We start from the raw sequence: 57,671 nt of genomic DNA on the forward strand, positions 1-57,671 counted from the left end.
ATCAAGGTCGTCAACTTCGGCGAGGCCGACATCAAGGAAATTTTCGATCTGCGCGGCTTCAACCTGAACGCGAAGCTCGAAATTGATCCGGACTTCCTGGCCGAAGACGATCATGGCCACGCACATGGCCACGATCACGACCATGATCATGACCACGAGCATTGCGATCACGACCACGGCCAGTGCGCCCATGAGGGGCATGCGCATCACCACCACGCGCACCATGACGACAAGATCAAGTCGTTCGTCTACCGCAACGATCGCCCGTTCGATCCGAACAAGCTGGAAGACTTCCTGGGCGGCGTGCTGCAGATCTACGGCGAGCGGCTGCTGCGCTACAAGGGCGTGCTCTACATGAAAGGCGTCGACCGCAAGGTCGTCTTCCAGGGCGTGCATCAAATGATGGGTAGCGATCTCGCGAGCAAGTGGCTGCCGGCCGAAAAGAAGACGAACAAGATGGTGTTCATCGGCATCGATCTGCCGCAGGATCTCATTACGGACGGCCTCGACGCCTGCCTCGCCTAAATTCGCCGGCACGTGGGAAGTCGCACGCGCGCGGCCGGCCGAGGGTTCGCTTTTTGAACGGGCGCGCGCTATATTTTCAGGATATTGGGCACGCCCCGGCAGGGTTTTCTCTGTTGCGGCGCCGAAGAACGATTCAGTTACAATACGTCCCCGCCGGTTTCCGGCGGATAGGCGGCGGCACCGGGAAACCTTATCCGGACAAGGCCGAAACAAAATGAGAGAGATACCGAAAGACGCAGCGCCAAGGCTCGCGTAACGCAAGCCGCGTGTTGCGATGCCGTATCGAAATGGGTAGGAGCACCCGAGGATCGGTTTCCTTAAGGAGTTCGGCCCCGCATCGGCGTGACGGCGTCTTACGGCCACAATGGGCCGCGGGCGTCGGCGCTTCCAAAGCACCGCTTGCGGGCAATACGAAAGTGCGGGCAATATGTATGGGTTTTGCCTCACATTGAAGAAGCACGCAGATGACGACGAAACGACTCTTGACCGAAGCCGAAATCCTGAAGATGAGCGACAAGGATTACATGAACGAGGATCAGCTCGCCTTCTTCAAGAACAGGCTCGAACAGCTTCAGGCGGAAATCCTCCGCAACGCCGGTCAAACGACCGAGAACCTTCGCGAAACGGTGATCGTGCCCGATCCGGCCGATCGCGCGACGATCGAAGAAGAGCACGCGCTCGAGTTGCGCACGCGCGATCGCGAACGCAAGTTGCTGAAGAAAGTACAGCAATCGCTCGCACGAATCGACGCCGGCGACTACGGCTGGTGCGAGGAAACGGGCGAGCCGATCGGCATTCCGCGTCTGCTCGCGCGTCCGACCGCCACGCTCTCGCTCGAGGCGCAGGAGCGCCGCGAGTTGCGGCAAAAGCTGTTCGGGGATTGACGCACCGGCAGCGCGGCCGGTATGCCGCGCACATGCACGCTGCTTCCGACGAGGCGCGCGGTACCCCGCGCGCTTTTTCTTTTGCGCGCCGCCCCCTACCGCGCTTGCCCGGGTGCGACTCAACCCGAAGCGAATCGACGCCGGCCCGGATCCGATTCGGCAAAGCTTACCGATGCCGGCCAGTCGATATCTCAGCGCCCCCCTTGCCGTTCAATGACTGAGTGCTCGCTCGATGTCCAGCGCGCGCGTCGTCGCCCCGTTCCCCTCTTGATAAAACCGCGCACGCCCTAAAATGGGCTCAATGCGCGTGGAAAACGCTCGCGCTTCGATACGATTCGATGCGGCGCGTGCCCGACGCCATCCGTTTTTCCGCTCGCGCGGCACCGCGCCGCCGAGCCTCTTTACGGTTTTCCGTATTCTCGAGGAATGCACCATGGAGCAATTTCACGGCACGACGATCGTCTCCGTGCGCAAGGGTGACAAAGTCGCGCTCGGCGGCGACGGCCAAGTGACGCTCGGCAACATCGTCATGAAAGGCGGCGCGAAGAAAGTACGGCGCATCTACAACGGCAAGGTGCTCGTAGGCTTCGCCGGCGGCACGGCCGATGCATTCTCGCTGCTGGACCGTTTCGAGGCGAAGCTCGAGAAACATCAAGGCAACCTGACGCGCGCCGCCGTCGAGCTGGCCAAGGACTGGCGGACCGACCGCATGCTGCGCCGGCTCGAGGCGATGCTGATCACGGCCGACGCGCAAACGACGCTCGTCATCACCGGCAACGGCGACGTGCTCGACCCGGAGGACGGCCTGTGCGCGATCGGCTCGGGCGGCGCTTATGCGCAGGCGGCCGCGCGGGCGCTGGCCGAGAATACGGCGTTGTCGCCGCGCGAGATCGTCGAGAAGTCGCTCGCCATCGCAGGCGACATGTGCATCTACACGAACCACAACCGCGTCATCGAGACGATCGATTAAGCGCGAGCAAGCAAGTCACGCAAGTCAAGTGAGGAATCGATGAGCACCATGACCCCGGCCGAGATCGTCTCGGAACTCGACAAACACATCATCGGCCAGCATAAGGCGAAGAAAGCCGTGGCCGTCGCGCTGCGCAACCGCTGGCGCCGGCAGCAGGTGGCCGAGCCGCTGCGCCAGGAAATCACGCCGAAGAACATTCTCATGATCGGGCCGACGGGCGTCGGCAAGACCGAGATCGCGCGGCGCTTGGCCAAGCTGGCCGATGCGCCGTTCATCAAGATCGAAGCGACGAAATTCACCGAAGTGGGCTACGTCGGCCGCGACGTCGACAGCATCGTGCGCGACCTCATCGAGATCGCCGTGAAGCAAACGCGCGAAACGGAGATGCGCAAGGTCCGCACCAAGGCACAAGATCAAGCCGAGGACCGCATCCTCGACATCCTCTTGCCGAGCGCCCGGCCCGTCGGCTTCGGTTCGACATCCGCAAGCGATGTGGCTTCCGGCGACGAAAGCGCAACGCGTCAAACGTTCCGCAAGCGCCTGCGCGAAGGCCAGCTCGACGACAAGGAGATCGAACTCGACGTCGAGATGCCGCAATCCGGCATGGACATCATGGGCCCGCCCGGCATGGAAGACATGACCGAGCAGATCCGCTCGATGTTCGCGAACCTCGGCGGCGGCAAGAAGACGCGCCGCAAGGCCAAGGTCAAGGAAGCGATGAAGCTGTTGACCGACGAAGAAGCGTCGAAGATGCTCAACGACGAGGAAGTGAAGGCCAAGGCCGTGCAGAACGTCGAGCAGAACGGCATCGTGTTCCTCGACGAAATCGACAAGATCGCCTCGCGCAGCGAGACGGGTGGGGCCGAAGTATCGCGACAAGGCGTGCAGCGCGATCTGCTGCCGCTCGTCGAAGGCACGACGATCAACACGCGCTACGGGATGGTGAAGACCGACCACATCCTGTTCATCGCGAGCGGCGCGTTCCATTTGTCCAAGCCGAGCGATCTGATTCCCGAACTGCAGGGGCGCTTTCCGATTCGTGTCGAACTCGATTCGCTGTCGGTCGAGGATTTCGAATCGATTCTGATCGCGACCGACGCGAGCCTCGTCAAGCAGTACCAAGCGCTGCTCGCCACCGAGAGCGTCCAACTCGAGTTCGCGCCAGAAGGGATCAAGCGCATGGCCGAGATCGCGTTCTCGGTCAACGAGCGTACCGAAAACATCGGCGCGCGCCGGCTCTACACCGTGATCGAAAAGCTGCTCGAGGATGTGTCGTTCTCGGCCGGCAATCACGCCGGAAAGACCGTCACGATCGATGCGGCCTATGTCGACCGCGCGCTCGGCGAGGTCGCGCAAAGCGAGGATTTGTCGCGCTACGTGCTTTGAGTCTCGGGTCCTAGGTCTTGGCGAGTCCGCCTTGAAATGAACGGTGCATCGCGGCGCGGTGCACCGCCCGACACGCCCCTGTAACGTAATTCGGTCGGAATTCGAAGCACTATCGCCCTTCCGATTTTTACGACATCGATGATCGAGCCTCCCACCGTGACGGCGGGTCCTTTGGACGAGAGTCCAATCAAAAAGGAGGCACACTCGTGAAAACATCATCGAATCATGCGGCAAAGCTTCATCTCCTGACGGTCGTTGCTACGGCGGCGTCGCTGTTGTACGCAGCCGGAGCCCATTCGGCACGCTTGCCGGCGCCACCGAAACTGCCGCCGACGGCTCAGCTCGCCGAGGGCATCGTCCAAGGCGTGCAGATGCGCGGCGAGCACAAAAACGTCCGTGTGTTCCGAGGCATTCCCTACGCGGCCGCGCCGGTGGGCGAATTCCGCTTCCGCGAACCGCAACCCGTGGCCCGCTGGGCCGGCGTACGAGAAGCCCGGCAGTTCGGGCCGCGCTGCATGCAGCCGGCCGGGAACGGCAAACTCGACTCGCGCGCGACGGCGATGAGCGAAGACTGCCTCTATCTGAACGTTTGGACACCGGCGAGCGGCAAAGAGGCCAAGCTGCCCGTACTCGTGTATTTCCACGGCGGCGATTTCACGTCGGGAGACGGCTCCCTCCCCCGCTATGACGGCGCGAATCTCGCCTCGCGCGGCATCGTCATGGTGACGGTGAACTACCGGCTCGGCGTGTTCGGCTTCCTCGCCCCGTCCGACGCCGGCGGCGAATCGCCGAGCGGCACGACGGGCAACTACGGTCTGCTCGATCAGGTCTCGGCATTGCGCTGGGTGCAGGCCAATATCGCGCAGTTCGGCGGCGATCCGTCGAAAGTCACGATCGCGGGCGATTCGGAAGGTGCCGTTGCCGTGAGCGCCCACATGGCCTCTCCGCTCTCGCGCGGGCTGTTCGCACGCGCGATCGGCGAAAGCGGCGGAGCCTTCACGCCCAGGGGCATGTGGCCGCGAGCGCAGGCCGAGCAGCAAGCGGCGAAGTTCGCGGCGCGCGTCGGCGCCACGTCGCTGCAGCAGCTGCGCTCGCTACCCGCGCAGACGTTGCTCGCGGCGGCCAACCCACGCAAGGCCAGTTCCGCGTCCACCACCTTTTGGCCCAGCATCGACGGCCAGTTCCTGACCGAGTCGCCCGATCAGGTCTTCACCAACGGCGGACAAGCGCAGGTCCCGCTGATGCTGGGATCGAACTCGCAGGAGGCGCTCTACACGGCGCTCCTCGGCGATAAAGCGCCAACGCCGGAGAACTGGGGCGAGGTGGTCAAGACGACGTTCCCGGCGCATGCAGAAGAGGTGCTGGCGCACTATCCCGGCAACACGAACGACGAGGTCATGCACGCGGCTACCGCGCTGGCGGGGGACATTTTCGTCGGCCACAGCACCTGGAAATGGATGAGCCGGCACCGGGAAACGGGGCACTCGCCGATCTTCTACTACCGCTACACACAGCCGCTGCCGCCGGAGATCAAAGATTCCGCCGATTCCAATCAGAAGCGAGAGCCGGTCCTCGGCGCAGCGCACGACGCCCAGATCGCCTACTCGCTCGGCAATCTGGGCAATTTGCGCCGATACGCATGGACGGCGGCGGATTACGACGTGTCGCGGATCTTTTCGAGCTACGTCGAGCAATTCGTGAAGACGGGCGATCCTAGCGGCTCGGCGTCGAGCGCGGGCGCTTCCTCGGCGGAGGAAACGGCGGCGCAAGGGGGAGGCTCCGTGCCCCGTTGGCCGGCCGTCGTCACCGACAACCGCGGCATCCTGATGCAGATCATCGGCGAGCAAACGAATTCCGTTTGGGACCGCAGCGGGCCACGGCAAGGTCTGGTCGAGCGGCTCGTCGCGGGGGCGCCGACCTCCGGTCCGACCGTTCCGCCCGCTACCGACGCTGTAACGGAGCAGTCATCTCGATAGACTCGTTTCGGTAACACCGCTCCGGCCGCCTTCGCGCGGCCGGAACGCACGGGGTGGGACGCCATCGCGCTCCATCGGCGGCTTCCCTTACTGCTTCACCGGCCGCTTCGCGAGTTTTCGTTGCAGCGTCCGCCGATGCATATTCAACGCCCGCGCGGTCGCCGAGATATTGCCGCCGTTCTCGGCCAGCGCACGTTGAATATGCTCCCACTCGAGCCGCGCCACCGACAGCAGCGTCGGATGTTCGATCGCGGCCTCGGCCTGAGCCGCGCTCGCCTCGTTCTGCAGCGCGGCCAGAATCGATTCGACGTTGGCCGGCTTGGCCAGATAGTTGTCGGCGCCGTCCTTCACCGCCTGCACAGCCGTCGCGATACTCGCGTAACCGGTCAGCACGAGCATCCTCGTATCGGGCTGCAGATCGCGCAGCGGCGCGACAAGGTTCAGCCCCGAATCGCTGCCCAGATGCAAATCCACCGTGATGAAATCGAATCGATGCTGATTGGCCAGCGCGATCGCCTCCTCGGCGTTGTGCGCCTGATGGGTGGTGAAGCCGCGGCGCGTGAGCCCGCGCGCCAAGATACCCGCGAAGACTTCGTCGTCGTCGATCACGAGAAATTGATTGCCGCTCATATTTCGTTCTCCTTCGAATTCGATTTTGTGGGCGCGGCGCGCCGCGGCTGTCCGTCGTCCTGCGCGGCCGGCACGCGCAGCACGGCACGCGTGCCGTGCGGCTCGCCATCGAGCAGCTCGATCGATCCGTTCAGCCGCGAGGCAGCGGCAAAGGCAAGATAAAGACCGACGCCGTGCCCGCCTTGCGTGCTGTCGACCGGCGCGGCGCCGAGCTTCGTGCGCAGCGCCGGCGAGATTCCGGGCCCCGAATCGCAGATTTGGAATTCGATGAAGCCGCCGGCCACGGCAGCGGCGAGCGTCACGCGATCGCGGCTCACGCGCGCCGCGTTGTCGAGCAAGATCGTCAGGATCTGGCCGACGGCCGCTGTTTCGTCCAGCCAAATATCGTCGGCCGCCGCGACACCGAGCCGCACGAACTTGACATGCGGATGGCGCAGGCGCCACTGCTCGCAAAAACTCGCGAGCCAGCTATCGAGCCGCTCGCGGGCCGGCGTGACCGATGCGCGGCTGCGCAACCGGGCCAGCGCCGACGTGCACAGCGTCATCTGCTGTTCGAGCAGCGCGAAATCGTCGGCGTACGGCGCCAGTGCCGCATCGCTTCTGGCCGACTCGCGCAGCTCTTCGGTCACCATCGCGATCGTCGACAGCGGGGTGCCCATCTCGTGCGCGACGGTGGCGGCCTGCACCCCGAGCGCCACGGCCCGCTCGTCGCGCAAAAGCCGCTGCTGCGCATCGCCGAGCGCAGCGTCGCGCTGACGCAGCGCGTTGGACATGCGCGCGACGAACCACGCGATGAGCCCCACGCTCACCATGAAGTTCACCCACATCCCAGTCCGGTAATAGTCGAACACGTTCGCGGGATTGTCCATGTTCAGCGGGACCGAATCGAAGCCGAGCGCGACATAGCAGGACATCGCGAACAGCGCCAGCCAAATCATGTGCCGCCACGGCAGCACGGCCGCCGCGATCGCGAGCGAAGGCAGATACAGCGAAACGAAAGGATTCGTCGTCCCGCCCGATAGGAACAGCAGTGCCGAGAGCGCACCAAGGTCGACCCATAGCTGGCCCAGCAGCTCGAGATCCGTCTCGGGCCGCGCACTCGCGACGCGCAGCCACGTCGCCGCGTTGAAGATCGCCTCGAGCGCGATGATGATCAGCATCGCCGGCAGCGGCAAATGCACGCCGAAGAACGTTTGAACGACGGCGATCGTGACGAGCTGCCCGATGATCGCGAGGCAGCGCAGCCAGAACAGGTGCCCGAGATTCATACGGCCGGTATTCGTAATACGGTGCATCGAAGTTTAGTCAGTGGAGTTTTCGCGTGTGTCGTTCGAACCGGCCGACCCAGCCGAACCGGCGGGATCGGCCGGACCGCCCGCGGCGGCCAACGCCTCGGCATAGCATGCCTGACACAGGCAGCGCGCGGCCGATGCGGCCGATGCCGACGATGCGCCGGCACGCTTTGACGCCGCCGGCAGCGCCGGCATCCGCGCGCACCAGCAATCGAACGGCCGCGTCTTGCCGCCGCAGTCGAAAACGTGCCCGCAGCGCGAACAGCGCGCGCTCGAATCGGACCGCGGCGAGGCGTTTTGGGCATCCATGGACGGCACCGTCACAGCGAAATCAAGCAAATATTGTTGTAAAAACAACACGATGTAGCCATGATGCCAGCGTTCTCGGCATGCCGCATGCATCTGTGTCAAAGAAACGGCGCGTCATACCCGCACTGCGACCAAAAACCGCGGCTGCGCGGCGCAGTCCTGTACAATTCCGCCTGTTTTCGCCCCCCGTTTGAACCGTTGCCTGCCGAGCTTGCCGCCATGTCCGAGCCCATCGACCTCTCCCAGATCGCGCCCGTGCTGAAAGCCGAAATACTGGCCGAGGCCTTGCCCTATATCCGCCAATACCACGGCAAAACCGTCGTCATCAAATACGGCGGCAATGCGATGACCGAAGAGCGCCTGAAGCAAGGCTTCGCGCGCGACGTGATTCTGCTCAAGCTGGTCGGCATCAATCCCGTCATCGTGCACGGCGGCGGCCCGCAGATCGATCAGGCGCTCAAGAAGATCGGCAAGCAAGGCACGTTCATTCAAGGCATGCGCGTGACGGACGAAGAGACGATGGAAGTCGTCGAGTGGGTGCTGGGCGGCGAAGTGCAGCAAGACATCGTCACGCTGATCAACCACTTCGGCGGCCATGCCGTCGGCCTGACCGGCAAGGACGGCGGCCTCATCCACGCCCGCAAGCTGATGATGCCCGACCGCGACAACCCGGGGCAGTACATTGACATCGGCCAAGTCGGCGAGGTCGAATCGATCAATCCGGCGGTGGTGCGCGCGCTGCAAGACGATGCATTCATTCCTGTCATCTCGCCGATCGGCTTCGGCGAGGACGGCCTGTCGTACAACATCAACGCCGATCTCGTGGCAGGCAAGCTGGCCGTCGTCTTGAACGCGGAAAAGCTCGTCATGATGACGAACATCCCCGGCGTCATGGATAAGGCCGGCACGCTGCTGACCGATCTGTCGGCGCGCGAAATCGACGCCCTCTTCGAAGACGGCACGATTTCCGGCGGCATGCTGCCGAAAATCGCGTCGGCGCTCGACGCCGCCAAGAGCGGCGTGCGCTCGGTCCACATCATCGACGGCCGCATCGAGCACTCGGTGCTGCTCGAGATTCTGACCGAGCAGCCGTTCGGCACGATGATCCGCTCGCACTGAGCGCTCGCGCGCATTCGGGCCCGGGCGGCCATGCCGCCGGCCCGAGCGTCGCTTCCCGGTACTCGCCCATGCTTTCGTCGCCGATTTCCCGCAGGCGCCCCCGGGTGCGCCCGCGCACGGGCGGCCCGGTCTGGCTGTTCGATCTCGACAACACGCTGCACCACGCCTCGCACGCCATTTTTCCGGCGATCAACGAGGCCATGACGCGCTATATCGTCGACTCGCTCGGCGTCGAAACGGCCGAGGCCGACCGGCTGCGGGTGCGCTATACCCGGCGTTACGGCGCGACCCTGCTCGGGCTCGCGCGCCATCATCCGATCGATCCGCACGATTTCCTGCGCGTCGTCCACACGTTCCACGATCTGCCGGCGATGGTCCGCTCGGAGCGCGGCCTGGCCCGGCTCGTCGCCGCCCTGCCCGGCCGCAAGCTCATTCTGACGAACGCGCCGGAAAAGTACGCGCGCGACGTGCTGCGCGAACTCGGGATCGAGCGGCTGTTCGAGCGCGTGATCGCGATCGAAGATATGCGCAGGCACGGATCGTGGCACGCCAAGCCGGACCTGCCCATGCTGCGTCGGGTGCTGCGCGAGGCGCGCGTGCCGACGGAGGACGCGATCCTCGTCGAGGACACGCGCTCGCATCTGAAGCACTACAAAAAGCTCGGCATCGGCACCGTCTGGATCGTCGGACACCTGCCCGCGCCGGCACGCATCGAAGGAAAAATCGCACGTTTGCCGGGCAGTGGGCGCCCGCACTATGTCGATCGTCGCATTCGTTCGCTAAAATCGCTTCGACCGGGTCACGAAGCGGGGCACAGATGGAGCCGATTCGAGAGCAGGACCAAGCGTTAGACGCCGACACGCAGGCCACGAACCCCGCGCGTGCACCGCGCATGAAGCCGGGCGAGCGGCGCGTCCATATTCTGCACACGCTCGCGGCGATGCTCGAAGCACCGAGGAACGAGAAAATCACGACGGCCGCGCTCGCCGCCCGGCTCGGCGTGTCGGAAGCCGCGCTTTACCGCCAATTCGCGAGCAAGGCGCAAATGTTCGAGGCGCTCATCGAGTTTATCGAGGCGACCTTCTTCGGGCTCATCAACCAGATTGCGGAAAAGGAGCCGAACGGCGTGCTGCAGGCGCGCGCGATCGGCATGATGCTGCTCAACTTCGCGGCCAAAAACCCCGGTATGACCCGCGTACTGACGGGCGAAGCGCTCGTGGGCGAACACGCTCGGCTAGCCGAGCGCGTCGCGCAGATGCTCGAGCGCGTCGAGACATCCGTCAAGCAGAGCCTGCGCATCGCGCTGATGGACGCCAATCAGGCAAGGCATGCCAACGCGAGCGCAAACCCAACCGAGAACGTGAACACCGACGCGAACAATCGCGAGCAAGAGCGGGCTCACGCCGCCGCCCCGCTGCCCACCGACTATGACCCCGCCGTGCGCGCCAATTTGCTCGTGAGCTACGTCATGGGCCGCTGGCACCGGTACGCAAAGAGCGGCTTCACGCGCGCGCCGGCCGAACATGCCGACGCCCAGCTGCGGCTGATTCTCCAATAGCGCGATCGTGGATGGCGCGTTATCTGGATTTCCGCTATCCTTTCCCGGCTATTGCCATCAGCGTGACCCATCCCCGGCCTTTGGCCCGGGTCGCGAAAGGCGGCGCGCCGATTTGTCGACTCGATTGCGGGCGCGCGAACCCGAGCTTGGGCTCCGGTTCACTATAAATGCGGCTAAAGAGGTCGTCTGCCGCGCACCGCCATTGTCTCGCGCATCGCCGACACCGTTTAGCCGCCCTGTCAGAAGGCGGAATACATGGAATCGATCGGCATCGTCGCTGCACAACGCATGCACTTTCCCGAACCGTTCGCGCTCAGAAGCGGCGCGTCGCTCGCGGGCTACGACCTCATGGTCGAAACGTACGGCACGCTCAACGCAGAGCGCTCGAACGCCGTGCTCGTCTGCCACGCCCTGAATGCGTCGCACCACGTCGCCGGCGTCTATGCGGGCGAGCCGAAGAACGTCGGCTGGTGGGACAACATGGTCGGGCCGGGCAAGCCGCTCGATACGAACCGCTTTTTCGTCATCGGCGTGAACAATCTGGGCTCGTGCTTCGGCTCGACGGGCCCGATGAGCATCGATCCGGCCACCGGCAAGCCCTATGGGGCGCGCTTTCCTGTCGTGACTGTCGAGGATTGGGTCAATACGCAGGCGCGCATGGCCGACGCCTTCGGCATCGAACGCTTCGCCGCAGTGATGGGCGGCAGCCTCGGCGGCATGCAGGCGCTCGCCTGGAGCCTCATGTATCCGGACCGGATCGGGCACTGCATCGTCATCGCGTCGACGCCTAAGCTTTCGGCGCAGAACATCGCGTTCAACGAAGTCGCGCGCTCGGCCATTCTTTCCGATCCCGATTTCCACGGCGGCGACTATTACGCGCACGACGTCAAACCGAGACGCGGCCTACGCGTCGCCCGCATGATCGGCCACATCACGTACCTGTCGGACGACGACATGGCCACCAAGTTCGGGCGCGCGCTGCGCCGGGCCGCGGATACCGTCGGCGACGACTACCGTTTCAGCTTCGACGTCGAGTTCGAGGTCGAATCGTATCTGCGCTACCAAGGCGACAAATTCGCGGACTATTTCGATGCGAACACGTACCTCCTGATTACGCGGGCGCTCGACTACTTCGATCCCGCCAAGGACTTCGACGGCGATCTCACGGCCGCGCTCGCGCATACGCGCGCGCAGTATCTCGTGGCGAGCTTCTCGACCGACTGGCGTTTCGCGCCCACGCGCTCGCGCGAGCTGGTCAAGGCGCTGCTCGAACACAAGCGGCGCGTCACCTACGCCGAAATCGACGCGCCGCACGGGCACGACGCCTTCCTGCTCGACGACGCGCGTTATCACAACGTGGTGCGCGCCTATTACGAACGCATTGCCGAGGAGGTCCGCGCATGAATCAAGCCGCCATCGATTCGCTCGCCACGCGCTCCGATTTCCGGGCGATCGCCCGCTGGGTCGAGCCCAATGCAACGGTCCTCGATTTGGGCTGCGGCGACGGCAGCCTGCTCGCGCTGCTCGCCGAGGAGCTCGGCGTCACCGGCTACGGCATCGAGATCAACGACGCGGGCGTGCTCGCCTGCGTGAGGCAAGGCGTGAACGTCATGCAACAGAACCTCGAGGACGGCCTGCGCCTGTTCGAGGACGCCAGCTTCGATTTCGCGATCCTTTCGCAAACGCTGCAGACGATTCACCAAACCGCCGCGATCCTGCGCGAAACGGTGCGCGTGGGCAAGGAGTGCATCGTCTCGTTCCCGAACTTCGGCTACTGGCCGCACCGGCTGTCGGTGCTGCAAGGGCGCATGCCGGTGTCGAAATCGCTGCCTTACCAGTGGCACAACACGCCGAACGTGCGCGTGCTGACGATCAAGGACTTCGAAGCCCTGGCCCCCGAAGTCGGCATCGAGATTCTCGACCGCGTGGTGCTGCATGGCGGGCGCGCGGTCCGTTGGGGCGAGAACTGGCGTGGTAGTCTTGCGGTCTACCGCGTCAGGCGCGGCTCGAACGGGGCCGCTGCCGCCTGAGCGCGCTGCATCGAAGAGGTTGACCATCAAACGAGACATCCCGCCCCCGCATCACGAACATGCCGGGCTGAGCGCTCATGAGGCGCACCCCGGTTGGCGCGCGTTCCTCAACCGGCACATGCTCATTTGCGTCTTTCTGGGCTTCACGTCGGGGTTGCCGCTATTTACGCTCGTCTATCTCGTGCAGACCTGGCTGCGCTCCGAGGGCGTCAATCTGAAGGAAATCGGCCTCTTCGCGCTTATCCAGTTCCCTTATACGTGGAAGTTCGTCTGGGCCCCGCTGATGGACCGCTACGTGCCGAGGCTGCCGTTTTGGCGCCCGGGGCGGCGCCGCGGCTGGATGCTCGCCACCCAACTGCTCGTTGCCGGCGCGATCGCCTCGCTCGGCTTCGTCTCGCCGCGCGAGGCGATTTGGACCGTCGCCGCCCTCACCACGCTCGTTGCGTTTTTCGGCGCCAGCCAGGACATCGTCATCGACGCCTACCGGCGTGAGCTGCTCACCGATACCGAGCAGGGACTCGGCAACGCCGTGCACGTGAACGCCTACAAGGCCGCCTCGCTGGTTCCGGGCTCGCTCTCGCTCATCCTGGCCGATCATCTGCCCTGGACGGCGGTGTTCATCGCTACCGCCGCCTTCATGCTGCCCGGGATGGTGCTCACTTTGGTCGTCGGCGAACCGCAAGTCCACGGCGCACCGCCAAAGAATCTGCGCGAGGCCATCGTCTTGCCGCTGTCGGAATTCGTCGCACGCGACGGGCTGGCCAGCGCACTGCTCGTGCTCGCGTTCATCTTCCTGTACAAGCTCGGCGACACGATGGCAACGACGCTGTCGTCGTCGTTCTTTCTCGACATCGGCTTCCAAAAGACGCAGATCGCCGTGGCGGCGAAGGCAACCGCGTTTTGGGCCAGTATCGCGGGCGGCATCATCGGCGGCGCCTGGCTCGTGAAGATCGGAATCGCGCGCGGGCTCTGGATTTTCGGCTTCGTGCAGATCGTTTCGACGCTCGGCTTCGCCTGGCTCGCGAAAATCGGCCCTTCGGAAAGCGCGCTCGCGCTGATCTACGGCTTCGAGACCTTCGCCACCGGTCTCACGCTCGCGGCCTTCACGGCCTACATCGCGAGCACGACCGATCCGCGCTACACGGCCACGCAATTCGCGCTGTTCACGAGTCTGGCCTCGGTGCCGCGCACGCTGGCCGCGGCCGCGAGCGGCTTCGTCGTCGCGAAGATAGGCTGGTTCGACTACTTTTTCGTCTGCGCCGCGCTGGCGGCGCCCGGGATGCTGCTGTTGCCGAGGATCGCACCGTGGAGCGAGCGCGCTTAGCGGCGCCGGCCCGCTTGCGCGGGCCACGCTCGCCGATCTTCGCCCTCGCGGCGGCCGTCGTGTGGATCTGCGGGTTCGCGCCCGGGTTCGCCGCCGCCGAAGCAGCCGGCCTGCCGGCCGTGCCCCGCACCTCGACCTCGTTCACGGCCGAGATTGCACCTCGTGCGCCGATCCGCTTCGGCCAGACGCGTCTGTTCCGCAATCCCTTGCCGCCGCCCGTCGTCGAGGCCCAATCGACCGCCGAATACGATCGGCTCATGAATCGCGCGCGCAGCGACGGCCGCCTGTTGCCGGCCGACGATCCGCGCGTGCAACGGTTGCGCGTGCTGCTCGCCAAGCTCTCGCCGTTCGCAGCGAAATGGAGCGAGCGCGCGAAGAATTGGCATTGGGATGTGAGCGTCGTGCGCTCGCGCGACGCGCGCATGGTCAGCCTGCCGGGCGGCAAGCTCGTCGTCTACAGCGCACTGCTCGACCGCGCCCATCTGAACGACGACGAACTGGCGATGCTGTTCGGCCATGAGATTGCGCACGCACTGCGCGAGCAGGTGCGCGAACAGCTCGGTGAGCAGCGGGTCCCGCTCGGCGCCGTGGCGCTCTCGCGCCTATTCGGCATCGCCGATCTCGGCGAGGCATCGACGCCGATGCCCACCGCCCGCCTCGCCGACCTCAAGTTCGACGCGACCGACGAAACGGAGGCCGACGTCATCGGCGGCGACATCGCCTCGCGCGCGGGCTTCGATCCGCGGGCCGCGGTCACGCTCTGGGACAAGCTGGCCGCCCTAGCCCGCAGCGATAAAAGCGGCGGCTTCATCGCCATGCACCCCTATAGCGCCGCGCGGCGGCGCGATCTCATCAAGCGTCTGCCCGACATGCTCGCGTTGTATGCCAAGGCGCGTGGCATCGCCTTCGACCAATTGCCGGACTACGACGGCATGCCCGCGGTCACGACCCGAGCCAAAGGCCACTGAAACCGATCGGGCAGCACGGCGTGAGCGTCACGCCGCTGGTCGATCGGCACCCGCCCACCGGCCAATCACGATGACTTCCCAGCCTAAATCGCATTGCGTCGATGCATTTTCCCGGGGTGATACCGCTACGTCTCACGCACGCAATTCACTCGGTCTTATTTGAACGAAATACGTCGATTACCGGCAAGTCCTACACCAGAATGCCTCTCACGCCGGCGCCGATCGGCACTGCGCCGATAAAACTCGATGCACGACGGCATCGATTCGAATAAATCCAATACGGCATCAATCTCATCGCGCCATTGCTTCATGGCGTCGATGATTCATTCGCGTCTTCAAGGCGAATTGCGGTCTGTGCTCATCAATCTATGACTGGAGAGGATCACGATGAAGACTCAAATGACGGCCATTCGATGCATTCCCTCACTGCGTTCGCCGCGCCGGCGCGCCGTCGCCGCGCTCGCCGCCGCCACGTTCGGCTGGCTGCTGCCGAATGCGCCTTGCGCCGCCGCCGATCGGCCGCCGACCCGCATCGATCTGCCCGCCGGCACGATCGAAGGCGTCAAGACCTCCTTCAGAGAGATCGAATTGCGTGCGTTCCGAGGCATCCCGTACGCGCAAGCGCCCATCGGCGAGCTTCGCTGGAAGCCGCCGGAGCCGGTCACGGCTTGGGCCGGCGTGCGGGACGCGTCTCAGTTCGGCGCGCGCTGCATGCAATTAGCGCTGTTTCCAATGGAATTCCGCTCGCGCCAAATGAGCGAGGATTGCCTTTTTTTAAACGTCTGGGCCCCAGCGCGCACGGCCGGCGAAAAGCTTCCGGTGCTCGTCTACTTCTATGGCGGCGGCTTCGCGGCGGGAGACGGCTCCGAGCCGCGCTACGACGGCGCGGCCCTCGCCTCGCGCGGGATGGTGACGGTCACGGTCAACTACCGGCTCGGCGTGTTCGGCTTCCTGGCGCTGCCGGAAATGGCGCTCGAATCTCCGCATGGCGCTGCCGGCAATTACGGCCTGCTCGATCAACAGGCCGCGCTGCGGTGGGTACGTGAGAACATCGCCAAATTCGGCGGCGATCCCGAAAAGGTGACGATCGGCGGCAAATCGGCCGGCGCCGTTTCGGTCAGCGCCCATATGGCCTCGCCGTTGTCGCGCGGGCTCTTCGCCCATGCCATCGGACAAAGCGGCGCGGCACTTGGGCCCCTGGAGGTATGGTCGCGCAGCGATGCGACGACCGCGTCGCAGAAGTTCGCGCGGAAGATGAAGGCAACGTCGCTGAGTGCTCTGCGGGCGATGCCGGCTCAGACGCTGCTGGCCGGCATGGGGACCAAGGACAAACCGGCGTTCCTCTTTTGGCCGTCGGTGGACGGCCACTTCCTGAAGCAATCGCTCGAAGCGACCTACGAGGCCGGCTCGCAAGCGCGCGTACCGCTACTCGTCGGCAGCAACTCGCACGAGGCCCCGCACACGATGATCTTGGGCAAGCAGCCGACAACCCCGGAACGGTGGGGCGCCGCGCTCAAGCGTCTGTTCGGTCCCTATGCGAGCGAGGCGCAGGCCTTGTACCCCGGCAGCGACGACGACGAAGTGCGCCGATCGGCCACGTCGTTGGCCAGCGATATCTTCATCAGTCATGCCACGCGCCGCTGGGTCGACGCGCATCGGCAAACCAGCGGCTCACCGGTTTACTACTACTACTTCACACACAAGCGTCCGCCCCAGCGAAACCCCGAACCGAACCCATTACCGGAGGACGGGGCCGTGCATGGCGGCGAGATCCAATTCGCACTCGACAACCTTGGAATGTCGAACCGCTTTATCTGGACGCTGAACGACCGCGTCGTGGCAGCCTTCTTCTCGGGCTATATAGAGCAATTCGTGAAGACCGGCTCGCCTAGCGGCGGCCCCAACAAAGTCGATTGGCCGGCGGCGCGCGAAGAGCAAGGCGGGTTGCTGCGCCAAGAAATCGGTGAAAAAAACCGGACCATCGTCGATCGCGACGGGCCGCGGCACGCGTTCCTGCGGCGGTACTATGCGGAAAACCCTTCGCTGTCCGATCGCGTCCGCCGCTAGCGGCCCCAAGCGCGGCGCCCCGGCAGCCGCGCTCGCGGTCACTTCAAGCTGTGCTTGTAGTCGATCGTCAGCGGCGCATGATCGCTGAACTTGATGTCGCGGAAAATGGACGTGCCTTTCGCCGTCTCGGCGATGCCGGGCGTCGCGATTTGATAGTCGATACGCCACCCGACGTTCTTCGCGTACGCCTGGCCGCGGTTGCTCCACCACGTGTACTGTTCGGCTCGCGTATCGAGACGGCGGAACACGTCGACATAGCCTACCTCGTCGAACAGCTTCGTGAGCCAGGCGCGCTCCTCGGGCAGGCAGCCCGAATTCTTCTGGTTGCTCTTCCAGTTCTTGATGTCGATCTCTTTGTGGACGATGTTCACGTCGCCGCAGACGATCACCTCGCGCTCCTTGCTCAACTCGGCGAGGTGCGGCATGAACTCGTCCATGAAGCGGAACTTGGCCTGCTGCCTGTCTTCGCCGCTCGATCCGGACGGTACGTACACCGAGATGACCGACAGCTTGCCGAAACGTGCCTCGACGTAGCGGCCTTCGGGATCGAACTCTTCGCTGCCGAAGCCGATGACGACATCGTCGGGCTCGTGGCGCGTGTAGAGGCCCGCCCCGCTATAGCCCTTCTTCACGGCATGCTGGAAGTATCCGGTAAAACCGTGCGGCGCGAGAAATTCGGGAGTCATGTCGTCTTGCGAGCATTTGACTTCCTGTACGCAGACGATGTCGGACTTTTGCTCGCCGAACCATTCGAAGAAGCCTTTCTTGGCGGCGGAACGGATGCCGTTCAAATTCGCCGTGATCACTCGCAGCATGTGACGTCCTTGTTGTAATGGTGAGGTTAAGTCGCGACGGAGCCGGCGGTATCGGTGCCGGGCGCTGAGCTTAGGTAACCGTGATGCCCTTCAGCGATTCTTTCGCGGGCGGATATTCGAGCTTCAAGCCTTCGAACACGCGCAGCAGCAACGCGGCCACCATCACGTTTCGATGCGATTTCGAATCGGCCGGAATCACGTACCACGGCGCGCGCTCGGTCGAGGTCGCCGCGAGCGCCTGCGCGTACGCGGATTGATATTTGTCCCAATGCTCGCGTGCTTCGAGATCGGAGCGATCGAACTTCCAGTGCTTCGTCTCGTCGTCGATTCGGGCTTGCAAGCGCTCGCGCTGCTCGTCCTTCGAGATATGCAGGAAACATTTCAGAATCGCGGTACCCGAATCGGCAAGCAGCGATTCGAAGTGGCGAATGTGCGCATATCGGCGCTCGAGTTCGGCGCCATGAAGCTCGCCCATTACGCGCGGCACGAGCACGTCCTCGTAATGGCTCCGATTGAAGATCGTCAGTTCGCCGGCGGCGGGGGTCTGTCGATGCACGCGCCACAGGAAATCGTGGGCGGCCTCGTCCGGCGTGGGTGCGCGAAAGCTGGCGATGCGCAGGCCGAGCGGATCGACCTCGTGGAACACGGCGCGAATCGTGCCGTCCTTGCCGCTCGTGTCCATCCCTTGCAAGATGAGCAGCACGCGCTCGCGACGCTGCGCATGCAGGCGCTCCTGCATCTCGTCGAGCTTGACGGCGTACTCGGCCAGGCGCTCCCGGTCCGCTTGCTTCGAACCGGCCGAAAAGGGCTTGGCGCCCGCGTCGAAATCGGCAAGCGACACGCGCTTGCCGGCTTTATCGCCGTCGAAAAACGGGATTCGGAAGTCATCCAACCGCGCGCTCTTGGCCATGCCCTCTCGTGCCCCCTTCGTTATCTTCGTTGCCTTCGTTGACGAGGCATGCCGGCGCTTGGCGGCGCCGGCATGCCTTGCTGATCATCGAGCGTGACGAACGAGGCTCAGGACAGCTTCTTCTTGAGCAACTCGTTGACCTGCTGCGGATTGGCCTTGCCCTTGGTCGCCTTCATGGCTTGGCCGATCAGCGCGTTGAACGCCTTTTCCTTGCCGGCGCGGAACTCCTCGACCGATTTCTGGTTCGCCGCGAGCACCTCATCGATGATCGCCTCGAGCGCGCCGGTGTCGGAGATTTGCTTCAATCCCTTCGCTTCGATGATCCGGTCGGCCGCGGCTTCGTCGGTCGCCTTTTCATCCCAGATCGCCTGGAAGATTTCCTTCGCGATCTTGTTCGAGATCGTACCGTCGGCGATCCGCTGCAAAACGAGCGCGAGTTGCGCGGCCGAAACGGGGCAGGCATCGATGTCGAGCCCGTCGCGGTTCAGCTGCGACGACACTTCGCCCATCAGCCAGTTCGCGGCCGTCTTCGCCTGCGCCGTGCCCGCCTTCGCGACGACGGCTTCGAAGTAGCCGGCCATCGCCTTGCTCGACGTCAGCACCGCCGCATCGTAAGGCGTGACGCCGTATTGCTCGGCGAAGCGCTGCTGCATCGCGACCGGCAGCTCGGGCATCTCGCCGCGCACACGCTCGATCCAGCCCGCATCGATAACGAGCGGCATCAGATCGGGATCGGGGAAGTAGCGATAGTCGTGCGCGTCTTCCTTGCTGCGCATCGAACGCGTTTCGCGGCGATCGGGATCGTACAGGCGCGTTTCCTGCACCACCGTGCCGCCGTCTTCGATCAGCTCGATCTGGCGGCGCACTTCGTACTGAATCGCTTCTTCGAGGAAGCGGAACGAGTTCAGGTTCTTGATCTCGGCGCGTGTGCCGAATTTCTCCTGGCCGACGGGGCGCACGGAGACGTTCGCATCGCAGCGGAACGAGCCTTCCTGCATGTTGCCGTCGCAAATGCCAAGCCAGACGACGAGCGCATGCAGCGACTTCGCGTAGGCCACGGCCTCGGCGGCGCTGCGCATTTCGGGCTCGGTGACGATTTCGAGCAGCGGCGTGCCGGCGCGGTTCAGGTCGATCCCCGTCATGCCCGCGAAGTCTTCGTGCAGCGACTTGCCCGCGTCTTCCTCGAGGTGCGCGCGCGTCAGATTGATCGTCTTTTCATAGGCCGCGGTGCCGGCCTTTTCATTGGCGGGCACGGCAATCGTGATCGTGCCGCCCTGCACGACCGGGATCTCGTATTGGCTGATCTGATAGCCCTTCGGCAGATCCGGATAGAAGTAATTCTTGCGCGCGAAGATGCTGCGCGGCGCGACCGTCGCGCCGATGGCGAGACCGAAGCGAATCGCACGCTCGACCGCGCCGCGGTTCATCACGGGCAGCACGCCCGGCAACGCCAGATCGACCACGCACGCTTGCGTGTTGGCCTCGGCGCCGAAGCGCGTCGAAGCACCCGAGAAAATCTTCGAGACGGTCGACAGCTGCGCGTGCGTCTCCAAACCGATGACGACTTCCCACTCCATGTTCATGCCTCCCGCGAAGCCGCTTGCGGCGCTTGCGTGTGCCAGTCCGTTGCGCGCTGGAACGCATCGGCGATCTGCAGCATACGGGCTTCGTCGAAATAGTTGCCGATGATCTGCAGGCCGACGGGGCGGCCCGCGTTTGCGCCGGTGCCGAAGCCGCACGGCACGCTCATGCCGGGCAGGCCGGCCAGGCTGACCGAAAGCGTGTAGATGTCGGCCAGATACATCTGCACGGGATCGTCGCCCTTGGCGCCGATGTCCCACGCGACCGAGGGCGCCACCGGACCCATGATGAAATCGCAAGCCTTGAAGGCTTCCTGAAAGTCTTGCGCGATGATGCGGCGGATCTTCTGCGCTTGCAGATAGTACGCGTCGTAGTAGCCGTGCGAGAGCACGTAGGTGCCGACCAGAATCCGGCGCTTCACTTCGGGGCCGAACCCTTGAGCGCGCGACTTCTTGTACATGTCGAGCAGATCGCGGTACTCGCTCGCCCGATGGCCGTAGCGCACGCCGTCGAAGCGCGACAGGTTCGACGATGCTTCAGCCGGCGCGATCACGTAGTAGACGGGAATCGACAGCTCCGTTTTCGGCAACGAGACGGGCACGAGCGTCGCGCCGAGCGCCTCGTATTGTTTCAGGGCCGCATCGACGGCCGCGCGGACGTCCTGCGCGAGGCCATCGCCGAAGTACTCCTTGGGCAGGCCGATGCGCAGGCCGGCGAGCGGTTTGCCCGCGGGCGCGTCGGCACGGAACGCTTGGCCGAGATGACGCGCGTAGTCTTCGTCGGCGCGCTGCAAGCTCGTCGAGTCCCGCTCGTCGAACCCTGCCATCGCGTTCAGCAGCAGCGCGCAATCGGCGGCGCTCTTGGCCATCGGACCGCCTTGATCGAGCGACGAGGCGAACGCGATCATCCCGTAGCGCGAGACGCGCCCATAGGTAGGCTTGATGCCCGTCACGCCCGAGAACGACGCGGGCTGGCGAATCGAGCCGCCCGTGTCGGTCGCCGTCGCGGCCGGCGCGAGACGCGCGGCCACGGCCGCGGCCGAGCCGCCCGAGGAGCCGCCCGGCACGGCGCGCGTATCCCACGGATTGCGCACGGCGCCGAACGCCGAATTCTCGTTGGACGAACCCATCGCGAATTCGTCCATGTTCGTCTTGCCGAGCGTCACCATGCCGGCGCGCGAAAGGCGCTCGACCACGGTGGCGTCGAACGGACTTTCGTAGCCCGCGAGCATTTTAGAGGCGGCCGTCGAATGCCAGCCGCGCGTGACGAACACATCCTTGTGCGCCACGGGAATGCCCGTGAGCGGGCCGCCTTCGCCGCGCGCGAGCCGCGCATCGGCCGCGCGCGCTTGGTCGAGCGTACGCTCGCCGTCGACTTCGATGAAGGCATTGAACGCGCGCGCGTCGTCGATCCGCTTCAGATACATCTGGGCGAGTTCGACGGCGGATGTCGCCCGGCTTGCGAGCGAAATTGCGAGATCGCTCAAACTTTTTTCGTACATGTCGGTCTCTTTCCGTAGGTCCTGAAGCGGGCGGTTACTCGATCACCTTCGGGACCAGAAACAGCCCCTCTTGCACCGCGGGCGCGCTCTTTTGATTGGCCTCGCGCTCGACCGTTTCGGTCACGGCGTCCGTGCGCAAGCGCAGCGCGACGTCCTCGATCTGCTCGATCGGATGCGCGAGCGGCGCGATGCCGGAGGTATCCACGGCCTGCATCTGCTCGACAAGCCCGAAAAGCTCGTTGAGCTGGGCGAGGGTGTGCTCGCAGTCCGCGTCGGCCAATTCGAGCCGCGCGAGATGGGCGATGCGTTTCACATCGGTCAGGGTCAAAGCCATGCGTTTCACCGGAAGCAAGGACTTAAGCGCAACGTGGCAAAAAACGATGTTGCGCCAGGGAGTTAGGGTGTCGGATCGTACCCTCTGCGGGAGGGCCGGCAACGGCAAAAAGGACCGTCCGTTTACTACAAATAGGTCGAAATTATAAGGTATCATTACGCGTTCGAACCAAACCCGGACCGCCCCCTGCCCAAGGCGCCTCGGCGCAAACGATTAGCCGCCGCCTCGCGTGCCATGGCCTCCGGTCGAATTCATTGATTCATTGCAGCTTCGCGCTCGCGTGGCGGCGCTCGAACGGCAGCCGCTCAGAACCCGAAGCTTTTATTTTTTCCGCCGCCGCGCGGCGCCATCACGGCGAAGCCCGGCCTCTCCCGCGAGACAGGATTTCATGTTCGGCTTTTTGCGCAGCTACTTCTCCAACGACCTTGCGATCGACCTCGGCACAGCCAACACGCTGATCTACATGCGCGGCAAAGGCATCGTCCTCGATGAGCCGTCCGTCGTGTCGATTCGTCAAGAAGGCGGCCCCAACGGCAAGAAAACCATTCAGGCAGTCGGCCGCGAGGCCAAGCAAATGCTCGGCAAGGTGCCGGGCAACATCGAAGCGATCCGTCCGATGAAAGACGGCGTCATCGCCGATTTCACGGTCACCGAGCAGATGATCAAGCAGTTCATCAAAACGGCCCACGAATCGCGCATGTTTTCGCCCTCCCCGCGCATCATCATCTGCGTGCCGTGCGGTTCGACGCAAGTCGAGCGCCGCGCGATCAAGGAAGCGGCTCACGGCGCCGGCGCGTCGCAGGTCTACCTCATCGAAGAGCCGATGGCGGCCGCGATCGGCGCGGGCCTGCCCGTGTCGGAAGCAACGGGTTCGATGGTCGTCGACATCGGCGGCGGCACGACCGAAGTGGGCGTGATCTCGCTCGGCGGCATCGTCTACAAGGGTTCGGTGCGCGTCGGCGGCGATAAATTCGACGAAGCGATCGTCAACTACATCCGCCGCAACTACGGCATGCTGATCGGCGAACAAACGGCCGAAGCGATCAAGAAGGAAATCGGCTCGGCGTTCCCCGGCTCCGAAGTCAAGGAAATGGAAGTGAAGGGGCGCAATCTGTCGGAAGGCATTCCGCGCAGCTTCACGATCTCGAGCAACGAAATCCTCGAAGCGCTGACCGACCCGCTCAATCAAATCGTCTCGTCGGTCAAGATCGCACTCGAGCAAACGCCGCCCGAACTCGGCGCCGACATCGCCGAGCGCGGCATGATGCTGACCGGCGGCGGCGCGCTGTTGCGCGATCTCGATCGCCTGCTCGCCGAAGAAACGGGCTTGCCCGTGCTCGTCGCCGAGGATCCGCTCACGTGCGTCGTGCGCGGGTCCGGCATGGCGCTCGAACGCATGGACAAACTCGGCAGCATCTTCTCGTACGAGTGACACGTTGCAGGTGAGCCGCGCACCCATCGCTCGTCGCATTGCTCGTTCCGCGTCGATCGAGCGCTGATGCGCGCCGCTCAAGCCTCCGCCAACGTTCACGCTTTCGGCGTCGACCATGGAATACAGTCCGCCGCCTCTATTTAAGCAAGGTCCGTCCGCGCTCGCGCGGCTCATCTTCTTCGTCGTCCTCTCGCTGGTGCTGCTGGTCTCCGACGCACGGTTCAAGACGCTCGAAGTCGTGCGCGCCGTGCTCGATGCGGGGCTCTATCCGCTGCAGCGCGCGGCGCTCCTGCCGCGCGACCTCGTGGTCGACGCGGCCCAGTTCGCCGTCACGAGCAATACGCTGCGGCGCGACAACCAAACGCTGACGAGCAAGAATCTTCAGCTCTCGCTGCAAGCGAATCAAGTCTCGACGCTCACGGCCGAAAACGCCCATCTGCGCGCGCTGCTCAATCTCTCGCGCAACGTCACGACACAGTCGATCCCGGCCGACGTCCAGTACGGCATGCGCGACCCGTTCACGCAGAAAGTCGTGATCGGCCGCGGCTCGCAGCAAGGCGTTCAGAACGGCTCGCCCGTCGTCAGCGAAGACGGCATGATCGGGCAGGTCACGCGCGTGTTCCCGATGCAGTCGGAAGTCACGCTGCTGACCGACAAGGACGAAGCGGTGCCCGTCGAGATCGTGCGCACGGGCTTGCGCAGCGTCGTGTACGGCACGGCCACGGGGGACACCCTCGAGCTGCGATTCGTGCCGATCAGCGCCGATGTCGTCGCCGGCGACGAACTCGTGACGAGCGGGCTCGACGGCGTTTATCCGGAAGGGTTGCCCGTCGCCAAGGTCGTGCGCGTCGACAAGCAGGCCGATACCGCGTTCGCGCGCGTCGTCTGCGTGCCCGTGGCCGCCGTGCGCGGTGCGCGCGACGTGCTCGTGCTCCATTACCAGAGCGACTTGCCGCCCCGCCCCGCCGAACCTGTGGCGGCGTCGCAGCCCAAGGATGCGAAAGCGAAGAAAGCCGCGAAGGGCGACGAGAAAAGCGACGTAAAGGGCGACGGTAAAGCCGCCGGCAAGACGGCTCAGCCTGACGCCAAGGCCGGCGCGCAAAAACCCGAAGATAAAAAGGCGATCGACAAGGCCGCGGGCAAAACGGCCGATAACCCGGCCGGGAAGGCCGTGACCCCCTCGGCCAATGCCGATACCAAAGCCCATGGCGCGCGCGTCCCGCGCGCCGCGTCGGGAGCGCAGCGATGAATCGTCCGCAGTACATCCTGCTGCCGGTCAATCCGTACTTCATCGCGTTCAGCCTCGCCGCGGCGTTCCTGCTGAATCTGATGCCGTGGGGCCGGCTGATCGGCATTCCCGATTTCGTCGCCCTGGTGCTGCTGTTTTGGAACGTCCATCAGCCGCGCAAGGTCGGCATGGGCATCGCGTTCTTTCTCGGGCTCTTGATGGACGTGCACGATGCGAGCCTGCTCGGCGAGCACGCGCTCGCCTATACGCTGCTCTCGTACGGCGCCATCACGATTCATCGCCGCGTGCTGTGGATGCCGCGCGGCCTGCAGGTCTTCGCGGTCGCGCCGCTGCTCGTCACGGCGCAGCTGGTGCCGTTCATCATCCGCTTGCTGACCGGCGCCGCGTTCCCCGGCTGGGGTCAGCTCGTGCACGGGTTCGTCGAAGCCGCACTGTGGCCGCTCGCTTGTTCGCTGCTTCTCATGCCGCAGCGCCGCCCGGCCGATCCGGACGACACGCGGCCCATTTGAGGCCCCTTCCTGAGCGCGGCTTGCGCAAGGGTCTGTTTAGCTAAGCATGACGGAATTCAAAAACACCCAGCTGCAGCTCTCGAGGTTCCGCTTTCGCGTAGCGGCGGCGGGGCTGTTCGTGCTCGTCTGCTTCGGGCTCTTGATCCTGCGCTTTCTGTTCCTGCAGGTCTGGCATTACAGCAAATATTCGCTGCAGGCCGAGGAGAACCGGATCTCGGTCGCGCCGATCGTGCCCAATCGCGGCATCATCACCGACCGCAACGGCGTCGTGCTCGCGCGCAACTACTCGGCCTACACGCTCGAGATCACACCCTCCAAGCTCGACGATTCGCTCGATCACGTGATCGACGAACTCTCGACGGTCGTGACGATCGATCAGCGCGACCGCCGCCGCTTCAAAAAGCTGCTCGAGGATTCGAAGAACTTCGAAAGCCTGCCGATCCGCACGCGCCTGACCGACGAGGAGGTCGCGCGCTTCACGGCGCAGCGCTTCCGCTTTCCGGGCGTGGACGTCCGCGCGCGGCTGTTCCGCCAATATCCGCTCGGCGAAACGGCCGCGCACGTGATCGGCTACATCGGCCGCATCTCGCAGCGGGATCAAGAGAAAATCGACGCCGTCAGCGAACAGAACGACAGCGATCCCGATCACTATGATCCGCGGCTCGATGCGAACAACTACAAGGGCACCGACTACATCGGCAAGATCGGCGTCGAACAAAGCTACGAAGCCGAGCTGCACGGCTTGACGGGCTTCGAGGAAGTCGAAGTGACGGCGGGCGGGCGCCCCGTGCGGACGCTCTCGCGCACGCAGGCGACACCGGGCAACAATCTCGTGCTCTCCCTCGACATCGGCCTGCAGGAAGTCGCCGAGCAAGCGTTCGCGGGCAAGCGCGGCGCGCTCGTCGCGATCGAGCCGTCGACGGGCGACGTCCTCGCCTTCGTGTCGGCGCCGAGCTTCGATCCCAACGCGTTCGTCGACGGTATCGATCAACAAACGTGGGACGAGCTGAACAACTCGCCCGATCACCCGCTGCTGAACCGGCCGCTGCACAGCGCCTACCCGCCCGGCTCCACGTACAAGCCGTTCATGGCGCTCGCCGCGCTGACGCTGCACAAGCGCACGCCCGAATGGGGCTTCCACGATCCCGGCTTCTACCAGTTCGGCGGACACACGTTCCGCAACGACGTGCCGCAAGGCCAGGGCTGGATCGACATGAACCGCGCGATCATGGTGTCGAACGACACCTACTTCTACATGCTCGCACACGATCTCGGCGTCGACGCGATCGCCAAGTTCATGAAGCCATGGGGCTTCGGGCAGCTGACCGGGATCGACATCGCGGGCGAGTCGCGAGGGATCCTGCCGTCGACCGAATGGAAGAAGAAGGCCTACCGCAAGCCCGAACAGCAGCGCTGGTATGAAGGCGAGACGATCAGCCTCGGTATCGGCCAGGGGTACAACTCGTTCACGATGCTGCAGCTCGCGCATGCCACGGCGACGCTGGCCGATAACGGCATCGTCATGCGGCCTCACCTCGTCAAGGAAATCGAGAACCCGATCACGCACGACATGCGGCTCACCGTGCCGCACGAGAGCGGCCACATCGACGTGAGCCAAGCCGACATCAACGTGGTGAAAAACGGGATGATCGCCGTGACGACCAATCCGTCCGGCACGGGCTACGAAGTGTTCCGCGGCGCGCCCTATGTGGCGGCCGGCAAGACGGGTACGGCGCAGGTCTATTCGCTGCAAGGCGCGAAATATCACGGCGGCGCGATTCCCGAGCGCCTGCGCGATCACTCGCTGTTCATCGCGTTCGCGCCGGCCGACGATCCGAAGATCGCCGTCGCCGCGATCGTCGAAAACGGCGGCTGGGGCGCGAGCGCCGCGGGCCCGATCGTGCGCCGCGTGCTCGACTATTACCTGCTTCAGCGCGGTAAGCCCGGCGTGCTGCAAGCGGCCGTCGCGCAAGCCAGCTCGGCCACGCAGGCGATCGCGGGTCCCGTCATCGGCGCGTCCGATGCCGAGGACGGCACGGCGCAGCCCGTCAAGGTCGCGGCCGGATTCGCGGCGCTGCCGTTGCCGGCCATACCGGCGTCGGCGCCGCACGACAACGGCGCATCCGCACCGATGATCGCATCCGACGTCATCTCGGCGTCGCCGGCGTCGGCACCGGATGCGGCTGCATCCGCGCCCAATACGGCCTTCGCCACTACGCCGGTGAAGAGCGGGGCATCCGCCGCGCGAGCGGCGTCGGCGGCGTCGGCTTCGTCGGCCGTGTCGTCCCGCACGAGCGCCTCGGAGCCGCAGGTCGCGGCGGTCGAAGCGATGCGCCGCTTGCGCAACAAAGGCTCGGCATCGGGCTCGGCCGCCGGCGGCTCGCCCCCCGTGCCGCATAAGCGGCGAGCACCGCGCGACGCCGCTGCCAGCAGCGCGCTCGCCGCGCCGCGAGAAAGCCAAGGCGACGCGCAAGCGCCAGCCTCGGCCACGCCGGGCTCATCCGGCCCCAACGAGTAACGGAGAGAGGCATGCCCATCGCCTTCGATAAGCGCGCCTGGCTCGATCGCCTGAAGAAGATGTTCGTCGGTTTCGATCGTCCGCTCGCGCTGACGGTGTTCCTGCTGCTGTGCGTCGGCATCGTCACGCTCTACAGCGCGAGCATCGACGTGCCCGGACGCGTCGAGGATCAACTGCGCAATATCTTGCTGACGTTCGTCCTGATGTGGGTGCTCGCCACGATTCCACCGCAAACGCTGATGCGCTTCGCGGTCCCGCTCTATACATTCGGCATCGCGATGCTCGTTGCCGTGGCGCTGTTCGGCGTCACGAAAAAAGGCGCGAAACGCTGGATCAACGTCGGCGTCGTCGTTCAGCCGTCGGAAATCCTGAAGATCGCCACGCCGTTGATGCTGGCGTGGTATTACCAGCGCCGCGAAAGCTCGATGCGCTGGTACGACTTCATCGTCGGCTTCGTGATCCTGCTCGTGCCCGTGGGGATGATCGCGAAGCAGCCCGATCTCGGCACGGCCGTGCTCGTGTTCGCCGCCGGCCTATTCGTCATTTATTTCGCGGGCCTGTCCTTCAAGCTGATCGTGCCGGTGCTCATCGCGGCCGTCATCGGGATCGGCCTCGTCGCCACGTTCCAAGAAAAGATTTGCCAGCCGCAGGTGCAGTGGCCGCTGATGCACGACTATCAGAAGCATCGTATTTGCACGCTGCTCGATCCGACGTCGGACCCGCTCGGCAAGGGCTTCCATACGATCCAGGCCGTCATCGCGATCGGCTCGGGCGGCCCGCTCGGCAAGGGTTGGCTCAAAGGGACGCAGGCTCACCTCGATTTCATCCCCGAAAAACATACCGACTTCATTTTTGCCGTGTTTTCGGAGGAATTCGGGCTGGCAGGCGAGCTCGTGCTGCTGACGCTCTACACCGCGCTGATCGCGCGGGGGCTCTATATAGCGGCCAACGGATCGACACTGTTCGGCCGGCTGCTCGCGGGATCGTTGACGATGGCGTTCTTCACCTACGCGTTCGTCAACGTCGGCATGGTCAGCGGGATTCTGCCCGTGGTCGGCGTGCCGCTGCCATTCATGAGCTACGGCGGCACCGCCCTGACGACGCTCGGGATCGCCGTCGGCCTCATCATGAGCGTCGGCCGGCAAAAAAGGTTGATGAAGAGTTGAGCGCCGAGAGTTGAGAGCCGGCGCTCCCGGCTCCGGCCTAACTCCGCTGCTTCCTATCCCGGCTGCGGCTTATTTCGGCTGCTTTTTGGCTTCTTTCTCCAACTCCTGGCTCAGGTCCTGATACTTGAGCCGGGCAGCCGGATCGCCCTGGGCCGCCGCCGCCGCATAGTAGGCGCGGGCGACGTTCAAGTTGCGCTCCACGCCGTCGCCGCCGAGTTCGTAGAACGAGCCGGTCACGTATTGGGCGGTCATGTCGCCGCCCTCCGCCGCCTTCTTGTACCAAATGAACGCCTGCGCGTTGTCGCGCGGCGTGCCGCGGCCGTCCAGAAATTGGTTCGCGAGCGCGAGTTCCGCTTGGACGTGCCCCTGCTGCGCGGCCTTCAGAAACCACTGGTGCGCCACGGCCGGGTCGCGCGTCACGAAATCGCCGTCGTCGTACATCTTTCCGTAGACGTACTGAGCGTGCGACATGTTCGCCTCGGCGGCCTTGAGCAGCCACTTGCGGCCTTCGGCGACGTTGACGGCCGTTCCCTCGCCGTTGAGCAGCATCATCGCGTAGTTGAATTCGGCGAGCCGGTTGCCGCGATCGGCCGCATGGCGAAACTCCTTCAGCGCGACGCCAAAGTTGCCGGCGTTGTAGTCGGCAACGGCCGTCTGCGTTTCGGCATCGGCGCCGGCTTGCCCCTGCGGCTCGGAAGCGCCCTGCGCCAGCGCGCCGCTCGCGCTTGCCCAAGCACCCGCACCGAGCACCAGCATCGACAGGATCCGCTTCTTCATCGTCCGCCCTCTCATGTTCTCATCTCCTGCAATGCCGCCCGCGTCGCACGCACGAGCCAGATGACGTCGGCGGCGAGCGCGATCACCGTAAAGCCGGCTTCGCGATACTGGCGCGCGCTCGCGACGTCTAGCGCAAAGATCCCGGCCGGAATCCCGGCTTTGTCAGCCGCGGCGGCAATGCGCGCAATGGCCGCCTGCACGTCCGGATGCTTCGAATCGCCGAGATGGCCGAGGCTCGCCGCGAGATCGGCAGGACCGACGAACAAGCAGTCGATGCCGGGCGTGGCGGCGATGGCGTCGACCTCGTCGAGCGCGCGCGCCGATTCGATCTGCGCGATCGTGGCGATCTGCGTATTCGCGCCCTGAACGTAATCTCGGCGCGCACCGAATGCGGCCGCGCGCACGACACCCGCGACGCCGCGCAACCCGTCGGGCGCGTCCGCGCCCGGATAGCGCGTGAGGCGCACCGCGTGCGCCGCTTCCGCAGCCGATTCGATATTGGGAAACATCAGCGTGCGGGCACCCGCGTCGAGTACGCGCTTGACGAGCCAGCCTTCGGACGTCGGCACGCGTACGATCGGCTCGGTCGGCAAGTGCGCCGCCGCAATCGCGCGCAACTGGGAGGTCACGTCGACCGAGTCGTTCGGCGCGTGTTCCATGTCGATGCAGAGCCAATCGAAGCCCGCATGAGCGAGCGCTTCGGCCACGTCGGCGCTGGCGAGCGAAAGCCAGAGCCCGACGAGCGGCTCGCCTTCCTTCAGACGTTGCTTGAGGGGATTCGTGAACGCGCTCATCGGGATGCTCCCTGAGCACGCCACCTGAACAGCGAGCGTTGTGCGCTCGCGGATGCAGCGGCCGGCATGTCTCGCTCCTTGGATTATTGTCGGCGGGCCGCGGCGCGATACACCACCGGCCCTCGTACGATCATACGCCGCCAATAACCATTCGGATGCAGGGCCGCCGAGCGCGGCCCGCCGGCCCCAAAGCGCCTTAAACGCCGCTGTCGCGCACCACGTCGGCCCAGCAGTTGGGCGTTTCGTAAAGGCGCACCTGCTGCAGTCGCAGGTTCACACCGTAGTGAGCGTCGTACACCCGCGCGAGCATGTCGAACGCGATCGCGGCCAGATTTTCCACGGTCGGGATGCGATCGAGCACGATCGTCTTGTGATCCGGTATCGATTCGAGGAATTCGCTCACGCGCGCGTCGCCCTCGAACACGAGGAATGCGTGGTCCCAGCGGCTCACGAGATGCTCCATCGCGAGCGATTTGACATCGGCGAAATCCATCACCATGCCGCGATCCGGCGCGCCTTCCGTCTCCACGACGTCGCCGCGCAGCGTGATTTCGAGCACGTAGCGATGGCCGTGCAGATTCCGGCACTGGCTGCGGTGGTCGGGAATGCGGTGGCCCGCGTCGAATTCGAGTTTTCGGGTAATCGTCAGCACGGCGAATCAGGGAATGTTCAGATACTTGTGAGTCTGCATCGAGAGCCGCCAGCGCGGATGGCGCTTGCACCAGTCGATCGCAAGGCGGGTGTTCAGGTCGCGCGACGGGCCGTCCATCGGTTGTACGAGGAAATACTCGAAGTCGAGTTCGGCATACTCGGCCAGGCGCTGATTATCCTGCGGAATGACGACCTTCAGTTCGTTGCCCTTCGTCACGACGAGCGGCGCATCGGCTTTGGGGCTCACGCAAATCCAATCGATCGACTCGAGCACGGGCAGCGAACCGTTCGTTTCGATCGCCACTTCGAAGCCGGCCGCGTGCAGCGCGGCAACCAGGGCTTCATCCATCTGCAGCATGGGCTCGCCGCCGGTGCAGACGACGAAGCGATGGCCCTCGCCCTCGGGCCACAGCGAGGCAATGCTCTGAACGAGCGCATCGGCATCGCGATACTTGCCGCCGTTCTCGCCGTCGGTGCCGACGAAATCGGTGTCGCAAAAGCGGCATACGGCACCCGCGCGGTCCTCTTCACGCCCCGACCACAGATTGCAGCCGGCAAACCGGCAGAACACGGCCGGGCGGCCCGCGTTCGCGCCCTCGCCTTGCAACGTGTAGAAAACTTCCTTCACCGCGTACGTCATGCTGCTTCTGTCTTCCGTCTCGATAATGGGCCCACCCACGACGGATCGGCCCGGCGCCTTCGCGCCGCTACGCCGGCTGCGTCACCTGTTCGCCGGCGAGAAATGCTTCGTAGCCGCGCTTGCGCAAGCGGCAGGCCGGGCATTCGCCGCAGCCGAAGCCCCAGTCGTGCAACTCGGCCCGCTCGCCGACGTAGCACGTGTGCGTCTCGACGCGCACGAGTTCCACGAGCGCATCGCCGCCGAGATCTTGCGCGAGGCGCCACGTGTCGGCCTTGTCGAGCCACATGAGCGGCGTCTCGACGACGAAGCGGCTATCCATGCCGAGGTTCAGCGCCACTTGCAGCGCCTTCATCGTGTCGTCGCGGCAGTCGGGATAGCCCGAGAAATCGGTCTCGCACATCCCTCCGACGAGGACCGACAAGCCCCGGCGGTAGGCGATCGCCGAGGCGATCGTCATGAACATCAGATTGCGGCCCGGCACGAACGTGTTCGGCAAGCCGTTCGCCGCGGCCTCGATCTGGATCTCGCGCGTCATCGCCGTATCGCTGATCGCGCCGAGCACGGACAGATCGATCATGTGATCCTCGCCCAGGCGCTCGGCCCAGTGCGGGAACGCGTCGACGATCGCCTGACGCACTGAGTCGCGGCATTCGAGTTCGACGCGGTGGCGCTGGCCGTAATCGAAGCCGAGCGTCTCGACCGTCTCATAGCGCTCGAGCGCCCAAGCCAGGCACGTGGTCGAATCTTGGCCGCCCGAAAAAAGCACGAGCGCGCCACGCTTAGCGTCTGTCCGAATCACTGTGAAAACTCCGTGAACCGTCAATCAAGGGGAGCGCACGGCGTATGCCTGTGCGCGGGCACGACACTGGCGCCGCGCGATGCTTCGCAAGTATATGCCTCGCGTTCGAGCGGCAAGTAGCGCGGCGCTTATACCGCCTAGTAGAAGGCCGCATCGAGCGGCACTCGGAGCGATCCGTACGGTCGGGTACTGCCCTCGGCCCGGGGCGGACTGGCCACACGCCATCCGAAGCCGTTGGTTTCACCTAGTTTTTCGAGGTCGACTCGAACCGGAAAGCAGACCGCCTCATCGGCGCGCTTTGGGCGGGATTTTAGCCCATCTGCCCCGGTCAGGGAACCGCTGGGAATCCGACCTCGATCGTCAACGGTGCGCAATGCGCCGATCGCCGCGCGACATCACTTGCTTTGGCCAGCAAAAGTACCGCCCTCATCGCAACCACAATCGCACTAATTCATAGGGATGAGGTTAGCCGGCGTCAACGTCGCGAATCTCGATCACAAAGGTGTCGCGTCGCCATGCCGTGATTCCACGTATACCGGTTAGTCTCCCGACACAACGCTAATAGCCGAATGCGGCGGCAATATGTCAATTTTAAATGGGCCTGCTTGACGGGAAAATTCTTTCTTATATTTTTGTCAACCCCTACAGCCCTGTCCGATTTTTCTAGTCGTCGTTCCAATTCATCGCCACCGACCTGCGTCATCCGCCAATTTTTCAGTGTCCGTTGCCGGGCATTTTGCAACGCGTCATATTGCCAGCGCAGTCACATGCGGACCATAGCCAGGCCAGCGCGCCACCAACACTCCTTGGTTCGCTTCAGCGAAATTCGTCGAATGGGCTGGCACAGCCATCCCGGCAATGACCTTGTGAAATGAAAAATAGACTCGCCTCCCTCGACGCCGCACGTGCGCTTGCGGTCATGGCCGTAGTCGCGGTACACGTCAGTTATTGCTTCCCGGCTCTGCCTATCCCGGCGCAGACGATACTCGACATGGGGCAATACGGCGTTCAGCTTTTCTTCGTCATCAGCGCTCTGACAGTCTTTATGACATTGGAGAACGACGCCGCTCACCACAAAAAGCCAGCCACCGTGGTGCTGCGCTTTTACGTGAAACGTTTTTTTAGAATCGCACCCTTTTACTATTGTGCGATAGCCGTATATGCACTCATCGATTGGTTCGTTGCAGACAGGCTGCATGCAACCTTCGTCGTCCTCGGCGCCCACGGCATCTGGGCCGTTATTGCCAATGTGTTTTTCGTTCATGCCCTCGCGCCGCATGCAATCAACGATGTGGTGCCGGGCGGTTGGTCGATCGGCATCGAAATGTTTTTTTACGCGATCGCACCGGCACTGTTCTATTGGATCCGCTCCGCGCCTAAGAGACTGATCGCGGTCGCATCGATCGTCGCTCTTTGCGTCGCGGCGACGGTGCTCGCCGCGGGAAATCAACTGACTAAAGTGGCCGACGATACCTACCTGTACTTCTGGCCCGGCACGCAGGTTCCATGCTTCATGGTTGGCATATGCCTGTGGTGCAGGGCACGCGAGCTTTTGACGCGCGGCACGATCTTGTCCACCGAAAAGGCCGCGCTGGCATGGCTTGTTATAGTGGGCGCCCTTGCGCTCACGTACGAGACGGGCGTCGGGCACAATACGTTCCCGCTCCTCTCGCCAATCCTGGCGGCTGTTGCAGCCGGCGGGCTGATCGCGCTGCTGTCCGACCATCGAGTCGGGCGAGCCGGAATCCAGCGCGTGCTTTCCATCGGACGAGAGAGCTACGGTATATACATTTGGCACTTCGCCATCGTCTTTGCCAGCATGAAGTTCTTCGGCGGCCATGGCATCTTTGCGCTCAAGAGTCCGACGGCGTCTCTCATACTCTATCCGGCAGTGTTCGCCGCCGCGCTCGCGTTGTCCTACGTTTGCGCTCTTGTGTCGGACATCGCGATTCAACGGCCCGCGAACAGGCTCGCCCGCCGTATCCTGACGGCGATTTCCAGCACTGCCCCCGTCGCGGCGGGACGCGTGACCACTGAATTGGATCCGGCGTCGCCCGTCGTAGAGCAAGTGGACTGAGCGTCTATGGCAACCACCGGCGCGTCATGGCGGCATCGCCCGCGGCCGCCCCTTCGCGGGTGCGCCTTCATCACCTTGTCCGCCCTCGAAAATTTTCCGCCATGGCTCGTGCATCGTATACACCCCTGAAGTGCGTCGGGATCCTTCTCGCTCTAGGACACCTCGGGTTGGCTGCCTGCCCGGCTCACGCGTCCGCGTCGGACGTTCCTCCCGTCGCACGATCGCATGACCGAGCGGTCGCGCGCACGTCCTTACCCCCGAACATCGAGAACGAGCCGTTTTCCATCGACTGCGGTAAGCCTTCAACGACGGCGGGCGGTACCGCGAACGGCCCGATCAACGCGGATACGCCGAGCCGCGACGGCACCCGGCTGTTTGCGCGCGGCAGCCGCTTCGACCTGTCGTTCGTCACCGCAACGGCTTCGGCCGATAGCGTCGCCTGGTCGATCCGGGACTACCTCGGCAACGTTCGCGCCAGCGGCACGTTTACCGTCGCGCCTGGCGCGCGAACCACGCGGCTCTCATGCACTTCCGCTGCAAGCGGCTACTTCGCGGTCGCCGCCAGGCTCCGCCGTGCCGGCGACACGCTGCCGCGCGCGGGCACTCGCCCGGCAGGGATCGCGACATTCGGCATTCTGCCCGACGTATCCGAGTTCCTTCCGCCGGCAGTCTTCGCGCATCAGGACCAGCACCGCTTTGGCATGCAGGGATTCAACGGCAACGGTCGCATGCTGGCTGACCTCGGCGTTTCGCAAACGATCGATGATCGCCAGATGGCCGTCATGGAACCCGAAGGGCCCGACACCTGGACGCCGTCGCTCTCGACCGTCCCGGAACGCTACAAGAAGGGGAGCGTCATGCGGCTAGTTCGCCTTGACGGCATCCCAGGGTGGGCCAGTCCGACCGGTGCACAAACGAGCGCATACGCGCCCATCCCGGCGCGGCTCGATTACTTCAGACGCTATATGGCGCGTGTCGGGAAGGACACCGAAGCGATTCGCCGCGCCTATTATCCCAATCAGCGGCACAACTACTATCAGGTGACTTGGGAGCCGGGCTTGCATTGGCGCGACTCCGCAGTCAATTTCGTTGCCATGTACGCGGCCGCCTACAAAGGGTTGCACTCGACAGATCCGAATGCGGTCGTGATGGGCACGTCCGACTTTCCGGCAAAGTGCCCGCCCTGCACGACAGGCGCTTTGAAGAACGACGCGGGGCTCTCGCGCTACATCGATGGCGTAACGACACATGCTTACTGGGATTGGTACAACACACCCAACAACCCACCTGAAAGATACGACGACGATCCCGATCCCGCCAAACGTGAGATGGCTCTCGACCGGCAAATGCAAACACTGCGAGCCGCAATGCAACGCGCGAAGCCGAACATGCGTCTATGGTCGACTGAATTCGGCGTGAGCTACGACAGCGGAAGCCAGTATGGACCCGATTTCCCGACAGCCAACCAGCTCTATGCTCAGGCTGTCGTTGCCGCGCGTGCACATCTGATCATCCTCGGCGAAGGCGCCCAGGTGACCTACTTTTTCTACGGTCCCGATTACCCGAAGGAGGTGGGTTTCGGCACATTCTTCGACGACGACCACCCGCAAGGCTCCTACTCGGCGACGAACCTGAGCCCGAAACCCGAGGCGCTCGCATTGGCTGCCATGACGCGGATCGTCGATGGCACGCAAACGCTGGGCCGCCTCGAACGGCTACCGCCGACGGTGCATGGCTATGCCTTCCAACGGCTCGGCAATGGTCCCGTCGTAACGGCACTATGGGCGCACGATAATGCCCAATGGCCAACGCGCGACGGCATTTACAACTCGACTTATCGCACACCCTTTTCGCTGACCGTCGACGAGCCGACGAAACGTGGAACGGTTATCGTATTCGACATGATGGGCAACGCGACCCGTGTGCCCTTCACTGAAGGTGTCGCGAAGCTATCGTTGACAGCTTCACCGATCTACGTGGTTTCGTCGAACGCGAAGCTGATGAAATCCAACGTGACGGCGCCCATTGGGTACGTGGGGCAATGAGTGCGACAGACTCCGCAGCGAGGCTTCTCACACCTGCCATGACCATCAAACGCAAAAAGCCCAACCAATCGGTTGGGCTTTTTGCTTGAAACGAATGGTGGCCTGGGGCGGAATCGAACCACCGACACGCGGATTTTCAATCCGCTGCTCTACCAACTGAGCTACCGGGCCACGAAGAAGCGAGAGTATAGCAAGGAGATTTGTGTCGCTCAAGTAGTTTTTGTTCGCCTAGTTTTTGTTCGCCGCTCGATAAAGCGTAGAGCGAGAATAACGGGAACGCCGAAGCCGCGCCGAGGCCGGTTCCCCGTCATTCCCCTTTGTTCTTGCTGAGATCGACGCCTAGCTGCTTGAGCTTGCGATACAGGTGCGTGCGCTCGAGCCCCGTCTTCTCCGCTACGCGCGTCATGCTGCCGTTCTCGCGCGCCAGGTGGTATTCGAAATAGGCCCGTTCGAATGCATCGCGCGCATCGCGCAGCGGGATGTCGAACGAAATCGACGCCGCTTGCGTCGCCGCGGTGCTCGTCGCCACCGCATCGGCCGCCAGCACCGGCAACGCAACCGCTGCCGCGACAGTCGTCGCGTTGGCGGGCACCGGCGCCTTTACGGCGACCGCGCCGGCGACAGGCGCAGCCGCACTGCCGCGCGCCAACCCCTGCTCGACCGCCTTCAACAGCTTTTGCAAGGCGATCGGTTTCTCCAAGAAATTGAGTGCGCCGATCTTCGTCGCCTCGACCGCCGTGTCGATCGTCGCGTGTCCCGACATCATGATGACGGGCATCGTGAGCAGCCCCTGCGCGCCCCACTCCTTGAGCAGCGACACGCCATCCGTATCGGGCATCCAGATGTCGAGCAGCACCAGATCGGGGGCCTGACGCAGGCGGTAGTCACGCGCATGCTGCGCGTTTTCCGCCACCTCCACGGCATGTCCCTCGTCGCTCAGGATTTCCGAGAGCAGCTCCCGGATGCCCATTTCGTCGTCTACTACCAGGATGGTTGCCATTTATGCTGCCCTTGTCTGCGCTATTGCTTTTGTCGTCCCCGACGCTGCGCCGCCGTTCGAGGCCGAGCCTGGCACGGGTGCCGCGTCGTCTGCCAATTGCAGGAACAAAATCGAAATCTGCGCACCTTCGATCGTTTCGCCCGCTTTCACGCGATTCCGAATGTCGATACGCGCACCGTGTTCGTCGACGATCTTCTTGACCATGGCGAGCCCGAGCCCCGTTCCCCTGGCTTTCGTCGTCACGTACGGTTCGAACGCGCGGGTCAGGATGCGGGCAGGAAAACCCGCGCCGTTGTCGGACACGGTCAGGCGAACCGCGACGCGCACTTTGCCCTGCGCGTCGGGGTCGCCATATTCTACTGTCTTGGTTTCGATGACGACACGCGGGTTCGCGATCTCCGCGACCGCGTCCTGCGCGTTTTGCAGCAGGTTGTGGATGACCTGGCGCAATTGCGTCGCGTCGCCCCGGATCACCGGCAGCGCCGACAGTTCGGCCACGATCGCGCTCTTGCCTTCTTCGACACCGTACAAGCTCAGCACTTCCGTCACGAGATCGTTCAGTTGCAGGTTCGCCAAGACGGCAGGCGGCGTGCGCGCGTAATCGCGAAAATCGTCGACCATCTGCTTCATCGCCGCCACTTGATTCACGATCGTCGTCGCCCCTCGCTTCAGTACATCGGCATCGTGCGCCGAAAGTTTATCGGCGAGCTTCATCTGCAGTCGCTCGGCCGAAAGCTGGATCGGCGTCAGCGGATTCTTGATCTCGTGCGCGAGCCTGCGCGCCACCTCACCCCATGCGGCCGAACGCTGAGCGGAGATGACGTCGGAGATGTCGTCGAACACCACGACATAGCCGGCCGTTCCCACCTCGCTGCCGGCGTCCGCCGGGGTTTCGGCCACGAGCCGCGAGCCGCGCACGAGCAGCGTGAGGGTCTCGGTCTCGCCGGGCACCGACACCGCGACTTGCTGCTGCCAGTGGCCGCCGTCGTCGACGCCGCGCTCGCTCGCCGCCTCTCGATCCGCGAACGCCTTGCGCACCATGGCCGAGAACTCCGCGAGCACGCCGATATGCTCGAACGACGCGCCGAGCATCCCTTGGAACGGCTGGCGGAAGATCCGTTCCGCTCCGCGATTGGCCGTGGTCAAGCGGAATTGGCGATCGAGCACGAATACGCCGGCCGTGAGATTGGCCAAGATGCTCTCGAGGTAGGCTTTCGAATGTTCGAGCGCGATCCGGTTGCGTTCGACGGCGCCGCGCGCCTCCGACAATTGGCGCGTCATCGCATTGAACGACTGCGTGAGGAAGCCGAGTTCGTCGCGCGATTTGATCTCGCGTTTGGGCGTGTAATCGCCCTCGGCCACTTCCTTCGTGCCCTTGGCCAGCAAGAACAGCGGCCGCGCGAGCTGGTTGCCGAGCGCAAGCGCAAGCATCATGGCGATGAACGTCGCCAGGAACAGCGCGAGCGTCAGCGTGCCGATGTACATCTTGCGCAAGCCCGTACGACCCAGCGCCTTCTCCTGATATTCGCGGTAGGCACGCTGGACGGCATCGGCATTGCGAGCGAGCGTGGGCGAGACAGGCTGCGTCAATTCCAGGAAACGCTCGGCGGGCTGTAGCAGCGACGCGCTCGCATCGGGCACGAGTACCACCACGCGCAATCGCAGCGCCCCTTTCGCCCCTTTCGCATGGGGATCGCCGTCGACTTCGCCTTCGATCGAGGCATAACCGCGGGTGCGGGCCTGATCGAGCATGATCGGCGTCGGCAAATCGTCAGGCATCAGTGAAGCGAAATTGCCCGACGTCTGCGCGATCACATGCAGATCGGGCGATGCACCCGACACGCTGCGCGTCGATTCGACGAGCATCGCCTCTTGCACACCGAACTGATCGCGCATGCGCAGCAGCGTGAGCGTCGTATTCGACTGCGGCGTGCTCGCGAGCTGCTCGGCCATCACGCGCGCCTTCGTCTGCAAGTCGGACAACGACGCATCGAGCATCGCGCGCCCGAGGTTCAAGCCCGAGGTGAGCGCCGTCTCGACGTTGACGTCGAACCACGACTCGATGCTGCGCGAGACGAACTGGTATGACACCACGTAGATGATCGCCCCCGGCAACACGCCGACGAGCGCGAAGAACACCGCGAGCTTCGCGAGCAGCCGCGTGCCGAACTTGCCCTTGCGCAGCCGCACGAGAATCATCGCGACGAGCGCGAAGACGATCAGCAGGAAGACGAGCGCAACGGCGATATTGGCCGCATAAAGCCACGAATAATAGCGATCGAAGAATTCGGTATTGGCGCTGGCCGCGGCGAGCAGCACGAGCAGCAGCAGCGCCGTGACGGCGACCGTGGAAACGATCACGCGAACGAGGATGCTCCGCACGTCCGCTCTTCGACGCACGCTATTTAGCACGTTCAGCCACCGTGAAGGTAAAGCGCTTCCAGTCGGAAGCGAGCGTCCAGTCGCGATTGTTGACCGCATCGACCTGGAACGGCTTGGGCATCAGCGCGGTATCGAGCTGCATGCGCACCGACGCCGTATACGTTTCGCCCGGCTGCACCTGGCCGCGATCGATGACGTGCCAGGACGTCACGTGCTTGATGACGGCCAACGCTTCGTTCAGCGACGAAAAGCCCTGCTGCAGACCGCCGCTCGACACGCGGTACTCGCGCGTCAGCGGTTGGAACGACAGCCGGAGCGTTTGCGTGACAGACACGGGCTGCTCGTCGAACCAATACCAACGCGGGCGCGTGAGATCGAACTCGGTCGTGAAATAAAGCGGTATGCCTTTGTTGACGGCATCCTCGAGGCTGCTGTTCAACTCGAAGTCGAAGCGTGCGTCGAGATTCCAGCCGCCCGTGCCGTCGGCCTGCAGCGACGCGCGCTGCACCGCAATCGTATCGGCGCGCGCAGGCCCCGCCGCAACGAAGCAAACGGTCACCCCAATCCAGAGCAAGGCTACGAGCCGAAGCCGAAAAAAGCGTTTGCTGATCGTCACCGTTTCTGAAAGCGCGCGTAGTAAAAACCGTCGTGGTCAATGTCGGCGCCGGGGCGCTCCGACTTGGCGGCATGCGTGCCGGTCGATAAAGACACCGAGGGCGATGCCGCGGCGGGAAGGCCGGCCGGCAGCAGTTGCCCAGGCGCGTCCAATCGTACCGCATCTTCATGCGTGCTTTCAAACCAGCGTGCCTGTTCCTCGCACTCCTCGGGGAAGATCGAGCACGTCACGTAGAGCAGTTCGCCGCCCGGTGCGACGAGCGGCCATAGCGCGTCGAGAATGCGGCGCTGCTCGGTCACGAGCGCGGGGATGTCGGTTGCGCGGCGCAGCCAGCGCACGTCGGGATGCCGCCGCACGATGCCGGACGCCGAGCACGGGACGTCGGCGAGAATGCGGTCGAAAGGCTGCCCGTCGTGCCACGCCGCGGGCGTGCCGGCATCCCCGACGGTGACGTTCGCCCGCAAACCGAGGCGCGTCAGGTTTTCTTCGATGCGCGCCGCGCGAGCGGGATCCGACTCGAGCGCCACGAGGTCGACGTCGGCCAACTCGAGTATGTGTCCCGTTTTGCCGCCGGGCGCCGCGCACGCATCGAGCACGCGCATGCCGTCACGCACATCCAGACGCTCGGCCGCCAGCTGCGCGCCGGCATCCTGTACCGAGACGACGCCTTGCGAGAACCCCGGAATCCGATCGACGGGCAAGGGCGTTGCAAGCCGCACCGCGTACGGTCCGATGGCGTCGGCCGCGATGCCGTTCGAGTCGAGCGTTTGCAGATACTCGGCCACCGTGGAACGCCGCGCGTTCACGCGCAAGGTCAAGGGCCCGGGCGCATTGCCGGCCGCCAGTACGCGCTGCCAGGCATCGGGCCAGGCACGCCGCACCGCTTCGGCCCACCAGAGCGGGTAGTTCGATGCCGCGACCGCATCCGCCTGCGCCTTCTCCAGCCATGCCTCGCGTTCGCGCAGAAAATTGCGCAGAACGGCGTTGACGAGCCCTTTGGCGAACACACACTCGCGGCGCGCGCCAATGGCCGTGACCGCTTGGTCGACGACCGTAAACGATGTGTATGCGGCGTGCCGCTCGTCGTCGATCAGCAGGGCCAGCGCGCAGGACAGCACATTGCCGACGTGCGCGGGCGGCGCCTTGTTCACGAGCTGGCCGACGAGCCAATCGACGGTGCCGAGCCGCCGCAGCGTGCGGTAGGCGAGGTCCTGGATCGCGCCGCGCGCGCTCGCCGCCGCGGCGGCAGGCATCGATGCCTGCACAGCGGCGAGCGCGGCCGGCAATGCCGTGCCGGTACGCACCGCGCCGACGGCAAGCGCCGCGCAGTCGAGCGCGAAGCCGAGCGAGTCGGGCGCGAGATGCAGCGTGGAAAATTGCGCTGCGCCGGCTTTCGGCGCCTTGCGACGGGTGGGAGCGGATCGAGTCATCGAGAAAGCGAAGGTCGCGCGATGTAAGCAGATCGAGCAGGGATGCGCGCGAATAGAACGCGACATTGTAACGCGCGTCCGAGGGCGCCCCACGGGACGACACGATTGCGAGTGCTGCCGAGCGTCAGACCGACATCGAGCAGGCGTTGAGCGCGTCTCGAACGCCCCCCGAGAAAATACGACTCGGAAATCAATACGGGCCCTCGCGAGGGCCCGTTTGCTACGTATCCATCAGCGCTGCCGGATGGCTTCAGTCTTCAGTCGTAGCGGCCCGTGCGCGCCATTTCCATCAGGCGCGCGATACGTGCCTCGGTGTCGGGGTGGGTGCTGAACAACTTCGCCACCCCTCCCCCGCTCAAAGGATTGAGGATCATCATTTGCGCGGTGGTGGGATGCGCCTCGGCCGCGGCGAACGGAATGCCGGAGGCGAAGCGATGAATCTTGTCGAGCGCGGAAGCCAGTGCCTGCGGATCGCCCGACAGTTGCGCGCCGCCGCGATCGGCCTCGAACTCGCGCGCGCGCGAAATCGCCATCTGGATCATCGCCGCGGCAATCGGCGCGAGCAACGCGACCGCGATGCCGGCAATCGGGTTGGCCCGACGCCCGTCCTCGTCGCGCCCACCGAAAAACATCGCGAAGTTCGCGAGCGCCGAAATCGCACCGGCCATCGTCGCGGAAATCGTCGAGATCAAGATGTCGCGATGCTTCACGTGCGACAACTCGTGCGCCATCACGCCGCGCATTTCGCGCTCGGACAAGATCCGCAAAATACCCGTGGTGGCCGCGACGGCCGCATGCTCGGGATTGCGGCCCGTCGCGAAGGCGTTGGGCGCGTCTTCGTTGATCAGATACACGCGCGGCATCGGCAAACCGCCGCGCGTCGCGAGTTCGCGCACCATGCGGTAGAACTGCGGCGCGCTCGTTTCGTCGACTTCCTGGGCGTTGTACATGGACAGGACCATCTTGTCCGAGAACCAGTACGAGAAGAAGTTCATCGCCAGTGCGATGACGAGCGCGAACATCATGCCGCGCGAGCCGCCGATCATCCCGCCGATCGCGACGAACAGGGCCGTGATCGCCGCCATCAGCATCGCGGTTTTGACCCAATTGAACATGTGCACTCCTTTTTCGTTTGCACCCGGGCGACGAATCTGAATCTAGACCGTCCCTGGCGTCACGCTCGATTGTAAGCTATTCGTCAGAAATCGGCTCACGCCGGCCGCGCGAAAACGAAAAACCGCGGTCAGCGCTGCGTCGCAGCGGCAAGCCGCAGCCCCAAGCCGACGAACGCGCTGCCGACCAGGCGATCGAGCCATTTCTTGACGGCCGGCTTGCCGCCGAGCCCCCGCGTGACGCTGCTCGCGACCCAAACCAGGAACAAGCACCACACGACGCTCATCGCAACGAACACGCCGCCCAGCGTGAGGAAGGCCAGGGCCTTGTGCTCGCCTTCGCTCGATACGAACTGCGGGAAGAACGAGACGAAGAAGAGCACGACCTTCGGATTGAGCACGTTGGTCCAAAAACCCTGCAGATAGAGCTGCCGCAGCGACCGGGCGCCTTGCGCCGCGCCGGCTTCTCCCTGCGCGGCCTGCGATTTCGCCGGCGACGCGAATGCGAGACGCACGCCGAGATAGATCAGGTAGATCGCACCCGCGAACTTGATGACCGTGAATGCCGTGGCGGATGCCGCCAGCAAGGCTGTCAGGCCGAACGCGCAGGCGATCGAATGGACGCAGCAGCCCGTGCAGATCCCGAGTGCGGACATGAGCCCGGCGCCGCGGCCCTGCGCGACGCTGCGCCCGACGATGTAGGCGGTGTCGGGCCCCGGCGTCACGTTCAGCAACAGCACCGCGACGACGAAAAACGGAAAGTGGACGATACCGAACATGCTCGAGGTCTCCTCTAATGCATCTAATTCATCTAATTAAACGGACTCAGGCAGCCGCATGCGCTGCCCCGCCGCGAGCGTCGTGCCGGCCAGGAATTCGCGCGCGGGCAGACGCTTGCCGCCCGGCTTTTGCAGTTGGGTGAGCCGCAGCGCGCCTTCGCCGCAAGCGATGACGACACCGTCGGGCGAAACCGCGACGATCGTTCCCGGCTCGGCGTCGGGGCTCGCGCCCGCCGTCACGGCCACGGCTTCAGCCGCCCAAACCTTCAGCGCCGTACCGTCCTCGAGCGTCGCCACGCCGCCCGGAAACGGATCGAACGCGCGCACCTGCCGCGCGAGCGCGGCGGCGGAATCACGCCAGTCGAGCGCCGCCTCGTGCTTGCCGATCTTTTCCGCGTAGGTCACACCGTCCGCGGGCTGCGCCGAGGCTGGCAAGACACCGGTGCGCTCGAGCGTCGAAAGCGCGTCGACGATCAGTTGCGCCCCTTGCGCCGCCAGCTTGTCGTGCAGCGTCGCCGTCGTGTCGCGCGGATCGATCGGCGTGCGCGCCACTTCGATCATCGCGCCCGTATCGAGGCCCGCGTCCATCTGCATCAGCGTGATGCCCGTCTCGGCGTCGCCGGCTTCAAGGGCACGGTGGATCGGCGCGGCGCCGCGCCAGCGCGGCAACAGCGATGCATGGATGTTGATGCAGCCGCGGGGCGGGATATCGAGCACTTCCTGCGGCAACAGCAAGCCGTAGGCGGCCACGACCATCACGTCGTGCGGCGTCGCGCGCAGCCGCTCGACGGCCTGCGCGGCCTCGGCGGGAAACTTCCCGGCGCGGCGCAGCGAAGGCGGCTGCGCGACCTCGAGCCCGCGCTCGAGCGCGTAGCGTTTGACGGCGCTCGCCTGCAGCTTCATGCCGCGTCCGGCGGGCCGGTCCGGCTGCGTCAGCACGAGCGGCACCGGAAAACCGGCTTCATGGATGGCGGCGAGCGCGCTGGCGGCGAACTCGGGCGTGCCGGCGAAAACGACGCGCAGCGTGTGAGTCATAGATCGAGCGAAAACGGCAAATAGGACAAGCAGGATGGATCGGGCGAGCCCGACGGTAGCATCACGTCACATCGCGTGCGCGAGCTTCTTCATCTTCGTCTTGATGCGCGTCTGCTTGAGCGGCGACAGGTACTCGACGAAGACCCGGCCCATCAGATGATCCATCTCGTGCTGGATGCACACGGCCAGCAGGCCCTCGCAGTCGATCTCGAACGTCTCGCCCTTCTCGTTCAGGGCGCGCACGCGCACGCGCTCGGGGCGCTCGACCTCGTCGTAGATGCCGGGCACGGACAAGCAGCCTTCTTCGTGCATCTGGCGCTCGTCGCTGGACCACAGGATTTCGGGATTGATGAACGCGCGCAACTCGTCGTGCGATTCGGACACGTCGATGACGATCACGCGCTCGTGCACGTCGACCTGCGTCGCGGCCAGGCCCACGCCGGGCGCGGCATACATCGTCTCGGCCATGTCGGCGACGAGTTTGCGGATCCGGTCGTCGACCTTCGCGACCGGTTTCGCGACCTTGTGCAGTCGCTTGTCTGGGTAATTGAGGATGCTCAGTAAAGCCATGGTGTCAACAGTCGTTACGACATAGCGCTCAAGCTGAGCGCATCGTCGATTTACGGGATCGCTAGGCCGTTCGGCTAGCTGGCGCGGGTCTCGCCGGTTATCGAAGATACGCCGAACCGCACGCGTCGTCAGGCCACGGTTTGCGGCCGCGAACACGCGCATCGGCTACGTTCTGGAGTATTTCGGATGGTGAAAATTTTATCACGGCGCTCGCGAATCCGCAGGCGGCGCGGTGGAGGCACACGCCGATGCAGGCACGCTCGATGACGCCGGCGACGCTCGGCGCCTGGCTCGCACTCGCCGGCGCCCCGGGGCTCGGGCCGCCCGCCCTGCGCACGCTGATCGCGGCGTTCGGCAATGCGCAGGCGCTGCTCGCGCAGTCGTTCGACACCCTCGCCCAGGCGGCGGGCGACGAAGCCGCGCAGGCCGTCGCCACGGCCGCGCGCGCGGATATCCGCGAACAACTGGAACGCACCTGCGCCTGGGCCGCGCTGCCCGGCAATGCGCTCGTCGCGCTCGACGATCCGGCCTATCCGCCGGCGCTGCTCACCATGCACGATCCGCCGCCTCTGCTCTACGCATGCGGCCAGCTCGAATGGCTGCACGCGCCTAGCGTGGCGATCGTCGGCAGCCGCGGCGCGACGCCGCAAGGGATCGACGACGCCTCGCACTTCGCGCGCGAGCTTGCCGGCTCGGGCCTCGTCGTCGTGTCGGGCCTTGCGCTCGGGGTCGATGCCGCTGCCCACCGGGGCGCGCTCGCGGCGGGCGGGGCGACCGTGGCGGTGGTGGGAACGGGCGCCGATCTCGTCTATCCGGCCAGGCATCGAGCCTTGGCGCACGAGATCGCGGCGCGCGGCACGATCGTCTCCGAATGGCCGCTCGGCACGCCGGCCAAGCCGTCCCATTTTCCGCAGCGCAACCGGCTCATTGCCGGGATGACGAAGGGGGTGCTCGTGGTCGAGGCGGCGCTGCGCTCGGGATCGTTGATCACGGCCCGGCTCGCCAACGAAATGGGGCGCGATGTTTTCGCGATACCCGGGTCGATCCATGCACCGCTGTCGAGGGGCTGCCACCAGCTCATCAAAGACGGCGCCATGCTGACCGAAACGCCCCAGGATGTGCTCGACGCCCTCGGCCTCGCTCAGTCCGCGGCAGCGCCCGCGCGGGCGCCTGGCAGCCCGGCGCAATGCCGCTCCGCGCGCACCGGCGCGCGCGCGGTGCCGGCAGCAACGCCCACGCCAACGGCGATCTCGCGCAAGCCGGTACGATCGCCGCAGAGGCAGCCGGCCGAACCGCTGCCGCTGTTCGACACGCAGCCTGCCCTGCCGTCGCCGGCTCCGCTGTCCGCAAACGCCGCCCGGCTGCTCGAGGCGCTCGGCCACGCGCCGGCCGCCCTTGAAATCCTTGCCGCGCGCACCGAAATGGATAGCGCGACGCTGCAGGGCGCGCTGCTCGAACTCGAATTGCGCGGGCATCTCGCGGTCCTGCCGGGTGGCCGTTACGTTCGGCACACGGTCCGACACAATCATGACTGAGGCCGAACGGCGGCCGAATCCGGCGTGCTACAGTCCTCCAAAACCGCTATCGGGAAATAGAAAGAGAAGGAACGCATCATGCCCGCGCTGAACTTGGACACCGACTCGGACCGGATCGCCGAGCGCGTCAGCGACCCGAGCACGCTGCTCGTCGCCTGCTTGTGCGCCCAATGGTGCGGCACGTGCCGCGAATACCGCGAAACGTTCGACCGGCTCGCCGACGCCCATCCCGATATGTGCTTCGCCTGGATCGACATCGAAACCCACGCGGACCGCTTCGACGATCTCGACGTCGAGAATTTCCCGACGCTGCTCATCGAGGACGACATCACGACACGTTTTTTCGGGACTGTGCTGCCGCATGGGGCGATCGCGGAGCGCCTGCTTTCGGATCTGACAGCCTTGCCGAACGCCACGGGCGCGCCGAAGGTGCGTCCCGCGCTTGCCACCGCGTGAGCCGCATTGAAGCGCCGATGAGCGACGCCGCCGCGTGGCACGTTCCGTGCGTACCGATCGCACCGGCCCGTCGTCCGCAAAGGCTTGCGCCGCACGCGTCTGAGCGCGGCGGCCGGTGCCGGCGGTGCCCCCGCCGGCTCCATGCTTTTTGGCACGACACGCCGCCCCTTTCGCGCCATGTGCTATAAAGCGGTCGTCAAAGGGAACAAAATCCGGGATCGGACCCCGGTCACTACATTAATCCTGTCATGTCCAAAGCACTGATCATTGCGGAGAAGCCTTCTGTCGCGAACGACATCGCGCGCGCACTCGGCGGCTTCACCAAACATGACGAATACTACGAGAGCGACGAGTACGTCCTCTCGTCGGCGGTCGGCCATCTGCTCGAGATCGCCGCGCCCGAAGAATACGAAGTCAAGCGAGGCAAATGGAGCTTCGCGCACCTGCCCGTCATTCCGCCCCATTTCGACCTGAATCCGATCGCGAAAAGCGAATCGCGGCTGAAGGTGCTGACCAAGCTGATCAAGCGCAAAGACGTCGAGCACCTCATCAACGCATGCGACGCGGGGCGGGAGGGCGAACTGATCTTCCGGCTGATCGCACAGCACGCGAACGCCAAGAAGCCCGTTCAGCGGCTGTGGCTGCAGTCGATGACCCCGGCCGCCATCCGCGACGGCTTCGCCCATTTGCGCAGCGACGTCGACATGCAGCCGCTCGCCGATGCCGCGCGCTGCCGCTCGGAGGCCGATTGGCTCGTCGGCATCAACGGCACGCGGGCGATGACGGCGTTCAACAGCAAGGGCGGCGGCTTCTTCCTGACGACGGTGGGGCGCGTGCAGACGCCGACGCTCTCGATCGTCGTGGAGCGCGAAGAAAAGATCCGCCGCTTCGTGCCGCGCGATTATTGGGAAGTGCGCGCTGACTTCGTCTGCGCGGGCGGCTTTTACGAAGGCCGCTGGTTCGATCCCAAGTTCAAGCGCGACGAGTTCGATCCGGAAAAACGCGACTCGCGGCTGTGGAGCCTCCCCGCGGCCGAAACGATCGTGGCGGCGTGCCGCGATCAGATCGGCACGGTCACCGAGGAATCGAAGCCCTCGACGCAGCTCTCGCCGCAACTGTTCGATCTGACGAGCCTGCAGCGAGAAGCGAACGGCCGCTTCGGCTTTTCGGCGAAGAACACGCTGGGGCTCGCGCAGGCGCTGTATGAGAAGCACAAGGTCCTGACCTACCCGCGTACCGACGCGCGCGCCCTGCCCGAGGACTACATCGCCACGGTCAAGAGCACGCTCGACATGCTCAAGGAGAGCAACAACTACCTGCCGTTCGCGAAGCAGGTGCTCGACAAGGGATGGGTCAAGCCGAACAAGCGCATCTTCGACAATTCGAAGATCAGCGACCACTTCGCCATCATCCCCACGCTCCAGGCGCCGAAATCGCTGTCGGAGCCCGAGCAGAAGCTGTACGACCTGGTTGTGAAGCGATTCCTCGCCGTGTTCTTCCCGGCGGCCGAATATCGCGTCACGACGCGTATCACCGAAGTCGTCGGACATCACTTCAAGACCGAAGGCAAGGTGCTCGTCGAGCCGGGCTGGCTGCAGATCTACGGCCGCGAGACGAGTGGCGAGGATGCCAACCTCGTGCCTGTGCAAAAGGACGAGAAGGTCAAGACCGACAAGGTCGCGGCCCATGGCCTGACGACGAAACCGCCCGCGCGCTACAACGAAGCGACGCTGCTCTCGGCGATGGAAGGCGCGGGCAAGCTCGTCGAGGACGACGAGTTGCGCGAGGCCATGGCCGCGAAGGGGCTCGGCACGCCGGCCACGCGCGCGGCCATCATCGAAGGGCTGCTCGGCGAAAAATATCTGGTACGCGAAGGCCGCGAGCTGATCCCGACGGCGAAGGCATTCCAGCTGATGACGCTGTTGCGCGGGCTCGGCGTGAAGGAGCTGACGGCGCCGGAATTGACGGGCGAATGGGAGTACAAGCTGTCGCAGATGGAGCGCGGCAACCTCGCGCGCGACGCGTTCATGCAGGAGATCGCCCGCATGACGCAGACGATCGTCAAGCGCGCGAAGGAGTACGACTCCGATACGATTCCCGGCGATTACGTCACGCTCGCTACGCCCTGCCCGAACTGCGGCGGGCAGGTGAAGGAGAACTACCGGCGCTTCGCTTGCACGCAATGCGAGTTCTCGATTTCGAAGATTCCCGGCAGCCGCCAGTTCGAGACCGACGAAGTCGAGACGCTGCTCGCGGATAAGCAGATCGGCCCGCTGTCGGGCTTCCGCAGCAAGATGGGACGGCCCTTCTCGGCCATCCTCAAGCTGTCGTTCGACGACGAGACGAAGAACTACAAGCTCGAGTTCGATTTCGGCCAGGATGCCGGCGGCGAGGATGGCGAAGCGCCCGACTTCTCGGCGCAAGAGAGCGTCGGCGCCTGTCCGAAATGCCATGGGCGCGTATTCGAGCACGGCATGAGCTACGTCTGCGAAAACTCCGTGGCGAGCCCGAAAACATGCGACTTCCGATCGGGGAAGGTGATCTTGCAGCAGGAAATCGCGCGCGAACAGATGGCGAAGCTGCTCGGCGAAGGCCGGACCGATTTGCTGACGAGCTTCAAGTCGTCGCGCACGGGCCGCAACTTCAAGGCTTTTCTCGTCAAGCAGAGCGACGGCAAGATCGGCTTCGAGTTCGAAAAGAAGGAGCCGAAAGAGCCTTCCGCGAAAACGGCGGCGAAGACCGCGGCAAAATCGGCATCGCGCTCGTCGGCTGCGGACACCACCGACGGCGATGAGGCGGAAGGCGCCAAGGCAGCACCGGCCAAGAAGGCCGCGACCAAGACCGCGGCGGGCAAAACCGCCGTGAAGGCGGCTGCCAAAGCGCCGGCCAAGCGAGCGACGGCGCGAAAGGTCAACGCCTGACGCTTAGCCTCAGCCTTAGCTAGGCCGCACCGCGGATAAAAAAGCGAGCGCATCTGTGCTCGCTTTTTTTATGCCAACACGGCGGAGCCCCCTACCCCCGAATTCAACCGGGACTAGCCGACCCCGCTCGCCCCGCTCCTCACATCGGCGAGGGCGTACTCACCCGCCCGCGCGAGTGCCGAGCCATCTTGCGCAGTGTGCTGTCGCCGTCACGCCGCCCGCCGAATGCCTCGCTCTCGGCCTCGACTTCGAACAGCTCTTCGTCGGCGTCGACCGATTCCATCCGCGGTGCCGGCGAAGCGGCCACCCGCTCCGGCGCATCCTTGAGCCAGAGTTCGCCGAGCGTGCCGTTCGGCGTTTGGCTGAAGTGCTCGACCAGGTGGTCGATGAACGTGCGCACCTTGGCCGGCAAGTGGCGCCGGCTCGGATAGCCGATGTTGATCTCGACCTGCGGCAGCCGGTAATCGGCCAGCACGCGCACGAGATTGCCGCGCGTCGCATCGCTGCCGATCAAATAGCTGGGCAAAATCGCAATGCCCATGTCGAGCAGCGCGAACTGACGCAGCATCTCCGTGTTGTTCGCAACGATCACGTTCGACGGCCGTACGCGCACCTCGCCTTCCGGCCCCGTGAAGATGCGCTCGTCGCCCCAATACTCCGTCGGCAAACTCAGGCAAGCGTGCTCGAGCAGCTCTTCGGGGCGCGTGGGCGTGCCATGCTTCTCCAGGTATGCGGGCGTGGCGCAGACAATCATGCAGCCGGTCGTCAGCCGGCGCGTCACGATGCTCGCGCTGCGCACCTTTTGAGCGATGACGATCCCGACGTCGAATCCTTCCTCTACGAGATCCACGCTGCGATCGACGAGCGTCAGATCCGGCACGACTTTCGGATAACGCTGCGAATACGTCTGCAGAACGGGAGCAAGGTTGTGCAAGCCGAACACGACCGGGGCGACGATCCGCAGCGTGCCGACCGGCTCATGGTTGCGGGCGACGACCATCTGCTCGACATCTTCGAGCTCGTCGAGAATTTGGCGGGCGCGTTCGAGGTAGACCTGGCCCGATTCGGTCAGCGAGAGGCTGCGCGTAGTGCGGTTCAGCAGACGCGTGCCGAGGCGGCCTTCGAGATCGGCGACATGACGCGTGGCGACAGCGTTGGAGATATCCATCGACCCGGCTGCACGAGCGAAACTGCCAAGATCCGCCACTTTCACGAACACACGCATTGACTGCAAATGATCCATTGACGACTCCTGCCGCTTGTTGTTACTCAGAAAAAAATTCCTGAGCCAATCCGTAATTGTCCTACGACTTTGAAACTCGCGCAGAGTTGCGCACGGAATGATGTTTATTTCGCAGCTAGAAATAAGCGGTAATGGATCATTGCTAAAAATCCATATAGTGAAAATTCGCGCCGGATCGTGAATTTCATGCATGTAAATCGCACATTTGTCGCACAAAAAAATAGACCGCCCGAAGGCGGCCTTGGCACGAGCCTCGCGGCGCCTGGCAGCGCCGAGCGAGTGTTCTAATTGTTAAGCCGGGGTCAGACGATTTTCAATTTCCGCTTTCGTCTGAGTTAGCGCAGCCGGCAGTCGATGTCGTAATGAATCGAAAAATTCCGCATGTAGGGCCAGTTCGCGCCGCCAATCGGCATCGTCAACCGAAATGACTTGGTCGAACTGCTCGCGCGAGAAATCGAGACCGTTCCAGTCGATGTCCTCATACCGGGGCGAGACGCCGAATGCGTGATCGGTGCCAGTCGCGCGCCCTTCCACGCGGCCGATCATCCAGCGCAAGATCCGCATGTTTTCGCCGAAGCCCGGCCAGACGAACTTGCCGTCGGGCCCCTTGCGGAACCAGTTGACGCAGAAGATCTTCGGCACCTTCGCACCGAGCTTGTCGAGCCGCTCGCCGACGCCAAGCCAATGGCCGAAATAATCGCCCATGTGGTAACCGCAAAACGGCAGCATCGCGAACGGATCGCGCCGTACGACGCCCTGCTTGCCGGCGGCGGCGGCGGTCGTCTCAGAGCCCATCGTCGCGGCCATGTAGACGCCTTCGACCCAATTGCGCGCTTCCGTCACGAGCGGCACCGTACCCGAGCGCCGGCCGCCGAAGATGAATGCGTCGATCGGCACGCCCGCCGGATTTTCCCAATCGGGATCGACCGACGGACATTGCGACGCGGGCGCGGTGAAGCGCGCATTCGGGTGCGAAGCTTTACGCCCCGTTTCCTTCGCGATCTCGGGCGTCCAATCGTTGCCCTGCCAATCGATGAGGTGCGCGGGCGGCGTGTCCGTCATCCCTTCCCACCACACGTCGCCCTCGTCCGTCAGCGCCACGTTCGTGAAAATCACGTTGGCCTTGAGCGTGGCCATGGCGTTGTAGTTGGTCTTCTCGCTGGTGCCCGGCGCAACGCCGAAATAGCCGGCCTCGGGATTGATCGCGTACAGCCGTCCGTCCTTGCCGGGCTTGATCCACGCGATGTCGTCGCCGATCGTCGAGATCGACCATCCGTCCATCGAACGCGGCGGGATCAGCATCGCGAAGTTCGTCTTGCCGCAGGCCGAGGGAAATGCCGCGGCGACGCGATACTTCCGGCCCTCGTCCGAGGTCACGGTCAGCACCAGCATGTGTTCGGCGAGCCAGCCTTCCCTGCGGCCCATCGTCGATGCAATCCGCAGCGCAAAGCATTTCTTGCCGAGCAGCGCGTTGCCGCCGTAGCCCGAACCGAAGCTCCAGATCTCGCGCGCTTCCGGGAAATGGACGATGTACTTGGTCGGGTTGCAGGGCCAGGAGACGTCGGGCTGACCGGCCGCGAGCGGCGCGCCGACCGAGTGAACGCAGGGGACGAAATCGCCGTCGGTGCCGAGCACGTCGTAAACCTTGCGCCCCATGCGAGTCATGATCCGCATGTTGACCACGACGTACGGGCTATCGGTCAACTCGATGCCGACGTGCGCGATCGGCGAACCGAGCGGCCCCATCGAAAACGGCACGACGTAAAGCGTGCGGCCGCGCATCGAGCCGTCGAACAGAGATTCGAGCGTCGCGCGCATCTCCGAAGGCTCCATCCAATTGTTCGTCGGGCCCGCATCGTCGCGGTGCTCGGCACAAATGAACGTGCGGTCCTCGACCCGCGCGACGTCCGAGGGATCCGAGCAGGCGAGGTACGAGTTCGGACGCAACTCGGGGTTCAGGCGCTTGAGCGTACCGGCCGCGACCATCAGGTCGCACAGGCGATCGTTCTCCTCCTGCGAGCCGTCGCACCAGACGACGCGATCGGGCTTGGTGAGGGTGGCGATGCGCTGAACCCAGTCGATCAGCTTGCGATGCTTGACGTAGGCAGGCACTTCAAGGGTGGCGGCGCCTCCAAAGGCGGAATGGTTCATCGAGCAGTCTCCGTTTTGTCATCGTTAAGAAGGAAACGGGTTGGGCTCGCTGACGCTGCATGCGAGAGGCGCGTTCATACACGTACGTTGCGCGTAGGAACGAGTGCGTCAGGAGCGGAGCAGCTTGTCGAGCGCATGGCGCGCAAGGGTCTTGCGTGCCGAACGGCGCGCGCGCGTAATCCGCGGCTTGCGTGTCGGCGCGACAAGCTGTTAAAAAGAAGCGGTCCTGCTTAGCGAAAGCCGTGAGCATCGTGATCGAGCGTGTCGCATCGCGCATGCCAGCTTTTCTCCTAGACCGGTTGGAACCGACAAGCATATCACTGCGTCTATTGTGTACATCGTGCACTGCAAAACTCCACTTTTTAACTTATGAAGATTGCCATTCTCGACGACTACCAAGACGCCGTCCGCAAACTCGATTGCTTCCAACTACTGACCAGCCATGACGTCAAAGTGTTCAATAACACCGTTCGCGGCCTCGGACAGTTAGCTAGCCGGCTCGCGGAAGTCGATGCCTTGGTTCTGATCCGAGAACGTACGCGGATCACGTCACAGCTGCTCGACAAGCTTCCGCATCTGCGCATGATCAGCCAGACAGGCAAGGTGTCGAGTCACATCGATCTGGCCGCGTGCACCGAACGCGGCATCGCCGTCCTCGAAGGCGTCGGCTCGCCGATCGCCCCGGCCGAGCTGACGTGGGCGCTCATCATGGCGGCGCAGCGCCGCATTCCTCAGTACGTAGCGAATCTGAAGCAAGGTGCGTGGCAAACGTCGGGCTTGAAGACGTCGGCGCTGCCGCCGAACTTCGGGCTCGGCACCGTGCTGCGCGGCCATACGCTCGGCATCTGGGGGTACGGCAAGATCGGCCGGCTCGTGGCCGGCTACGGCAAGGCGTTCGGCATGCGCGTGCTGGTGTGGGGCCGCGAGCATTCGCTCGAGGCGGCGCAAGCCGACGGCTACGAGGCGGCCGCGAGCCGCGAGGCGCTGTTCGAAGAGAGCGACGTCTTGACGCTGCACTTGCGTATGCACGAGGACACGCGCGGCATCGTCAAGCAAGCCGATCTGATGCGGATGAAGCCGACGGCGCTGTTCGTCAACACGAGCCGCGCCGAGCTGCTGGAAGAAAATGCGCTCGTCAACGCGCTCTCGCACAATCGGCCCGGCATGGTCGCCATCGACGTCTTCGAAAGCGAGCCGATTCTGCAGGGTTACGGGCTCTTGCGGATGGAGAACGTGATCTGCACGCCGCACATCGGCTATGTCGAACGCGAAAGCTACGAGCTGTACTTCAGCGCCGCGTTCAAGAACATTCTTGCCTTCGATGAAGGGGACACGTCGAGCGTCGTCAATTCGGAAGCGTTGAGTGTCGTGCGGCGGCGCTGAGTTCCTCGATCTGCGGTAGACGTGTGAGGAATGCCTCGCCGTCCGCGCGGCCGAGGTCGTAGGCGGGCCGCATCAGCGCCGGCTGCGTGTAGTCCCAGCTCGAGATCGGCACCTTGCAAGAGGGCTGCACGTACAGGCGCTGTTGCGCGCCGTGCGATATGACGAAAGTTTGCGGGCGCGGATAGCGGCGCGTCACCATCACGAGCACGCGGCCTGGCGTCTCGTCGAGCGCGTCGACGGGGACGTTGTCGACCATGCCGCCGTCGAGGACGGGACGGCCGTTGCGTCTCAAGACCGGCGTAAACGGCGGCGTGCATGACGACTGCAGGATCAGATCAGCGAGCTCATCGACAACGAGGCACGCCTGCGCGCGCACGAATTCGGGCCGAAAACCGATCGTGCGGCCGAGCGTCGGGTGCAGCACTTTGCGCACGTGCTTGTCGATGTTGTAGGCGATGAGGCCCGCCGCGACCGACGTGCGCGCGCCGAGCCAGCGCGGCACGCGCGAGACGCCGATCCGAATCTCGGGTGCGTCGGCGAGCTTGGCGAACCGCTCGCCGTAGATGTCGAGCAGCGCTTGGCGATAGATCGCGTAGTGCGGGAACACAGCGGCGCCGCGCCGCCAGAGGTTGCCCCAGTAGACGTTCTTCTTGTTGTGGCGAAGCACGTCTTCGTAATAGCGCATGACCCATTGCGAGTCGCTTCGCGTATAGAGCATGCACGCCGTCGCGGCGCCGGCCGAAATGGCCGTGATGACGCGCGGCGTGACCCCCAGTTCGGGTTGGACGACGTCCCAGAAGCCGGCCTGCCACCAGCAGCGATTGCCGCCGCCCGCGAAGACGACCTGGTCGAACATGAATGTTTCCTTTTTTCGGTGAGCGCTGCGCGGCGGGGTGCCCGTTCAGTTGACGAGTGCGTAGGTGGTCGTCGCGTGGACCGCCATCTTGCCTTCTTCGTCGGCGAGTTCGATTTCGCCGAAGACGAGATTGCGGCCCATGCGCAGCACGCGCGCGGTCACGAGCACGTCGCCTTTGCGGACGGCGCGCATGAAGTGGATGTTGAGCGAGACTGTCGTCATCGGACGGAACTCGCCGAGCGCCGCCGAGATGGCGACGATCATGGCCGTATCGGCCGCGGCCATGAACACTTGGCCGCAGATGACACCGCCCGAGTGGCGAAACTCGCCCGAAAACGGCAGGCGCATGGTGACGCTGTCGTCGGAGACGGTCACCGGCTTGAGCGAGAGCGAGCGGACCCACGGGGCAAGGACGCGATCGAGCAGATCGAGAATGGCGGCTTCTGTCATTTGATGTCTCCTGTGGGCCGCGTCGATGCGAGTCGTTGCCTAGCCCTCGCTCTGGTTTTGTGCGCGGCGCCGGGCGTCGCGCGGATGTGGCGGTGCGGTCCCGTCATCATACCGGGACGGGAAAAATAGTATTGATGAAGGGCGCAGGATGGCCGGCTGGTGCGGTGCCGGGCGCTTTTGTGTGCGCGTTGGGGCCGGCGAGCAAAGTTTTCGCTAAAAAATGACGAAAAGGCCTAGGCAAGCATAAAAAAGTCCTGCATAATTCGCAGTCTGTTGGGGCGTTAGCTCAGTTGGTAGAGCAGCGGACTCTTAATCCGTAGGTCGAGTGTTCGAGTCACTCACGCCCCACCAAGTATTTAAAGGGCTCCGAGCAATCGGAGCCCTTTTCGCTTCTACATTCGGATCACGTCTTCTACAAAAAACAAGAATGAGGTGTGGTCCGATAAGCCGGAACGTGCAAAGCCGCGAGTCACTAAGGAGTCTCGAAGCATGGTGAAAGCGAAAACACCACGCAAAGTGGATAGTGGGGCCGCCGTCGATCAAAGCGAGGCCGAAGGTCAGCAGCTAGACGTTATCGCTATCCAACTGAAGGTCAGTCGTGAGGCGCGCGGCCTGTCGGTTAGCCAACTGCACGCGACAACGGGCATCGCTCGAACCGCCCTGCACGACTATGAGGCCGGGCGCTACAAGCCAGGCGCGAATGAAATCCGCAAACTGTGCGACGCACTTGGCATCACGCCGAATAAGCTGCTTACGGGACGAGATAACCCAGAGTCCCCTAAAACACCGCTTGAAGAAGTGTTTGGCACCGGTTCAGAGCACGTGCAGGTCATGAAGGCGGGGCAATTGATACTTATGCTTCCGCCCGACGAGCGGGATGCGTTTTACAAGCTGTTGCTTGGCCTAGTCTCGTCAA

General features: G+C 64.3%; 49 protein-coding genes, 2 tRNA genes and 1 pseudogene (2 of these 52 only partly in view). 26 read left to right on the forward strand and 26 right to left on the reverse strand.

Annotation, left to right across the window (positions count from 1 at the left end):
* From DWV00_RS06790 to DWV00_RS06810, 5 genes are all read left to right on the forward strand, one after another.
* On the forward strand, positions 1-525 hold the 3' portion of the coding sequence (locus tag DWV00_RS06790; protein WP_115532751.1) for a CobW family GTP-binding protein. It extends 546 nt beyond the left edge of the window; the window shows 525 of its 1,071 coding nt (coding positions 547-1,071); the start codon falls outside the window, past its left edge; its stop codon occupies positions 523-525.
* Between the two features lie 464 nt (positions 526-989).
* Complete coding sequence (gene dksA, locus DWV00_RS06795) at positions 990-1,409, forward strand: RNA polymerase-binding protein DksA (protein WP_090541141.1); 420 nt, start codon at positions 990-992, stop codon at positions 1,407-1,409.
* A gap of 433 nt (positions 1,410-1,842) precedes the next feature.
* The gene (hslV, locus tag DWV00_RS06800) at positions 1,843-2,379 is read left to right on the forward strand and encodes an ATP-dependent protease subunit HslV (protein ID WP_115532869.1); all 537 of its coding nucleotides are present in this window, start codon (positions 1,843-1,845) and stop codon (positions 2,377-2,379) included.
* Positions 2,380-2,418: 39 nt separating this feature from the next.
* Complete coding sequence (hslU, locus tag DWV00_RS06805; RefSeq protein WP_115532752.1) at positions 2,419-3,765, forward strand: ATP-dependent protease ATPase subunit HslU; 1,347 nt, start codon at positions 2,419-2,421, stop codon at positions 3,763-3,765.
* Positions 3,766-3,971: 206 nt separating this feature from the next.
* Positions 3,972-5,741, forward strand: a complete 1,770-nt coding sequence (locus tag DWV00_RS06810; RefSeq protein WP_245964743.1) for a carboxylesterase/lipase family protein — start codon at positions 3,972-3,974, stop codon at positions 5,739-5,741.
* A gap of 87 nt (positions 5,742-5,828) precedes the next feature.
* On the opposite strand, the gene DWV00_RS06815 is transcribed toward DWV00_RS06810, so the two are convergent.
* Genes DWV00_RS06815 through DWV00_RS06825 form a run of 3 tightly spaced genes read right to left on the reverse strand, consistent with a single transcriptional unit; the run spans position 5,829 to position 7,972 of the window.
* A complete protein-coding gene (locus DWV00_RS06815) occupies positions 5,829-6,371 on the reverse strand; it encodes a response regulator transcription factor (RefSeq protein WP_115532753.1) in 543 nt (180 codons plus the stop codon).
* On the reverse strand, positions 6,368-7,666 hold the full coding sequence (locus DWV00_RS06820; RefSeq protein WP_115532754.1) for an ATP-binding protein: 1,299 nt from the start codon (positions 7,664-7,666) through the stop codon (positions 6,368-6,370). Before DWV00_RS06820 ends, DWV00_RS06815 begins: the two co-directional genes overlap by 4 nt.
* A gap of 6 nt (positions 7,667-7,672) precedes the next feature.
* Complete coding sequence (locus DWV00_RS06825; protein ID WP_115532871.1) at positions 7,673-7,972, reverse strand: cysteine-rich CWC family protein; 300 nt, start codon at positions 7,970-7,972, stop codon at positions 7,673-7,675.
* Between the two features lie 219 nt (positions 7,973-8,191).
* Here DWV00_RS06825 and argB point away from each other — a divergent pair, with 219 nt between their 5' ends.
* The 8 genes from argB (at position 8,192) to DWV00_RS06870 (ending at position 17,038) form a co-directional block, all read left to right on the forward strand.
* Positions 8,192-9,091, forward strand: coding sequence for an acetylglutamate kinase (gene argB / locus DWV00_RS06830; protein ID WP_115532755.1), 900 nt, complete (start codon positions 8,192-8,194; stop codon positions 9,089-9,091).
* A gap of 68 nt (positions 9,092-9,159) precedes the next feature.
* Positions 9,160-9,942 (forward strand): pyrimidine 5'-nucleotidase, encoded by a 783-nt coding sequence (locus DWV00_RS06835; protein ID WP_115532756.1) that lies wholly within the window; start codon positions 9,160-9,162, stop codon positions 9,940-9,942.
* Complete coding sequence (slmA, locus tag DWV00_RS06840) at positions 9,909-10,649, forward strand: nucleoid occlusion factor SlmA (protein ID WP_115532757.1); 741 nt, start codon at positions 9,909-9,911, stop codon at positions 10,647-10,649. The genes DWV00_RS06835 and slmA overlap by 34 nt, the downstream gene beginning before the upstream one ends.
* Before the next feature lie 255 nt (positions 10,650-10,904).
* Positions 10,905-12,053 carry a homoserine O-succinyltransferase MetX gene (gene metX, locus DWV00_RS06850; protein ID WP_115532758.1) on the forward strand — a complete coding sequence of 383 codons (1,149 nt, stop codon included), beginning with the start codon at positions 10,905-10,907 and terminating at the stop codon, positions 12,051-12,053.
* Positions 12,050-12,679, forward strand: coding sequence for a methionine biosynthesis protein MetW (gene metW / locus DWV00_RS06855; protein ID WP_115532759.1), 630 nt, complete (start codon positions 12,050-12,052; stop codon positions 12,677-12,679). The genes metX and metW overlap by 4 nt, the downstream gene beginning before the upstream one ends.
* A 37-nt stretch (positions 12,680-12,716) precedes the next feature.
* Positions 12,717-14,003, forward strand: coding sequence for an AmpG family muropeptide MFS transporter (locus DWV00_RS06860; protein ID WP_281272619.1), 1,287 nt, complete (start codon positions 12,717-12,719; stop codon positions 14,001-14,003).
* On the forward strand, positions 13,985-14,971 hold the full coding sequence (locus DWV00_RS06865; RefSeq protein WP_245964744.1) for a M48 family metallopeptidase: 987 nt from the start codon (positions 13,985-13,987) through the stop codon (positions 14,969-14,971). Before DWV00_RS06860 ends, DWV00_RS06865 begins: the two co-directional genes overlap by 19 nt.
* 387 nt (positions 14,972-15,358) lie before the next feature.
* Positions 15,359-17,038 carry a carboxylesterase/lipase family protein gene (locus DWV00_RS06870; protein ID WP_115532760.1) on the forward strand — a complete coding sequence of 560 codons (1,680 nt, stop codon included), beginning with the start codon at positions 15,359-15,361 and terminating at the stop codon, positions 17,036-17,038.
* 38 nt (positions 17,039-17,076) lie between these two features.
* Here DWV00_RS06870 and DWV00_RS06875 read toward each other — a convergent pair whose 3' ends face one another.
* From DWV00_RS06875 to gatC, 5 genes are all read right to left on the reverse strand, one after another.
* Positions 17,077-17,853, reverse strand: a complete 777-nt coding sequence (locus DWV00_RS06875) for an exodeoxyribonuclease III (protein WP_115532761.1) — start codon at positions 17,851-17,853, stop codon at positions 17,077-17,079.
* A 70-nt stretch (positions 17,854-17,923) separates the two neighbouring features.
* Entirely contained in the window at positions 17,924-18,763 is an 840-nt protein-coding gene (locus DWV00_RS06880; protein WP_115532762.1) for a PPK2 family polyphosphate kinase, read from the reverse strand.
* 107 nt (positions 18,764-18,870) lie between these two features.
* Positions 18,871-20,346, reverse strand: coding sequence for an Asp-tRNA(Asn)/Glu-tRNA(Gln) amidotransferase subunit GatB (gatB, locus tag DWV00_RS06885; RefSeq protein ID WP_115532763.1), 1,476 nt, complete (start codon positions 20,344-20,346; stop codon positions 18,871-18,873).
* Positions 20,343-21,845 (reverse strand): Asp-tRNA(Asn)/Glu-tRNA(Gln) amidotransferase subunit GatA, encoded by a 1,503-nt coding sequence (gene gatA, locus DWV00_RS06890; RefSeq protein WP_115532764.1) that lies wholly within the window; start codon positions 21,843-21,845, stop codon positions 20,343-20,345. Before gatA ends, gatB begins: the two co-directional genes overlap by 4 nt.
* 34 nt (positions 21,846-21,879) lie before the next feature.
* Entirely contained in the window at positions 21,880-22,179 is a 300-nt protein-coding gene (gene gatC / locus DWV00_RS06895; protein ID WP_115532765.1) for an Asp-tRNA(Asn)/Glu-tRNA(Gln) amidotransferase subunit GatC, read from the reverse strand.
* Between the two features lie 388 nt (positions 22,180-22,567).
* On the opposite strand from gatC, the gene DWV00_RS06900 reads away from it, so the two are divergent.
* The 5 genes from DWV00_RS06900 to rodA all read left to right on the forward strand — a co-directional run bounded on the left by DWV00_RS06900 (position 22,568) and on the right by rodA (position 29,053).
* Positions 22,568-23,611 carry a rod shape-determining protein gene (locus DWV00_RS06900; RefSeq protein WP_017772379.1) on the forward strand — a complete coding sequence of 348 codons (1,044 nt, stop codon included), beginning with the start codon at positions 22,568-22,570 and terminating at the stop codon, positions 23,609-23,611.
* A 115-nt stretch (positions 23,612-23,726) separates the two neighbouring features.
* On the forward strand, positions 23,727-24,860 hold the full coding sequence (gene mreC / locus DWV00_RS06905) for a rod shape-determining protein MreC (RefSeq protein WP_115532766.1): 1,134 nt from the start codon (positions 23,727-23,729) through the stop codon (positions 24,858-24,860).
* Positions 24,857-25,369 (forward strand): rod shape-determining protein MreD, encoded by a 513-nt coding sequence (mreD, locus tag DWV00_RS06910; protein WP_115532767.1) that lies wholly within the window; start codon positions 24,857-24,859, stop codon positions 25,367-25,369. Before mreC ends, mreD begins: the two co-directional genes overlap by 4 nt.
* A 46-nt stretch (positions 25,370-25,415) precedes the next feature.
* The gene (gene mrdA / locus DWV00_RS06915) at positions 25,416-27,887 is read left to right on the forward strand and encodes a penicillin-binding protein 2 (RefSeq protein WP_115532768.1); all 2,472 of its coding nucleotides are present in this window, start codon (positions 25,416-25,418) and stop codon (positions 27,885-27,887) included.
* Between the two features lie 17 nt (positions 27,888-27,904).
* Positions 27,905-29,053, forward strand: coding sequence for a rod shape-determining protein RodA (rodA, locus tag DWV00_RS06920; protein ID WP_115532874.1), 1,149 nt, complete (start codon positions 27,905-27,907; stop codon positions 29,051-29,053).
* Between the two features lie 69 nt (positions 29,054-29,122).
* Here the strand turns inward: rodA and DWV00_RS06925 are convergent, their stop codons facing one another.
* The 5 genes from DWV00_RS06925 to queC form a co-directional block, all read right to left on the reverse strand.
* Complete coding sequence (locus DWV00_RS06925; RefSeq protein ID WP_245964745.1) at positions 29,123-29,845, reverse strand: tetratricopeptide repeat protein; 723 nt, start codon at positions 29,843-29,845, stop codon at positions 29,123-29,125.
* A complete protein-coding gene (locus DWV00_RS06930) occupies positions 29,842-30,624 on the reverse strand; it encodes an HpcH/HpaI aldolase family protein (protein WP_115532769.1) in 783 nt (260 codons plus the stop codon). The genes DWV00_RS06925 and DWV00_RS06930 overlap by 4 nt, the downstream gene beginning before the upstream one ends.
* Positions 30,625-30,820: 196 nt before the next feature.
* The gene (queD, locus tag DWV00_RS06935; protein ID WP_115532876.1) at positions 30,821-31,273 is read right to left on the reverse strand and encodes a 6-carboxytetrahydropterin synthase QueD; all 453 of its coding nucleotides are present in this window, start codon (positions 31,271-31,273) and stop codon (positions 30,821-30,823) included.
* Between the two features lie 9 nt (positions 31,274-31,282).
* Complete coding sequence (gene queE, locus DWV00_RS06940) at positions 31,283-31,915, reverse strand: 7-carboxy-7-deazaguanine synthase (protein WP_115532770.1); 633 nt, start codon at positions 31,913-31,915, stop codon at positions 31,283-31,285.
* 67 nt (positions 31,916-31,982) lie between these two features.
* A complete protein-coding gene (gene queC / locus DWV00_RS06945) occupies positions 31,983-32,714 on the reverse strand; it encodes a 7-cyano-7-deazaguanine synthase QueC (protein WP_115532771.1) in 732 nt (243 codons plus the stop codon).
* Between the two features lie 871 nt (positions 32,715-33,585).
* Between queC and DWV00_RS06950 the strand changes: the two genes are divergently transcribed.
* Positions 33,586-34,791 (forward strand): acyltransferase family protein, encoded by a 1,206-nt coding sequence (locus DWV00_RS06950; RefSeq protein ID WP_115532772.1) that lies wholly within the window; start codon positions 33,586-33,588, stop codon positions 34,789-34,791.
* A 167-nt stretch (positions 34,792-34,958) separates the two neighbouring features.
* On the forward strand, positions 34,959-36,836 hold the full coding sequence (locus DWV00_RS06955) for a hypothetical protein (RefSeq protein ID WP_245964746.1): 1,878 nt from the start codon (positions 34,959-34,961) through the stop codon (positions 36,834-36,836).
* Between the two features lie 95 nt (positions 36,837-36,931).
* On the opposite strand, the gene DWV00_RS06960 is transcribed toward DWV00_RS06955, so the two are convergent.
* The 9 genes from DWV00_RS06960 to def form a co-directional block, all read right to left on the reverse strand.
* Positions 36,932-37,007 (reverse strand) — tRNA-Phe (locus DWV00_RS06960).
* Between the two features lie 136 nt (positions 37,008-37,143).
* The gene (gene esaR / locus DWV00_RS06965) at positions 37,144-37,836 is read right to left on the reverse strand and encodes a response regulator transcription factor EsaR (protein WP_115532773.1); all 693 of its coding nucleotides are present in this window, start codon (positions 37,834-37,836) and stop codon (positions 37,144-37,146) included.
* A complete protein-coding gene (locus tag DWV00_RS06970; protein ID WP_115532774.1) occupies positions 37,837-40,248 on the reverse strand; it encodes a sensor histidine kinase in 2,412 nt (803 codons plus the stop codon).
* Complete coding sequence (locus DWV00_RS06975; RefSeq protein ID WP_115532775.1) at positions 40,238-40,834, reverse strand: DUF4390 domain-containing protein; 597 nt, start codon at positions 40,832-40,834, stop codon at positions 40,238-40,240. Before DWV00_RS06975 ends, DWV00_RS06970 begins: the two co-directional genes overlap by 11 nt.
* Positions 40,831-42,264 (reverse strand): 16S rRNA (cytosine(967)-C(5))-methyltransferase RsmB, encoded by a 1,434-nt coding sequence (rsmB, locus tag DWV00_RS06980; RefSeq protein WP_115532776.1) that lies wholly within the window; start codon positions 42,262-42,264, stop codon positions 40,831-40,833. Before rsmB ends, DWV00_RS06975 begins: the two co-directional genes overlap by 4 nt.
* Positions 42,265-42,521: 257 nt before the next feature.
* Entirely contained in the window at positions 42,522-43,379 is an 858-nt protein-coding gene (gene htpX, locus DWV00_RS06985) for a zinc metalloprotease HtpX (RefSeq protein WP_115532777.1), read from the reverse strand.
* A gap of 128 nt (positions 43,380-43,507) precedes the next feature.
* Positions 43,508-44,155: a LysE family translocator gene (locus DWV00_RS06990; RefSeq protein ID WP_115532778.1), complete on the reverse strand. Its 648-nt coding sequence runs from the start codon at positions 44,153-44,155 to the stop codon at positions 43,508-43,510.
* A 36-nt stretch (positions 44,156-44,191) separates the two neighbouring features.
* The gene (fmt, locus tag DWV00_RS06995) at positions 44,192-45,190 is read right to left on the reverse strand and encodes a methionyl-tRNA formyltransferase (RefSeq protein WP_115532779.1); all 999 of its coding nucleotides are present in this window, start codon (positions 45,188-45,190) and stop codon (positions 44,192-44,194) included.
* Positions 45,191-45,256: 66 nt separating this feature from the next.
* A complete protein-coding gene (gene def / locus DWV00_RS07000; protein WP_115532780.1) occupies positions 45,257-45,760 on the reverse strand; it encodes a peptide deformylase in 504 nt (167 codons plus the stop codon).
* 248 nt (positions 45,761-46,008) lie between these two features.
* Between def and dprA the strand changes: the two genes are divergently transcribed.
* The 3 genes from dprA to DWV00_RS07015 all read left to right on the forward strand — a co-directional run bounded on the left by dprA (position 46,009) and on the right by DWV00_RS07015 (position 50,672).
* Positions 46,009-47,295 (forward strand): DNA-processing protein DprA, encoded by a 1,287-nt coding sequence (gene dprA, locus DWV00_RS07005; protein ID WP_115532878.1) that lies wholly within the window; start codon positions 46,009-46,011, stop codon positions 47,293-47,295.
* Positions 47,296-47,373: 78 nt separating this feature from the next.
* Entirely contained in the window at positions 47,374-47,751 is a 378-nt protein-coding gene (locus DWV00_RS07010) for a thioredoxin family protein (RefSeq protein WP_115532781.1), read from the forward strand.
* 248 nt (positions 47,752-47,999) lie between these two features.
* On the forward strand, positions 48,000-50,672 hold the full coding sequence (locus DWV00_RS07015) for a DNA topoisomerase III (protein ID WP_115532782.1): 2,673 nt from the start codon (positions 48,000-48,002) through the stop codon (positions 50,670-50,672).
* Between the two features lie 357 nt (positions 50,673-51,029).
* On the opposite strand, the pseudogene DWV00_RS07020 reads toward DWV00_RS07015, so the two are convergent.
* Both DWV00_RS07020 and DWV00_RS07025 read right to left on the reverse strand, forming a co-directional pair.
* Positions 51,030-51,915 (reverse strand): annotated as a pseudogene (locus DWV00_RS07020) (LysR family transcriptional regulator); the annotation flags it as partial.
* Between the two features lie 291 nt (positions 51,916-52,206).
* Positions 52,207-54,066 (reverse strand): phosphoenolpyruvate carboxykinase (GTP), encoded by a 1,860-nt coding sequence (locus DWV00_RS07025; protein ID WP_115532784.1) that lies wholly within the window; start codon positions 54,064-54,066, stop codon positions 52,207-52,209.
* 369 nt (positions 54,067-54,435) lie between these two features.
* Here DWV00_RS07025 and DWV00_RS07030 point away from each other — a divergent pair, with 369 nt between their 5' ends.
* The gene (locus DWV00_RS07030; RefSeq protein WP_115532785.1) at positions 54,436-55,449 is read left to right on the forward strand and encodes a D-2-hydroxyacid dehydrogenase family protein; all 1,014 of its coding nucleotides are present in this window, start codon (positions 54,436-54,438) and stop codon (positions 55,447-55,449) included.
* On the opposite strand, the gene DWV00_RS07035 is transcribed toward DWV00_RS07030, so the two are convergent.
* The gene (locus tag DWV00_RS07035) at positions 55,412-56,305 is read right to left on the reverse strand and encodes a patatin-like phospholipase family protein (RefSeq protein ID WP_115532786.1); all 894 of its coding nucleotides are present in this window, start codon (positions 56,303-56,305) and stop codon (positions 55,412-55,414) included. The genes DWV00_RS07030 and DWV00_RS07035 overlap by 38 nt on opposite strands.
* Before the next feature lie 45 nt (positions 56,306-56,350).
* Positions 56,351-56,755, reverse strand: a complete 405-nt coding sequence (locus DWV00_RS07040; RefSeq protein WP_115532787.1) for a PaaI family thioesterase — start codon at positions 56,753-56,755, stop codon at positions 56,351-56,353.
* A gap of 275 nt (positions 56,756-57,030) precedes the next feature.
* Here DWV00_RS07040 and DWV00_RS07045 point away from each other — a divergent pair.
* A tRNA-Lys gene (locus tag DWV00_RS07045) sits at positions 57,031-57,106 on the forward strand.
* A gap of 138 nt (positions 57,107-57,244) precedes the next feature.
* Positions 57,245-57,671: the 5' portion of a helix-turn-helix domain-containing protein gene (locus DWV00_RS07050; RefSeq protein ID WP_115532788.1), read on the forward strand. 224 nt of this gene lie beyond the right edge of the window; 427 of the gene's 651 nt are visible here — the first part of the coding sequence; its start codon is at positions 57,245-57,247; the stop codon falls past the right edge of the window.

The organism is Trinickia dinghuensis, assembly GCF_003367175.1.
Lineage (GTDB): Bacteria > Pseudomonadota > Gammaproteobacteria > Burkholderiales > Burkholderiaceae > Trinickia > Trinickia dinghuensis.

Excerpts from the sequence above, each read along its gene's own strand:
- dksA (WP_090541141.1), top strand. The coding sequence starts at position 990 with ATGACGACGAAACGACTCTTGACCGAAGCCGAAATCCTGAAGATGAGC.
- hslV (WP_115532869.1), top strand. The coding sequence starts at position 1,843 with ATGGAGCAATTTCACGGCACGACGATCGTCTCCGTGCGCAAGGGTGAC.
- hslU (WP_115532752.1), top strand. The coding sequence starts at position 2,419 with ATGAGCACCATGACCCCGGCCGAGATCGTCTCGGAACTCGACAAACAC.
- DWV00_RS06815 (WP_115532753.1), bottom strand. The coding sequence starts at position 6,371 with ATGAGCGGCAATCAATTTCTCGTGATCGACGACGACGAAGTCTTCGCG.
- DWV00_RS06820 (WP_115532754.1), bottom strand. The coding sequence starts at position 7,666 with ATGCACCGTATTACGAATACCGGCCGTATGAATCTCGGGCACCTGTTC.
- DWV00_RS06825 (WP_115532871.1), bottom strand. The coding sequence starts at position 7,972 with ATGGATGCCCAAAACGCCTCGCCGCGGTCCGATTCGAGCGCGCGCTGT.
- argB (WP_115532755.1), top strand. The coding sequence starts at position 8,192 with ATGTCCGAGCCCATCGACCTCTCCCAGATCGCGCCCGTGCTGAAAGCC.
- DWV00_RS06835 (WP_115532756.1), top strand. The coding sequence starts at position 9,160 with ATGCTTTCGTCGCCGATTTCCCGCAGGCGCCCCCGGGTGCGCCCGCGC.
- slmA (WP_115532757.1), top strand. The coding sequence starts at position 9,909 with ATGGAGCCGATTCGAGAGCAGGACCAAGCGTTAGACGCCGACACGCAG.
- metX (WP_115532758.1), top strand. The coding sequence starts at position 10,905 with ATGGAATCGATCGGCATCGTCGCTGCACAACGCATGCACTTTCCCGAA.
- metW (WP_115532759.1), top strand. The coding sequence starts at position 12,050 with ATGAATCAAGCCGCCATCGATTCGCTCGCCACGCGCTCCGATTTCCGG.
- DWV00_RS06870 (WP_115532760.1), top strand. The coding sequence starts at position 15,359 with ATGAAGACTCAAATGACGGCCATTCGATGCATTCCCTCACTGCGTTCG.
- DWV00_RS06875 (WP_115532761.1), bottom strand. The coding sequence starts at position 17,853 with ATGCTGCGAGTGATCACGGCGAATTTGAACGGCATCCGTTCCGCCGCC.
- DWV00_RS06880 (WP_115532762.1), bottom strand. The coding sequence starts at position 18,763 with ATGGCCAAGAGCGCGCGGTTGGATGACTTCCGAATCCCGTTTTTCGAC.
- gatB (WP_115532763.1), bottom strand. The coding sequence starts at position 20,346 with ATGAACATGGAGTGGGAAGTCGTCATCGGTTTGGAGACGCACGCGCAG.
- gatA (WP_115532764.1), bottom strand. The coding sequence starts at position 21,845 with ATGTACGAAAAAAGTTTGAGCGATCTCGCAATTTCGCTCGCAAGCCGG.
- gatC (WP_115532765.1), bottom strand. The coding sequence starts at position 22,179 with ATGGCTTTGACCCTGACCGATGTGAAACGCATCGCCCATCTCGCGCGG.
- DWV00_RS06900 (WP_017772379.1), top strand. The coding sequence starts at position 22,568 with ATGTTCGGCTTTTTGCGCAGCTACTTCTCCAACGACCTTGCGATCGAC.
- mreC (WP_115532766.1), top strand. The coding sequence starts at position 23,727 with ATGGAATACAGTCCGCCGCCTCTATTTAAGCAAGGTCCGTCCGCGCTC.
- mreD (WP_115532767.1), top strand. The coding sequence starts at position 24,857 with ATGAATCGTCCGCAGTACATCCTGCTGCCGGTCAATCCGTACTTCATC.
- mrdA (WP_115532768.1), top strand. The coding sequence starts at position 25,416 with ATGACGGAATTCAAAAACACCCAGCTGCAGCTCTCGAGGTTCCGCTTT.
- DWV00_RS06925 (WP_245964745.1), bottom strand. The coding sequence starts at position 29,845 with ATGAGAGGGCGGACGATGAAGAAGCGGATCCTGTCGATGCTGGTGCTC.
- DWV00_RS06930 (WP_115532769.1), bottom strand. The coding sequence starts at position 30,624 with ATGAGCGCGTTCACGAATCCCCTCAAGCAACGTCTGAAGGAAGGCGAG.
- queE (WP_115532770.1), bottom strand. The coding sequence starts at position 31,915 with ATGACGTACGCGGTGAAGGAAGTTTTCTACACGTTGCAAGGCGAGGGC.
- DWV00_RS06950 (WP_115532772.1), top strand. The coding sequence starts at position 33,586 with ATGAAAAATAGACTCGCCTCCCTCGACGCCGCACGTGCGCTTGCGGTC.
- esaR (WP_115532773.1), bottom strand. The coding sequence starts at position 37,836 with ATGGCAACCATCCTGGTAGTAGACGACGAAATGGGCATCCGGGAGCTG.
- rsmB (WP_115532776.1), bottom strand. The coding sequence starts at position 42,264 with ATGACTCGATCCGCTCCCACCCGTCGCAAGGCGCCGAAAGCCGGCGCA.
- htpX (WP_115532777.1), bottom strand. The coding sequence starts at position 43,379 with ATGTTCAATTGGGTCAAAACCGCGATGCTGATGGCGGCGATCACGGCC.
- DWV00_RS06990 (WP_115532778.1), bottom strand. The coding sequence starts at position 44,155 with ATGTTCGGTATCGTCCACTTTCCGTTTTTCGTCGTCGCGGTGCTGTTG.
- fmt (WP_115532779.1), bottom strand. The coding sequence starts at position 45,190 with ATGACTCACACGCTGCGCGTCGTTTTCGCCGGCACGCCCGAGTTCGCC.
- def (WP_115532780.1), bottom strand. The coding sequence starts at position 45,760 with ATGGCTTTACTGAGCATCCTCAATTACCCAGACAAGCGACTGCACAAG.
- dprA (WP_115532878.1), top strand. The coding sequence starts at position 46,009 with ATGCAGGCACGCTCGATGACGCCGGCGACGCTCGGCGCCTGGCTCGCA.
- DWV00_RS07010 (WP_115532781.1), top strand. The coding sequence starts at position 47,374 with ATGCCCGCGCTGAACTTGGACACCGACTCGGACCGGATCGCCGAGCGC.
- DWV00_RS07015 (WP_115532782.1), top strand. The coding sequence starts at position 48,000 with ATGTCCAAAGCACTGATCATTGCGGAGAAGCCTTCTGTCGCGAACGAC.
- DWV00_RS07025 (WP_115532784.1), bottom strand. The coding sequence starts at position 54,066 with ATGAACCATTCCGCCTTTGGAGGCGCCGCCACCCTTGAAGTGCCTGCC.
- DWV00_RS07030 (WP_115532785.1), top strand. The coding sequence starts at position 54,436 with ATGAAGATTGCCATTCTCGACGACTACCAAGACGCCGTCCGCAAACTC.
- DWV00_RS07035 (WP_115532786.1), bottom strand. The coding sequence starts at position 56,305 with ATGTTCGACCAGGTCGTCTTCGCGGGCGGCGGCAATCGCTGCTGGTGG.
- DWV00_RS07040 (WP_115532787.1), bottom strand. The coding sequence starts at position 56,755 with ATGACAGAAGCCGCCATTCTCGATCTGCTCGATCGCGTCCTTGCCCCG.